Genomic DNA, 57,671 nt, shown 5'->3' on the forward strand with positions numbered 1-57,671 from the left:
TCCGCCCCGAAGAAATGGAGCGGGGATGCCCCTGGATCAAGACACTTGACGTGGGCCATGGGAGCTCCTTCGCTCAACCTGTGCCACCCGGCGGAGAGTTGCATTCACGCAGTAGCAGAGCGTAATCGACGCAGCGCACGATTGCCTCGTGAATGACACTTCCGACACCCATACCGACCCCTACGTCTTCCCGACCCGCGAGTACCGGATCTCGCTCCGCGTCGGTACGCACAGCCCCCGGCACGTGCGGCGGGTCGTGCGGGCGCTTGTGCGGCTGTGGGGGCTGGCGCAGCTCGCCGACGCCGCCGAGCTCGCCGTGACGGAGCTGCTGGTCAACGTGTACCGGCACGTACCGGACCGGCGCTGCACCGTGACCGTACGGCGGCACGAGGACGGCGGGGACGGGGTGGTGATCGGCGTCCACGACGACCATCCCGTACTGCCCGCCGTACGGGACACCGGCCCGTGGGAGGAGTGCGGGCGCGGCCTCGCGCTGGTCGCGGCGGTGACGGACAAGTGGGGCGTGGCGCCGGACGGCGAAAACGGCGAAGGCCCGCAGCTCGCCAACGGCAAAACCGTGTGGTGCGAGCTGCGGGCCTGACGGAGAAACAGGCGGCGGAGCCGTCTCAGCCCAGCGGGTTGAAGCCGTCGTACTCCGCTTCCGCCTCGTCCCGCTCCGCGTCGCGGTCGCGGCGGCGCTGCGCGGCCGGGCGGGGCGCCTCCAGGCGGTGGTCCTCGCCGCGGCGGCCGAGCATCTCCGCGCCGGCCATCATCGTCGGCTCCCAGTCGAAGACGACCGCGTTGTCCTCGGGGCCGATGGCGACGCCGTCACCGGCGCGCGCACCGGCCTTGAGCAGCGCGTCCTCGACGCCGAGGCGGTGGAGGCGGTCGGCGAGGTAGCCGACGGCCTCGTCGTTGTTGAAGTCGGTCTGGCGGATCCAGCGCTCCGGCTTGTCGCCGCGGACGCGGAAGAGGTTCTCGCCCTCGGCGGTGACGGTGAAGCCGGTGTCGTTCACGGCCTGCGGGCGGATGACGACGCGGGTCGCCTCCTGGACCGGCCGGGCGGCGCGGGCCTGCGCGACGATCTCGGCGAGGGCGTAGGAGAGGTCCTTGAGGCCCATGTGGGCCACCGCCGAGACCTCGAAGACGCGGTAGCCGCGGGCCTCCAGGTCGGGGCGGATCATGTCCGCGAGGTCCTGGCCGTCCGGGATGTCGATCTTGTTGAGGACGACCACGCGGGGCCGGTTCTCCAGGCCGCCGTACTGCGCCAGCTCCTCCTCGATGGTGTCGAGGTCGGAGAGCGGGTCGCGGTCCGATTCGAGGGTGGCGGTGTCCAGTACGTGCACGAGGACCTCGCAGCGCTCGACGTGGCGCAGGAACTCCAGGCCGAGGCCCTTGCCCTGGCTGGCGCCGGGGATGAGGCCCGGGACGTCCGCGATCGTGTAGACCGTCGAACCGGCCGTCACCACACCGAGGTTGGGGACCAGGGTGGTGAAGGGGTAGTCGGCGATCTTCGGCTTGGCGGCGGAGAGCACCGAGATCAGGGAGGACTTGCCGGCGCTGGGGTAGCCGACGAGGGCCACGTCCGCGACGGTCTTGAGCTCCAGGACGATGTCGCGGGCCTCGCCCGGCTCGCCGAGCAGCGCGAAGCCGGGGGCCTTGCGGCGGGCGGAGGCCAGCGCCGCGTTGCCGAGGCCGCCGCGGCCGCCCTGGCCCGCGATGAAGGTGGTGCCCTGGCCGACCAGGTCCGCGAGGACGTTGCCCTTGCGGTCCAGGACGACCGTGCCGTCCGGGACCGGCAGGACCAGGTCCTGGCCGTTCTTGCCGGAGCGGTGGTCGCCCGCGCCGGGCGCGCCGTTGGTGGCCTTGCGGTGGGGGTGGTGGTGGTAGTCCAGCAGTGTGGTGACGTCCTGGTCGACGACCAGGATCACGTCGCCGCCGCGGCCGCCGTTGCCGCCGTCGGGGCCGCCGAGCGGCTTGAACTTCTCCCGCATCACGGAGGCCACGCCGTGGCCTCCGTTACCCGCGGCGACGTGCAGCTCGACGCGGTCCACGAAGGTGGTCATGGGGGTGCCTCCAGTAACTACGGGGTCGTACGCGGGGGTGTGCGGGACCGCGTACGGGATTGTCTCTTCTGTAACACGCGAAGGGCGGACCCGCTTCCGTACGGGAATCCCGTACGGAAGTCGAGGTCCGCCCTCGCGAAAAACCGTTCTACGGCTGCTGATCCCTAGGGGATTCAGACGGCAGGAACGATGTTCACGACCTTGCGGCCGCGGTGGGTACCGAACTCCACCGCACCGGCCTGCAGCGCGAACAGCGTGTCGTCGCCGCCCCGGCCGACGCCGGTGCCCGGGTGGAAGTGGGTGCCGCGCTGGCGGACGATGATCTCACCGGCGAGGACGGCCTGACCGCCGAAGCGCTTCACGCCGAGCCGCTGGGCATTGGAATCGCGACCGTTCCGGGTGGACGATGCGCCCTTCTTGTGTGCCATGTCTCCTCAGTCCCTTACTTCGCCGGGGCGTCGATGCCGGTGATCTTCAGCGCGGTGTGCAGCTGACGGTGGCCGATCCGCTTCTTGTAACCGGTCTTGTTCTTGTACTTCTGGATGCGAATCTTGTCGCCCTTGTGGTGGTCCACGACCTCGGCCTGGACCTTCACGCCGGCGAGCACCCACGGGTCGCTCGTGACGGACTCGCCGTCGACGACCAGCAGCGTCGAGAGCTCGACGGTCTCGCCGACCTTGCTGGTGGAAATGCGGTCAACCTCGATGACGTCGCCGACAGCAACCTTCTGCTGACGGCCGCCGGTGCGCACGATCGCGTACACGCGGAACTCTCTCTCGCTAGAAACGGGGACCACTGATGCCAGCCGCCCGGGAACCCTTGCGGGCCCGGTCTTCCGACGCGATCCGCGCATGACGCGATCCGCAGTGGACGAGCGGCCTCCCCCGGCGAGCCGGGAGGTGTTTGCTCAGGTGGTTGGCGTACACAGACGCCGACGGTCAAGGTTACGGGGCCTTGACCAGGGGGTCAAACCGGGCCCCGGGCCGTGACGTACGGCCCGGGGCGCCGGGTGCTGCTCAGTCCTCCGCCGGGGCGGAGACCGACGAAGAGGACTGTTCGGCGGCCGCCGTCTTCTTGGTGGTGGCCTTCGTCGTCTTCTTCGCCGCGGTCTTCTTGGCCGTCGCCTTCTTGGCCGGGGCCTTCTTCGCCGCCGCCTTCTTGGCGGTGGTCTTCTCGGCGGTCGCCTTCTCGGCCGGGGCCTCGTCGGCGGTGGCTTCGTCGGCGGTGGCCTTCTCGGCCGTCGCCTTCTTCGCCGCATTCTTCTTGGCCGGGGCCTTCTTCGCGGCGGCCTTCTTGGTCGTCGCCTTCTTGGCCGCGGCCTTCTTCGCGGTGCTCTTCTTGGCCGCCTTCTTGGCGGGGGCCGCCTCCTCGGCGGTCTCCGCGGCCTCGGCTCCGGTCTCCGCGGCCTCGGGGGCCTGCGGCTCCACGGGGGCCTCGTGCGGGGCGCCGGTGGCCACCTCGGGGGCGGCCTCCGCCGCCGCCCGGGCAGCGGCCTCGGGCGCCGCCTCGCCGCCTGCCTCGGTCGGCGCGGCGGGCTCGGCGCCGGCCGGGGCCGACACCGCGCGGGTCACCCGGCGGCGGGCACGGGCCGGACGGGCCGCGGGCTGCGGCTCGGGCTGCGGCTCCGGCTCGGCGGCGGGCTGCTCGGCGGCCACGGGCTCCTCGGCCCGCGCCGGCTCCGGGGCCGGTACCGGCTCCTGGGCCGCGGCGGGCACCACGATCGCGGCGCTGTCGTCGGCGGCCTTCGGGGAGCCCGCCGGAGCGGACGCCTTCCGGCTCGCGCGGCGACGGCCCCGGCCACGGCCCTGGGCACCGGCCGCCGCCTCGGCCTCGGCCGGGCTGGAGAACCACTCGTCGGCCTCGGCGACCGCGGGGGCCAGCTCCGCCTCGGTGACGGGCGCGGGCTCCAGCTCGGGCGCCGGGGCAGCCGGCTCCACGGCCTTCTCGGGCTGGTGGTCGTGCTTCTCGCCGTTGCCGCCCTTGCCCTTCTTCTTCCGCTTGCCGCCACCGCCGGTGCTCGTGGCCTGGTCCATGTGGACGATCACGCCACGGCCGTTGCAGTGCACGCACGGCTCGGAGAAGGACTCCAGGAGGCCCTGGCCGACCCGCTTGCGGGTCATCTGGACCAGACCCAGCGAGGTCACCTCGGCGACCTGGTGCTTCGTACGGTCCCGGCCCAGGCACTCCAGCATCCGCCGCAGCACGAGGTCCCGGTTGGACTCCAGCACCATGTCGATGAAGTCGATGACGACGATGCCGCCGAGGTCGCGCAGGCGCAGCTGGCGGACGATCTCCTCGGCCGCCTCCAGGTTGTTTCTGGTGACGGTCTCCTCGAGATTGCCGCCCTGGCCGGTGAACTTGCCGGTGTTGACATCGATCACGACCATGGCCTCGGTCTTGTCGATCACCAGCGAGCCGCCGGACGGCAGCCAGACCTTGCGGTCCAGCGCCTTCATCAGCTGCTCGTCGATCCGGTACGTCGCGAAGACGTCGACGTCCGAGGTCCACCTCTGGAGCCGGTCGCCGAGGTCGGGGGCGACGTGCGACACATAGCCGGAGATGGTCTCCCAGGCGTCGTCACCGCTGACGATGACCTTGGAGAAGTCCTCGTTGAAGATGTCGCGCACGACACGGACGGTCATGTCCGGCTCGCCGTACAGCAGGGTCGGGGCGTTGCCGCTCTTCGCCTTCTGCTGGATCTCCTCCCACTGCGCCTGGAGGCGCTCCACGTCGCGGCGCAGCTCGTCCTCGCTCGCGCCCTCGGCGGCGGTGCGCACGATGACGCCCGCGTCCTCGGGAACGATCTTCTTGAGGATCTGCTTCAGGCGCGCCCGCTCGGTGTCGGGGAGCTTGCGGCTGATGCCGGTCATCGAGCCCTCGGGCACGTAGACCAGATACCGGCCGGGCAGCGAGACCTGGCTGGTCAGGCGGGCGCCCTTGTGGCCGATCGGGTCCTTGGTCACCTGGACCAGGACCGACTGGCCGGACTTCAGGGCGGTCTCGATGCGGCGCGGGCCGTGGCCCATGCCGAGCGCCTCGAAGTTGACCTCACCGGCGTACAGGACGGCGTTGCGGCCCTTGCCGATGTCGACGAAGGCGGCCTCCATCGACGGCAGGACGTTCTGCACCTTGCCGAGGTAGACGTTGCCGACGTAGCTGGTCGACTGCTCCTTGTTGACGTAGTGCTCGACGAGCACGTCGTCCTCGAGAACGCCGATCTGGGTGCGCTCGCCGCTCTGGCGGACGACCATCACGCGCTCGACGGCCTCGCGGCGCGCCAGGAACTCCGCCTCGGTGATGATCGGCACCCGGCGGCGGCCCTGCTCGCGGCCCTCGCGGCGGCGCTGCTTCTTGGCCTCCATACGGGTCGAGCCCTTGATGGACTGGACCTCGTCGAAGCCGGTGCCGGGCTCGCGCTCTTCCTTCTTGCGCGGCTCGCGGACCTTGACGACCGTACGCTCCGGGTCGTCGCCGTTCGTGCCGGGCTCGGCCCCGTCACCGCTGCGACGGCGGCGACGGCGGCGGCGACGGCTGCTGCTGGAGCCGCCGGACGGCTGCTCGTCGGCGCCGTCCTCCGGCTCGTCGGCCTCGGCGGGCTCCTCGGCGTGCTGCTCCTCGGCGCCCTCGGGCTCGTCGCCGGTCTCGTCCGTGCCGTCGGCCTCCGCGGCGTCGCCACGGCGACGGCGGCGGCCACCGCGACGGCGGCGGCGCGAGGGACGGTCGCCCTGCTCCTCGTCGCCCTGCCCGGCCTCGGCCTCGGGCTCTTCCTCGGTCTCGGCGGTCTCCTCCTCGGCGGGGGCGACCTGCTGCGGCTCGGCCTCGGCGGGGGCACCGCGGCGACGGCGACGGCGCGCCGGGCGCTCCTCGGCCTCCGCGGGCTCCTCCTCGGCGGGCGCTGCCGCAGCGGCGGCGGCTGCGCTCTCCGGGGTCTGGAACATCGGCTCGGTGAAGACCGGGGGCTGGAAGACGGCGCTCGGCGGCTGGGCGGAGCGGCGGCGGCCACGCGCGGGCGCTTCCTCGGGGGTCTCCTCGGCGGCGGCCTGCTGCTGCGCGGCCCGGTCCTGTGCGGGCTGGGCGAACGCGGGCGCGGCGGGGCGCTCGGCACGGCGGCGGCTGCGGCGGCGCGGGCCCTCGGCGGACTCCTCGGCCTGCTCGGCGACGGCCGGCGCGGCGGCGGGTGCTTCCTGCTGTACGGGCTGCTCGTCGGCGGCCGCTGCCTCGGCCTGCGGGCTCTCGGCGGGGCGCTCGGCGCGGCGGCGCGAACGGCGGGGCGGGGCCTGCTCGGCGACCGGGGCCGGCGGGGCCTGCTCGGCGGCGACCGCCTGCGCGGCGGCGGCGACCGGCTGCTCGTCCTCGTCCGCGGCGACCGGGGCCTGAGTGGCGGCGGGCGTGCCCTCGGGGGCAGACGCCTTGCGGGTGGCGCGGCGGCGGGTACGGGCGGGCCTGGCGGGCTGCGGCTCGGCCTCCGCGGACACGTCGGCGGCCTCCTCGGCACGCGCCTCCTCCGCCGCTGCCTCAGCGGCGGCCTCGAGCTGGTCCTCGTCCTCGTCCTCGGCGGCGACCGCCTCGACGGCGGCGGCCGGCTCGGGGGTCACCGGCGCGGCGGCCTCGGCGGGCTGCGGCGCACCCGCGGGCGCGGACGCCCGGCGGGTGGCCCGGCGACGCGTACGGGCGGGCCTGGCCTCCTCGGCCGCGGCCTCGGCGGGCTGCTCCTCGGCGGCCTCCTGCACGGGCTGCGCGGCCTGTACGGACGCGGCCTGCGGCTTGTCAGCGGCGGCCGGCGGCTCCTCGGCGGCGCCCTGCTCCTCGGCCGCACCCGGCGTACCGGCCGGAGCGGTGACCTTGCGGGTCACGCGGCGGCGCCCACGGGCGGGGCGGGACTCGGCGGCGGCGGTGGCGGCCCGCGCGGCGGGGGCCTCGGCGGCCGCGGCCTCGGCGGCGGCCGTCTCGGCAGCGGCGGCGGACTCGGCCTGCGCCTCGTCGTCGGCGGCCACGGCGCCCGGCTCGGCGACGACGGCCCGCTCGGCCACCGGCGCGGCGGTCTCGTCCGCCTGCGGCGCGCCGGCCGGGGCCGACACACGGCGGGTGGCGCGGCGGCGGGGGCGCGCGGGGGCGGCTCCGTCACCGGTCACGGCGGCCGGCTCCTCGGTGGCGGCGGCCTGCGGGCCGCTCTCGGCCGACGCGGCGAGCGCGGCGGCGTCCTCGACGGCCGGGGTCTCGGCGGCCTCGGCAGCGGTGGTGCGCGGCGCGCCGGCCGGGGCCGACGTACGGCGGGTGGCGCGGCGGCGCGGGCGCGCCGGGGCGGCCTCGTCACCGGTCACGACGGTGCCGGCAGCGGCGGCAGCGGGCTCCTGGGGAGCGGCGGCGTCGCCGGGCGCGTCGGCCGGCTGTGCGGCCGTCACGCCGGAGGCGGCGGCCCCTCCCACCGGCGGCCCCGCGGGCCGGGACGCCGCACGGCGCCTGCGGCGCGGCGGCAGGGTGTCACTCGGTGTGCTGTTGTCGGAGCGGCTGTTCGCCGGCTCCGCGGATTCCGTGGGCTCAATGGGTTCGAGCATGCGGGCGGTTCTCCCGTCACGCTCCCGGGCGCCGCGTCCGGTTCCGGCCGCGGCCCGCATGTAAAGCGGTGCCGCGGTCCGGGGCGCGGGCGCCACACGGGAGCTCTAGTCTCGCTCGCCGGGCCCTGTTGTCCGGGACCGGCGAAAGTCTTCAGGTCAGTTCGTTCGCCGGACCGGGGTGGCTCCCTGGCTGATCGGCGACGCGACGACGGCAGTCCTACGCTGCGCCGTCCGCCGCTCCACCGCCTGCGGGCGGTGCCTGCGTCGCGGCAGTCAGCCCGGCGGCCGTGGGTGGGGCGGCCATGGCTGCGTCGCGGTCGGGCGCGAGCGGGTCGGTCACCGCGCCGGTCTCCTCATCGAGCAGCCCCTGCGCCAGCCTGGTCACCGCTGCGGGGACCGGCGGCGCCAGGTCGGCCGTAGCTCGGAGGCCGGACAGGACGTCGTCGGGTCGTACGGCAGGTGTCAGATGCCGAACAACCAGCCGCAGTATCGCACAGGCATCAGCTCCGGGCCTATCGGCCTCGCACGCACCCGCCTGGAGATCCGCGACCGCCGCACGCGCGTCGAAGGTGCGGATGCCCTTCTTCGTCGCCCGCTCGACGGGCACTTCCTCCGCCGCGAGGAACGCCGCGACGGCCCGCTCCGCGTCCGCGACGGACACGCCGTCCAGCCGCAGCTCCCACACCGATGCCTGCAGCCGGTCGGCGAGCCCGCTGGTGTGGGCCTCCACGGCGTCGATCACATCGAGATCGTCCGGCAGCGACTCGTCCAGCAGCGCGCGCAGCGCCGCCGGGTCCCGTCGCTCGGTGAGGGCGATCTCCAGGTACTCGGCCTCGCTGCCGGTGCCCGTGGGCGCGGCATTGGCGTACGACACCTTGGGATGCGGGGTGAAGCCCGCGGAGTACGCCATGGGCACCTCGGCACGGCGCAGCGCCCGCTCGAAAGCGCGCTGGAAGTCACGGTGGCTGGTGAACCGGAGGCGGCCGCGCTTGGTGTAGCGCAGTCGGATGCGCTGCACCGCCGGTGCGGGCGGCGGGCCTTCGGGCTGTCGCTTGCCCAGTGTCGTCAGTCCTTCGTCAGTGGGGTCGTACTGCTACCTAGAGTACGTGCCCGGCGGGCCGACGGTTCCCGCCGGGGTGCGCTCTGTCACCCGAAGAGCGCGAGCCGCACCTCGCGCGCCGCGGTGCGCGCGGCGGACAGCGCGGCCCGCACCGGCGGCCAGAGGACCGCCCGGATCGCGTGCCCCACGGGGGTGAGGATCCAGCGGTACGTCCAGCGCAGCGGCGCGACGACCAGCCACCGCCACAGGGCGGCAATGCCCCGGCCGACCGCCCGGGAAACGTACCCGGCGATCCGCCAGGCCCACGCGACGGCCGCGCCGACCGCCCGCAGGACGGGCCACAGCACGTACTCCCACACGGCCACGGCCGGGACGACGAGCAGGTAGTGCGCGAGCCACGCCAGCGCCCGTCCGATCGGCGCGAGCACCCACTGGTAGCACCACCGGACCGGCACCACCAGCAGGTAGTACGCCAGCCGGGCGAGGGCGTGCCCGATGGGCGTGAGGATCCAGCGGTACAGCCAGATCGCCGGTATCACCAGCAGATACCGGATCAGGAAGGTCAACGGGACGACGATCAGGTACTGGACCAGCCAGGCGATCGCCCGCCCGACCGGGGCGAGGATCCACCGGTACACCCAGCGCCCGACGGGCGCCAGCACATGGCGGCCGATCCAGCACAGCGCGTCCCAGAACAGCCGCAACGGGACGACGACGATCAGCACCGGGATCTTGATGACCTGGGCGAGGCAGCAGCCGCCGCCCGGCTCCCGCTCCCGTGCCAGGTGGTGGCCGCCGTACTGACTGCCACCGTCATGCTTGCCGCCGTACTGATTGCCGCCGTACGCCATGCCGCGCCGCTCCCCCGAGTACCGCTACGTTCTGTCGCTCACGTCTCCGCCCGCGTCGGCACCCAGTAGCGCAGCTTTCCGCCGCGCTCGTCCTCGAGGGTCCCGCCACAGGCCTCGATGACCTTACGTGACGCGGTGTTGGCGATGTCGCACGTGACCAGCGCCGACCTGATGCCGAGCGCGTGGGCCAGCGGCAGCGCGGCACGCAGCATGGCGGTGGCGTGCCCGCGGCGCCGGGCGGTGGGGCGCACGTCGTAGCCGATGTGGCCGCCGAGCTCCAGCAGGAATTCGTTCAGCTCGTGGCGCAGGCCGAGGCGGCCGAGGAAGGTGTCGCCGTCGACGTACCAGAGGTTGGTGCACGGCACCCAGCCCAGCGGCCGCACGATCTCTTCGCAGGTCATCGAGCGCAGCCAGTCGGTGTACCGGGAGAAGACGACCGGGTCGTCCCACCCCGCCGCGAACTCCCGGATCTCCCGGCCGACGGCCGAGTCGTCGCCGGCCTCGCCCCGGCCCTCGGCCCGGAGCTCCTTCATCGCCTCCAGAAACGAAGCCTGGACACGCAGGGTGGGTGCGATCAGCTGTGGCATCGCAACAGTGTGCGGCGTCCCCGCGGCCCCGGCCACCGATTTGCGGTGACCGGGCCGAACTGCCGCAGGTCTACTTCACGACCGTGAGCGGAAGCAGCTTCTTGCCGGTCGGGCCGATCTGGATCTCGGTGTCCATCTGCGGGCACACCCCGCAATCGAAGCAGGGCGTCCAGCGGCAGTCGTCGACCTCGGTTTCGTCGAGGGCGTCCTGCCAGTCCTCCCAGAGCCAGTCCTTGTCCAGGCCGGAGTCCAGGTGGTCCCAGGGGAGGACCTCTTCGTAGGTGCGCTCGCGGGTGGTGTACCAGGCGACGTCGACGCCGAAGTCGGGGAGCGTCTTCTCGGCGGCCTGCATCCAGCGGTCGTAGGAGAAGTGCTCGCGCCAGCCGTCGAAGCGGCCGCCGTCCTCGTAGACCGCGCGGATCACGGCGCCGATGCGGCGGTCGCCGCGGGAGAGCAGGCCCTCGACGATGCCGGGCTTGCCGTCGTGGTAGCGGAAGCCGATCGAGCGGCCGTACTTCTTGTCGCCGCGGATCTTGTCGCGGAGCTTGGTGAGCCGGGCGTCGGTCTCCTCGGCGCTCAGCTGCGGCGCCCACTGGAAGGGGGTGTGCGGCTTGGGCACGAAGCCGCCGATGGAGACCGTGCAGCGGATGTCGTTCTGGCCGGAGACCCGGCGGCCCTCGGCGATGACGTTGACCGCCATGTCGCCGATCTGCAGCACGTCCTCGTCGGTCTCGGTCGGCAGGCCGCACATGAAGTACAGCTTCACCTGCCGCCAGCCGTTGCCGTAGGCCGTGGAGACCGTACGGATCAGGTCCTCCTCCGAGACCATCTTGTTGATGACCTTGCGGATGCGCTCGCTGCCGCCCTCGGGCGCGAACGTCAGGCCCGAGCGACGGCCGTTGCGGGTCAGCTCGTTGGCCAGGTCGATGTTGAACGCGTCGACGCGGGTGGAGGGGAGGGAGAGGCCGATCTTGTCCTCTTCGTACCGGTCGGCGAGGCCCTTCGCGATGTCGCCGATCTCGGTGTGGTCCGCGGAGGACAGCGACAGCAGGCCGACCTCCTCGAATCCCGTGGCCTTCAGGCCCTTGTCCACCATGTCGCCGATGCCGGTGATGCTTCGCTCCCGTACGGGACGCGTGATCATGCCGGCCTGGCAGAAACGGCAGCCGCGGGTGCAGCCACGGAAGATCTCGACCGACATCCGTTCGTGGACGGTCTCGGCCAGGGGGACGAGCGGCTGCTTCGGGTACGGCCACTCGTCCAGGTCCATGACGGTGTGCTTGGACACGCGCCACGGGACGCCGGAGCGGTTCGGCACGACGCGGCTGATGCGCCCGTCGGCGAGGTACTCCACGTCGTAGAACCTGGGAACGTAGACGCTGCCGGTCTTCGCGAGGCGGAACAGCAGCTCGTCGCGGCCGCCGGGGCGGCCCTCGTCCTTCCAGGCCCGGATGATCTCGGTGATCTCCAGTACGGCCTGCTCGCCGTCGCCGACCACCGCGCAGTCCAGGAAGTCCGCGATCGGCTCGGGATTGAAGGCGGCGTGGCCGCCCGCGAGGATCAGCGGGTGGTCCTCCGTGCGGTCCTTGGCGTACATGGGGATGCCGGCCAGGTCCAGCGCGGTGAGCAGGTTGGTGTAGCCCAGCTCGGTGGAGAAGGAGACGCCGAGCACGTCGAACGCGTCGACGGGGCGGTGCGCGTCGACCGTGAACTGCGGCACACCGTGCTCGCGCATCAGCGCCTCGAGGTCGGGCCAGACGCTGTAGGTGCGCTCGGCGAGCACGCCCTCGCGCTCGTTCAGGACCTCGTACAGGATCTGGACGCCCTGGTTGGGCAGCCCTACCTCGTACGCGTCGGGGTACATGAGCGCCCAGCGCACGTCGCACGCGTCCCAGTCCTTGACGGTGGAGTTGAGCTCTCCACCGACGTACTGGATGGGCTTCTGGACATGCGGGAGAAGCGCTTCCAGGCGCGGGAAGACCGTCTCGACAGGCATCGCGGCGTTCTCTCTCAGATCGGGACAGCGTGAGCTGGGAAGGGTGACCCTCAAGCCTAACGCGCTCCCCGGGCGGTCCCCGAATCCGTGCTGACGCCGCTGGTCACCGCCGTGTGGAGGTCCGGTACGGCGATCGTGGCCCACAGGGTCGGCAGCTCGTGTTCGCGGGCGGTGGCGCGGGACTCCTCGCGGGCGTACAGGACGCCGTACGCGAAGGCGTTCTCGCCCGCCGCGTGGGCCTGGGCGGCCAGCTCGCGCAGCGCCTCGCGGGCCAGCACGCCGTCCTGGTGGTCGCCGAGCAGCTCCTGCAGCTCCGTCATCCGGGCGGCGAGCTCCTTGGCGGGGCGGCCCAGTTCCGGGCGGGCCGCCTCCGCCGCGTACCGGGTCCGCTTGGCGGCCTTGCGGGCCTCGTGGAGCGCCAGGTCGCGGTCGCGTCCGGGCGGCGCGGCCAGCGCGGTCGCCACGTGTCCGGCCAGCCGCCGGAAGTCCCGCTCGACCGCCTTCGGCAGTACCTGCGCGGCCGGGCGGGCGGCGGCCCGGGCCCGGGGCGGGTCGGTGAGCAGCGCGTCGAGGGACTCCAGCAGCGCGAGGTAGCGCGTGCCGTCCAGGACGGCGGTCAGGTGCCGGCGGGTACCGGAGCGGTGGGCCTGTGACCAGGTGCGCAGCCGGGTGCGTACCGGTCCGGGCCGCAGTTCCTTGGGGAGCGCGGCCAGTGCCTCCTGGAGGCGGGCGGTGAGCACCTCGGCGTCGCGGCCGACGCCCAGCTCCGTGGCGAGCCATTTCAGCTCGGCGCCGACGGGGTCGGTCGCGGAGCGGTCCAGGACGGTGGCGTACGAGCGCAGGGCGCTGCGCAGGCGGCGGGTGGCCACCCGCATCTGGTGCACGGCGTCGGGCAGGTCGCGGCGGACGGCGGGGTCGAGCTCGACGACGGCGCGGACCTGGCGGGCGAGGTAGCGGAGGACGACCTGCTCGGCGGAGGGCTCGCCGCCGCCGTCCGCTTCGGGGACCCTGGTGGGCGCCTTTCGCGCGCTTTTCGGTCCGGCTTCCTTCCGTTCGCCCTTGGGTGCCGTGTCGCGCAGTGCCCGGGCCGCTTTGGAGGCTGTGGAGGCGGGGCGCAGCCCGGCGTCCAGGAGACGGGCCTCGACGGCGTCGAGGAGGGTCACGTCGCCGTCCGGGGTGAGTTCGACTTCGGTCTCGGCCCATTCGGCGGTGCGGCCGGGGCCCGCCGGGCGGGTGGCGCGTACCTGGTCGGCGGCCACTTCGGCGAGGACCGTGCCGTCGGCGGCCAGCAGTTGCCGGGTCTCGCGGCGGGTCTCGATCCGTACGAGGGGGGCCAGTGCGGCGTCGCGGACGCGGGAGCGCAGCAGGCCGCGCAGGGCGCGCGGGACGGTGTCGGTGAGCGGGGCGCGGATCTCGTCGCGTACGTGCGTGGCGACGGGCAGTTTCAGGTGCCAGCCGGCGTCGTCGCCGCCGGTGCGGCGGCGCAGGGTGATGCCGTCGCGGGCCAGCCGCCGGTCGGCGGTGTCGTAGTAGGTGGCGTCCAGGGTGACCGCGTCCCGTTCCGTGACGGAGGCGATGCGGTCGACGCCGGTCAGGTCGGGGAGGCCGCCGGGCGGCAGGCCCGCGCCGTCGGCTTCGTACTTCCGCTCGATCTCGCGCACGGTGTCCGCCATGGGGCGAACGTACTGTCCTGTCCCGCTTTTGGGGAGCCCTCGCGCGGCCGGGAAGCGGCCCGGCAGGCGGCGCGGTGCGCGGCCCGGTGCGCGGCGGGCCGGGAAGCCTGCCGCGCACCGGGCCGGTGCTCAGAGCCTGTGTCTCACTCCACGACGATGAGCAGGTCGCCGCCCTCGACCTGGGCGACCGGGGAGATGGCGATGCGGGTGACCGTGCCGCCGGTGGGCGCGGTGATCGCCGCCTCCATCTTCATGGCCTCGATGGTGCCGATGGTGGCGCCCGCCTCGACCTGCTCGCCCTCCTCGACGGCGAGGGTGACCACGCCGGCGAACGGGGCGGGGAGGTGGCCGGGGTGGGTCTTGTCGGCCTTCTCCGCCGTCGGCACCTCGCTGGCCACCGCGCGGTCGCGGACCTGGATGGGCCGCAGCTGGCCGTTGAGGATGCACATCACGGTGCGCATGCCGCGCTCGTCGGCCTCGGAGATCGCCTCCAGGCCGATGAGCAGCTGGACGCCGGGGGCGAGCCGGACGACGTTCTCCTCACCGTGGTGCAGCCCGTAGAAGAACAGGTCGCTGGAGAGCGGGGAGGTGTCGCCGTAGCGCTCGCGGTGCGCCCGGAACTCCTTGTCCGGGCCGGGGAAGAGGAGTTCGTTCAGTACCTCTTGGCGTTCGGCGGAGGTGCCGGAGAGCCGCTTGCTCTCGGTGGCGCTCAGCTCGGTGATGCCGGGGGCCTCGGCGCGGCCTTCCAGAGCGCGGCTGCGCAGCGGCTCGGGCCAGCCGCCGGCCGGTTCGCCCAGCTCGCCGCGGAGGAAGCCGATGACCGAGCCGGGGATGTCGAAGCGGGCCGGGTCGGCGGCGAACTCCTCGGTGGAGACCCCGGCGCCGACCAGCGCCAGCGCGAGGTCGCCGACCACCTTGGAGCTGGGGGTGACCTTGACCAGGCGGCCGAGCAGCCGGTCGGCGCCCGCGTAGGCCTGCTCGATCTGCTCGAAGCGGTCGCCGAGGCCGAGCGCGATGGCCTGCTGGCGGAGGTTGGAGAGCTGGCCGCCGGGGATCTCGTGCGCGTAGACGCGTCCGGTGGGTGCCGGCAGGCCCGCCTCGAAGGGTGCGTAGACCTTGCGTACGGCTTCCCAGTACGGCTCCAGGGCGCAGACCGCGCCGAGGTCGATGCCGGTGTCGCGGTCGGTGTGCGCGGCGGCGGCCACGATCGCGGAGAGCGCGGGCTGGCTGGTGGTGCCGGCCAGGGCTGCCGAGGCGCCGTCCACCGCGTCCGCGCCGGCCTCCCAGCCCGCGAGGTAGGTGGCGAGCTGGCCGCCGGGGGTGTCGTGGGTGTGGATGTGGACGGGCAGGTCGAAGTTCTCGCGGAGCGCGGTGACCAGCTTCCTCGCGGCGGGGGCGCGGAGCAGTCCGGCCATGTCCTTGATGGCGAGGACATGGGCGCCGGCGTCCACCATCTGCTCGGCGAGGCGGAGGTAGTAGTCGAGGGTGTAGAGCTTCTCGCCGGGGCTGGCGAGGTCGCCGGTGTAGCTCATGGCGACCTCGGCGATCGCGGTGCCGGTCTCGCGCACGGCGTCGATCGCGGGGCGCATCTGGTCGACGTTGTTCAGCGCGTCGAAGATGCGGAAGATGTCGATGCCGGTGTCGGCGGCCTCCTGCACGAAGGAGCGGGTGACCTGCTCCGGGTAGGGGGTGTAGCCGACGGTGTTGCGGCCGCGCAGCAGCATCTGCAGACAGATGTTGGGGACGGCCTCGCGCAGCGCGGCCAGCCGCTCCCACGGGTCCTCGTACAGGAAGCGCAGCGCCACGTCGTACGTCGCGCCGCCCCACGCTTCGAGGGAGAGCAGCTCGGGTGTCGTACGGGCGACGTGCCCGGCGACCTCCAGCAGGTCCTTGGTACGGACGCGGGTGGCCAGCAGGGACTGGTGGGCGTCGCGGAAGGTGGTGTCGGTGACGCCGAGCGCGGGGCGGGCGCGCAGGTCGGCGGCGAAGCCCTCGGGGCCGAGCTGCCGGAGCCGCTGCCGGGAGCCGTCGGAGACCGGCGCGGAGGTGTCGATCGCGGGCAGCTTCTCGTGCGGCGCGATGCTGACGGGGCGGTCGCCGTGCGGCTTGTTGACCGTGACGTCGGCGAGGTATTCGAGGATGCGGGTGCCGCGGTCGGCGGAGCCGCGCTGGGTGAGCAGTTCGGGGTGCTGCTCGATGAAGGAGGTGGTGACCTTCCCGTCGCGGAAGTCCGGGGTGTCCAGTACCGCCTGGAGGAACGGGATGTTGGTGGCCACGCCGCGGATGCGGAATTCGGTGACGGCGCGTCGGGCGCGCCCGACGGCGGTGGCGAAGTCCCGGCCCCGGCAGGTGAGCTTGACCAGCATCGAGTCGAAGTGCGCGCCGACCTCGGCGCCGAGGTTGGTGCCGCCGTCCAGGCGGACGCCCGCGCCGCCCGGGGAGCGGTAGGCGGTGATCCGGCCGGTGTCGGGCCGGAAGCCGTTGGCGGGGTCCTCGGTGGTGATGCGGCACTGCAGCGCCGAGCCGCGCAGCACGATCTTGTCCTGGCTGAGCCCGAGGTCGGCCAGCGATTCACCGGAGGCGATGCGCAGCTGCGACTGCACGAGGTCGACGTCCGTCACCTCTTCGGTGACGGTGTGCTCGACCTGGATGCGCGGGTTCATCTCGATGAAGACGTGGTTGCCGCGGGCGTCGACGAGGAATTCGACGGTACCGGCGCAGGTGTAGCCGATCTGCCGGGCGAAGGCGACGGCGTCGGCGCAGATGCGTTCGCGCAGCTCGGGGGCGAGGTTGGGGGCCGGGGCCAGTTCGATGACCTTCTGGTGGCGGCGCTGGACGCTGCAGTCCCGCTCGTAGAGGTGGATGACGTTGCCGTGGGTGTCGGCGAGGATCTGCACCTCGATGTGGCGCGGGTCGACGACGGCCTGCTCCAGGAAGACGGTCGGGTCGCCGAAGGCCGACTCGGCTTCGCGGGCCGCCGCCTCGATCGCCTCGCGCAGCTGGGCGCGCTCGGCGACGCGGCGCATGCCGCGCCCGCCGCCGCCGGCCACCGCCTTCACGAAGACCGGGAACTCCATCGTCTCGGCCGCCGCCAGCAGCTCCTCGACATCGGAGGACGGCGCGGAGGAGGCGAGGACGGGCAGCCCGGCGGCCTTGGCGGCGGCGATGGCGCGCGCCTTGTTGCCGGTGAGCTCCAGGATCTCGGTGGAGGGTCCGACGAAGGTGATGCCCTGCTCGGCGCAGGCGGCGGCCAGGTCGGGGTTCTCGGAGAGGAAGCCGTATCCGGGGTAGACGGCGTCGGCGCCGGCCTGCCGTGCCGCGCTGACGACCTCGTCGACCGAGAGGTACGCGCGCACGGGGTGGCCGGGCTCGCCGATCTGGTAAGCCTCGTCCGCCTTGAGGCGGTGGCCGGAGTTGCGATCCTCGTGGGGGAACACCGCGACGGTCTGCGCGCCCAGCTCATAGGCGGCGCGGAAGGCGCGGATTGCGATTTCGCCACGGTTGGCGACCAGGACCTTCGAGAACATGGGAGCTGACTTCTCCTGACGGGGCGGCTTGGGGGCGCCTGCGTACGGATACGGAACTCTGGCTCACTGCTGTCCGCGACAGCATGCCGCCCGGACGGCGTTACCGCCACGTAAGACCCGTCACAGTCCGTGTCCGCGTGAAGTGGGTACGCGTACCGGAACGCCTGTGGCCCGGCCCCCTTCGCGGGGAACCGGGCCACGGCGGGATGTCGGCGGGTCAGGCGGAGACGGGCCGCTGCACTCTGATCGACTGCAGCAGTCCGATGGCGATCCACACGGCGAACATCGACGTGCCGCCGTAGGAGACGAAGGGCAGCGGCAGGCCGGTGACCGGCATGATCCCCAGCGTCATCCCGATGTTCTCGAAGGCCTGGAAGGAGAACCAGGCGATGATGCCGGACGCGACGATCGTGCTGTAGAGCTCGGAGGACTCCCGGGCGATCCGGCAGGCCCGCCAGAGCACCACGCCCAGCAGGAAGATGATCAGGCCTGCGCCGAGGAAGCCCAGCTCCTCACCGGCGACCGTGAAGATGAAGTCGGTCTGCTGCTCGGGCACGAACTGGCCGGTGGTCTGGCTGCCCTGGAACAGGCCCGAGCCGAAGAGCCCGCCGGAACCGATCGCGATACGGGCCTGGTTGGTGTTGTAGCCGACGCCCGCCGGGTCCAGGCTCGGGTTGGCGAAGGCCGCGAACCGGGCGATCTGGTAGTCGTCGAGGAGGTGCAGCTGCCAGACGCTCAGACAGCCCACGACGCCCAGGGTGAGCAGGCCGATGACCCAGCGGTTGGACGCGCCGGAGGAGAGCAGTACGGCGAGCACGATCGTGCCGAGCACCATGACCGAGCCGAGGTCCGGCATCAGCATGATGACCCCTATGGGGACCAGTGCGATGGCGAGCGCCTGGAGGACGGAGCGGTGGCCCGGGTGTTCCCGGTCGCCCGCGTCGACCCGTGCCGCGAGGACCATCGCCATGCCCAGCGTGATGGTGATCTTCGCGAACTCGGCGGGCTGCAGGGACAGTCCGCCGGGAATGGCCAGCCAGGACCGCGAGCCGTTGATGGTGGCGCCGAGCGGGGTCAGCACCAGCGCGGACAGCACCAGCGAGAGCCCGTACAGGATCGGGACGGCGCCGCGCAGCGTGCGGTGGCCCAGCCACACCGTGGCGGCCGCGAGGGCGAGGCCGATGCCGGTGTTGAGCAGGTGCTTGAGGACGTAGGAGTACTGGTCGCCGTGGTTCAGCTCGATGCGGTTGCGGGTGGCCGAGAAGACCAGGACCGCGCCGATGAGCGAGAGCGCCAGGCAGGAGAAGAGCAGTATCCAGTCCAGCCGCCGGACGACGGAGTCCCGGGCGGTGAGCTTGGACCAGACGCCGCGGTCGGGGGCGTAGCGCCGGATGGCGTAGCTGCTGCTGGTCACTGGACCGCCCCTTCCGGCTTCTTCTCGTCGTTGATGATCGGCTTGGTCAGCTTGCCGGACGTGATGTTGCCGTCCCGGTCGATCTTCGGCAGGCTCGCCTGCGGCCTGGACAGCAGCGCCTTGTCCTTGTGGACCTTGCCCTTGGCGTCCACGCCGTACAGCGCGTCGTAGATCTTGCGGACGGCCGGACCCGAGGCGCCGGAGCCCGTACCACCCTGGGAGATCGTCATGACGATCGTGTAGTCCTTGGTGTACGTGGCGAACCACGACGTCGTCTGCTTGCCGTAGACCTCGGCGGTACCGGTCTTGGCGTGCATCGGGATCTGCTTCTGCGGCCAGTTCTGGAACCGCCAGGCAGCGGTGCCGCGGGTGGCCACGCCGGCCAGCGCCTTGTCGATCTGCTTCAGCGTCTTGGGCGTGTCGGGGAGCTTGCCGTGCGCGTGCGGCGCGATGTCCCGGACCTTCTTGCCGTTGGCGCTGATGACCGCCTTGCCGATGGTCGGGTCGTACATCGTCCCGCCATTGGAGATGGCCCCGTAGATCGTCGCCATCTGGATCGGCGTCACGAGGGTGTCGCCCTGGCCGATGGAGTAGTTGACCGAGTCACCGGCGCGCATCTTCATGCCTTCGAGACAGCTCTCGTAGGCGAGGCGCTGGACGTAGCTGCCGCCCTTCTTGCCGGTCTTGCACCAGGAGTCCTTGTTGGCCTTCCAGAAGTCCTTCTTCCACTGGCGGTCCGGGACCCGGCCCTTGACCTCGTTGGGCAGGTCGATGCCGGTCTCCTTGCCGAGGCCGAACTGGTGCGCGGTCTTGTAGAACCAGTCCTTGGGGTCCTTGGGCTTGTTGCCGCCGTCCTTGAGCCACTGCTTGTAGGCCAAGTCGTAGAAGACGGTGTCGCAGGAGACCTCCAGCGCCCGGCCCAGGGTGATCGCACCGTGGCTCTCGGACTCGAAGTTCTTGAAGACCTGCCCGCCGACGTTGTACGAGCTGGAGCAGTTGTACCGGCCGTTGAAGTCGTACCCGGCGTTGACCGCGGCCGAGGACGAGATGACCTTGAAGATCGAGCCGGGGGCCGCCTGGCCCTGGATCGCGCGGTTCAGCAGCGGGTAGTTGGACTTCTTGCCGGTGAGCTTGTCGTAGTCCTTCCCCGAGATGCCGCCGACCCAGGAGTTCGGGTCGTAGTCCGGCTGGGAGGCCATCGCGACCACCCGGCCGGTCTTGGCCTCCATCACGACCACGGCGCCCGCGTCGGCCTTGTAGTTCGTGCCGGTGTTGCGGTCGTGCTGCTTGCGGGCGTCCAGCATCGCCTGGTGCAGCTGCTGCTCCGCCACGCCCTGCACGCGGGCGTCTATCGACGTCACGACGTTGTCCCCGGGCCGGGCCGGGTCGCTCTTGCCCTTGCCCATGACCCGGCCGAGGTTGTCGACCTGGTAGCGGGTGACGCCGGCCTTGCCGCGCAGCGCGCTGTCGTACGTACGCTCAAGACCCGAGCGGCCGACCATGTCCGAGCGCAGGAACGGCGAGTCGGTGTGCTCCGCCTTCTTGATCTCCTCGTCGGTGACCGGCGAGAGGTAGCCGAGCACCTGGGAGGTCGCGGCCTTGGCGGGGGCCGGGTAACGGCGTACGGCGGTGGGCTCGGCGGAGATGCCGGGGAAGTCCTCGGAACTCTCCCGGATCTTCAGCGCCTGCTGGGTGGTGGCCTCGTCGGTGATCGGGATGGGCTGGAAGGGCGAGCCGTTCCAGCAGGGCTGCGGGGTCTTGGCGTCGCAGAGCCGGACCTTGTTGCGGACATCCTGGTAGGACATGCCCAGGACATGCGCCAGCCGGGTCAGTACGGCCTTGCCCTCGTCGTCCATCTTCATCAGCGCGGTACGGCTGGCGGAGACGACGAGGCGGGTCTCGTTGTCGGCGAGCGGCACGCCGCGCGCGTCGAGGATCGAGCCGCGCACGGCCGGATCGACGACCTGCTGGACGTGGTTGCCGCTGGCCTCGGCGGCGTACTCGTCGCCGTTGCGGATCTGGAGGTACCACAGCCGGCCGCCGAGGGTCAGCAGCAGCGAGAAGACCAGTATCTGGATGGCGACGAGGCGGACGGTGACACGGGAGGTCTTGCCCGTCTCAGGAATATTGCTCACAGGCGCTTGACCCCCTTGATGCGTGCCGTCTTCGTGCGGTTCGCCTTGCCGCCGAGCAGGCCGCCGCGCTGGGTGCCGATCCGCGGTGTCCGGCCGCCGCGCCCGGGGCGGCTCATGCGCAGCCCGCTGCCGGTGGAGAGCCAGCCGTACGCGGCCTCGCCCGGCATCGGACCGGACTGCGTGCCGCCGGAACTCTCCCCGGCCAGCGGATCGTTGTCCGAGCGACGGGCCAGGGCCATCACGAGCGGGACGCTGAAGGGGGCGAGCACGAGGTCGTAGACGGTGGCGGTGAGCAGCAGGAGGGGGATGCCGACGGTGTGGCCCGCGTTGTCGCCGGCCAGCGAGCCGACGCCGGCGTAGAGCAGGGTCGAGCCGATGGCGGCGCAGACCACGACGATCAGCGGCATCGAGGCGGAGCGGTGCCGGCTCTTGTCGGGCCTGGTGAGCCCGGCGACGTAGCCGATGACGCAGAGCACGAGGGCGTAGCGGCCGATCGCGTGGTCGGAGGGCGGTGCCAGGTCGGCGAGGAGCCCGGCGCCGAAGCCGATGAAGGCGCCGGCGACGTGCCCGTAGACCATGGACAGACCGAGGACGACGAGGAGGAGCAGGTCGGGTACGGCGCCGGGGAGGTGGAGCCGTGCGAGCACACCCACCTGGACGACGAGGGCCACGGCCACGAGGGCGGTGGAGAGGAGGATCCGGTTGATGCGCATCGGGCTCAGCTCCTGGTAGCGCCGCTCGGAGAAGGCTTGGGCTTGGCGGTCACGGTGACCGTCGGGGTGGGCTTGGGCTTGGCGGGCTTGGGCGGCAGGACCGTGTCCCGGGGGTTGTCGCGCGGCGGCTGGACGACGACGCCGACGACGTCCAGGCGGGAGAAGCCGGCGAAGGGCTTGACCTGGACCGTGCGGGTGAGGTCGCCGTTGGCGCTGCCGACGTGGGTGATGGTGCCGACCGGCACGCCGGGCACGAAGGGCTTGCCCTCGCTGGAGCCGAAGGTGACCATACGGTCGCCCTTCTTCACGTTCGCCTTGCCGTTGAGGAGCTGGACGCGCAGTGGCCCGCCGCCCTGCCCGTTGGCGAAGCCGATCTCGTTGGTCTTCTCCATGCGGGTGCCGACGGTGAAGTCGGGGTCGATGGCGAGCAGGATGGTGGCGGTGTCCTTGCCGACGGTGGTGACCCGGCCGACGAGCCCGTCGCCGTTCAGTACGGTCATATCGCGGGCGATGCCGTCCTTGGAACCGGCGTCGATGGTGACGGTCCAGGAGAAGCCCTGGGCGGCTCCTATGGCGATGACCTGGGCGCCCTTGATGCCGTACTGGCCGGCGCCCGCGGTCTTGAGCATCTTGTCCAGCTCTCCGGCGCGCACGTGGTCGCGGCCGGAGGAGCCGAGCTTGGCCTTCAGGGCGGCGTTCTCGCGTTCCAGTTCGGCGATGCGGCTGTGCCGGCCGTCGGAATCACGGACGGCGTCGACGGCGTTGCCGACGGGGTCCACGACCGAGGCGACACCGGTCTCGACCGGCCCGAAGGCGGAGGCCGCGGCCTGCCGGGCACCCTGGAGCGGGGACTGCTCGCCGCCGCGGATGTCCACCGTGATCAGTGCGAACGCGATCGCGACCAGCAGCACCAGCAGGAGCCGGCTCTCTCGTGTGTCCCTCACGTGCGGCGGCCGTGTCCTTCCTCGTAGGACCGGCCGGCTGCGGGCCCGCGCCGGTCTCGCTGGGGATCTGGGTTGTGCCTTTACTTGAGTTGTGCGCGGACCGCCGCGCGGCGGCGGTACCGAAGGTGCGTGTACTGCCGGAACTGGCAGTACTGCCAGAACTGCCAGTACTGCCGGGACGTCGGGCGGGATGCGGAGGGCTGGGGGTGGGGGTGGGGGTTCGGGGGGGGGTACTACAGGAGTGCGTGGTGTCTGTTGTATATCAACGATCTGCCGTACGGGCTGGCAGGCGGCCGTACGGCAGATCGCCGACGGAGGTCATCTGCGCGGCTGCGAATCGAGGACCTGCTGAAGAGCCTCGAACTCCTCCACGCACTTGCCGGAACCGAGCGCGACGGAGTCGAGCGGGTCCTCGGCGATGTGGATCGGCATGCCGGTCTCGCGGCGGAGCCGCTCGTCCAGGCCGCGGAGCAGGGCGCCGCCGCCGGTGAGGACGATGCCGCGGTCCATCACGTCGCCGGAGAGCTCCGGCGGGCACTTGTCGAGCGTGGTCTTGACCGCGTCGACGATGGAGTTGACCGGCTCCTCGATGGCCTTGCGGACCTCGGCCGCGGAGATGACCACGGTCTTGGGCAGGCCCGAGACCAGGTCGCGGCCGCGGATCTCGGTGTGCTCGTCCTGGTCGAGGTCGTACGCCGAACCGATCGTGATCTTGATGCTCTCGGCCGTGCGCTCGCCCAGCAGAAGGCTGTACTCCTTCTTGATGTGCTGGATGATCGCGTTGTCCAGCTCGTCGCCGGCCACCCGGATGGACTGCGCCGTGACGATGCCGCCGAGCGAGATGACCGCGACCTCGGTCGTGCCGCCGCCGATGTCCACGACCATGTTGCCGGTGGCCTCGTGGACCGGCAGCCCGGAGCCGATGGCCGCGGCCATGGGCTCCTCGATGATGTGCACCTGGCGCGCGCCGGCCTGCGTCGACGCCTCGATGACGGCGCGGCGCTCGACGCCGGTGATGCCGGAGGGCACACAGACGACGACCCGCGGCCGGGCGAGGTACCGGCGCTTGTGGATCTTGAGGATGAAGTAGCGGAGCATCCGCTCGGTGATCTCGAAGTCGGCGATCACGCCGTCCTTCAGCGGGCGGACGGCCACGATGTTGCCAGGGGTCCGGCCGATCATCTTCTTGGCCTCTGCGCCCACGGCGAGGATGCCGCCGGTGTTGGTGTTGATGGCCACGACCGACGGTTCGTTCAGAACGATCCCTCGACCCCTGACGTACACCAGCGTGTTGGCGGTGCCGAGGTCGACAGCCATGTCACGGCCGATGAACGACATGTTGTTCCCCATGAGGATACGTCTGGCCTTCCCAACTGGAGCGAATGCTTACTGGAGGTCGGCAGGAGGTGATGCGCTGACGCGCGGAAGCCTTCATGGTAGTCCGGGAAGGCCCGTCCGCTCGAACGCGGTGCGGGGTTCCTCCGCCATTGTCAGCGGAACACGTGCCCGCCCCCCTTAATGGTGACGTCGTGTCGGGGTGATGCGTTCCCCCATTGGCTGTACGTATGCCAAAGGGCGACCGAATTTCTTCGGTCGCCCCAGGTGGCGGGCGGTTTGTGCCTGATGCCCCGTCAGGACAGGCCGGGGAAGAAAATCTTGATCTCGCGCTCGGCGGACTCCTCGGAGTCGGACGCGTGAATGAGATTTTCCCGGGTGATTGTCCCGAAGTCGCCCCGAATGGACCCGGGCGCTGCGGCAATCGGGTCGGTCGGACCCGCCAACTGGCGTACCCCTTCGATCACCCGCTCGCCCTCCACGACGAGAGAAACAACCGGACCGGAGGACATGAAGTCCATCAGGGGCTCGTAGAAAGGCTTGCCCTCGTGCTCCGCGTAGTGCTGCGCGAGCACGTCGCGGCCCAGCGAGCGCAGCTCCAGGGCGCTGACCGTCCAGCCGGCCTTCTTCTCGATACGGCCGATGATCTCGCCGATCAGACCGCGGCGGACCGCGTCCGGCTTCAGCAGGACGAGCGTGCGCTGGCTCACGAAGGGACTCCTAGGGTGCGTACGACAGTGAGCGGGTGCCCCGAGGCTACATGGACCACCGGAACCGCCCGTTCCCAGGCCCCGCAAGGGGTCGAGGGGGCGGGCGGTGGCGGGTCCCGCCAGGGGGCGGGGGCTCAGGGCGGGCCCGGTCGCGCGAGGGTCGGTCCGCGCCCCCCCGAGGGTCAGCCGAGGTCCGGCCCGCAGGGGGTGCGGGGCTCAGGCCAGGTCCGGGCCCGCGGCGTCGGCCTGGGCCGCCCAACGGGCCTTCGCCGCATCGATCTTGCGGCCGAAGTGGACCGAGGCCCACCACAGGGCGGCGAAGACCACGCCGAGGAAGTACATCGTCGGCACGATCACACCGCTGGCGATCAGCGCGATCTGCAGCACCCAGCCGAGCGCCACCCCGCCGGGCCGCGACAGCATCCCGCACAGCAGCACCGACAGCAGCATCGCGATGCCGCTGACCGTCCAGACCGTGGCCGTGGACAGGTCCGAGGTCTGCATGGCGACCAGCCCGGCGAAGCCGATGACGAAGAACTCGCCGATCAGCGTGCTCGCACACAGGGTGCGCATGTCAGTTCCTTCCCATGAGCAGCCGGGCCTCACCGACCGTGATCACGGAGCCGGTGACCAGCACGCCCGCGCCGCTGTACTCGCCCTCTTCCTCCGACAGCGTGATCGCCGCCTCCAGGGCGTCGTCCAGCCGCGGCTCGACCTGCACCCGCTCGGCGCCGAAGACCTCGACGGCCAGGGCCGCCAGCTCGTCCGGATCCATCGAACGCGGCGTGGAGTTCCGCGTCACCACGACCTCGGCGAAGATCGGCTCGAACGCCTCCAGCAGCCCGCGCACGTCCTTGTCCGCACTGGCCCCGACGACACCCACAAGTCGGCTGAAACCGAACGCCTCGGTCACCGCTTCGGCGGTCGCGCGGGCGCCCGCGGGGTTGTGCGCCGCGTCCAGTACCACCGTGGGGCTCCGGCGCACGACCTCCATCCGGCCCGGCGAGGACACCGAGGCGAACGCGGTCCGGATGGTGTCGATGTCCAGCGTGCGCGCGTGCTCCGTACCGACGCCGAAGAACGCCTCGACGGCGGCGAGCGCGACGGCCGCGTTGTGCGCCTGGTGCGCGCCGTACAGCGGCAGGAAGACGTCGGTGTACTCGCCGCCCAGGCCGCGCAGCGTCAGCAGCTGCCCGCCGACCGCGACCTCCCGCGCGAGCACGCCGAACTCCATGCCCTCGCGGGCGACCGTGGCGTCCACGTCGACGGCGCGCTTGAGCATCACCGAAGCGGCCTCCACCGGCTGCTGCGCGAGCACGACCGTGGCGTCCTTCTTGATGATCCCGGACTTCTCGCCCGCGATCGCCTCCGGCGTGTCCCCGAGCCGGTCGGTGTGATCGAGCGAGATCGGCGTCACGACGGCGACATCACCATCGATCACATTCGTGGCGTCCCACTTACCACCCATCCCGACCTCGACGACCGCGATGTCGACGGGCGCGTCCGCGAAGGCGGCGTACGCCATCCCGGTCATCACCTCGAAGAAGGACAGCCGGTAGTCCTCCCGCGCGTCCACCATCTCCACGTACGGCTTGATGTCCTCGTACGTCTCGATGAACTTCTCGGCGGAGATCGGCGCGCCGTCCAGGCTGATCCGCTCGGTGATCGACTGGACGTGCGGGCTGGTGTAGCGCCCGGTGCGCAGGTCGAAGGCGGCCAGCAGCGCCTCGATCATGCGGGCGGTGCTGGTCTTGCCGTTCGTGCCGGTGATGTGGATGGAGCGGTACGAGCGCTGCGGCTCCCCGAGGATGTCCATCAGCGCGGCGATGCGCTGCACCGACGGGTCGAGCTTGGTCTCGCCCCAGCGGGTCGCCAGCTCGGCCTCCACGGCGCGCAGCGCGCGGTCCACCTCGGGGTCCTCGGGGCGCGCCGGCACGTCGCTCGTCGGCGGTCCGGCCTGGGCCCGCAGCGTACGGCTGCCGGCCTCGATCACCGCGAGGTCGGGGTCTCGCTCGGTCTCGGCCTCGATCATCTCGTCGAAGGGGTCGCGGTCGGGACCGGGAATCAGGTCGGGGTCGATCGGGTCGGGGTCGTCGTTCTCGGGGCGCTCGCTCACAGCACCAGTCTAGGAGAACGCCCGCATTTCCCTCACAGGGCGTACAATTACAATATGTAATTGACCACGGGCACCTTCTCACCCTCGGTAATCGTTGCCGAAACAAAGAGAAGGAGGCCCACGCGGCACGGACGGGCCCCATTACCGCCGACGGCCGCGGCTGGGCGTGCGCGCACCTCCGGGTGACGGACACGGGCCGTGCCACACGGACATGGGCCTCGTCACCGCAACGGACACGGGCCTCCTCGCGGCGCATACGGGCCTCGATACTGCGACGGTCACGGGTCTCTTGGCTGTCGTTACTGTGATCCCGTGACCGCTGCCGACACGGGCCAAGGGCCCGACGCCCTGGACCGCCGGATCATCGCCGCGCTGCAGATCGACGGCCGGGCGTCCTGGCGCCGCATCGCCGCCGCGCTCGGCGAGCCGGAGCGCACCGTCGCGCGCCGCGGCCTGCACCTGCTGGGCAGCGGCCAGGTGACGGTCACCGGGCTGGTCGCCCGCGGCGAGACGGCGATCGTGCGGCTGGGCTGCCCGCCCGGTACGGCACGGGACGCGGCGCTGGCGATGGCGGACCGGGCCGGCACGGTCTTCAGTTACGTGCTGTCCGGGCCGCCGGACTGCGTGGCGGAGGTGCAGTGCCCGCCGGGCCGGCTGGCCACGCTGATGCTCGACGAGGCGCCGGCCGTGCCGGGCCTGACCGCCCAGCACGTCTCCCCCGTCCTGCGGTACTTCCGTACGGTCCACGACTGGCGCCCCGGCATCCTGGACGAGGCCGAGGCGGCCGCGCTGTCCCGCTTCCCGGCCCGCCCCGAGCAGGCGAGCGCGCCGGCCGAGGAGCTGGGCCCGGAGGAGCGGCGCATCGTGGAGGCGCTGGCCGAGGACGGGCGGCGCACGCACGAGGAGCTGGCCGCGCTGGCCGGGGTGTCCGAGGCGACGGCGCGGCGCCGGGTGGAGGCGCTGACCCGGTCGGGCGCGGTGTCGATACGGGCCGCGGTGGAGCCCGCGCTGCTGGGGCTGCCGGTCGAGGCGTTGCTGTGGATCAGGACGCGTCCGGACGCGGTGGAGGCCGTCGGACGGCTGCTGACGGAGTCGCCGCTGGTGCGGTACGCGGCGGTGGTGATGGGCGAGCACCAGCTGCTGGTGGACGTCACCCAGCCGTCGATGACGGCGCTGCACGCCTTTCTCACCGAGGGGCCGTGGGTACGGCACGTGGAGGCGGTCAGCTCGCACCTGGTGGTGGCGGCCCTGAAGCGCAGCGCCACACCTACGCCGCTGATGCGGTCACTGCGGGCGGCGGGCTGAGCCGCGGCTCGCGCGGGGGGCTACTCCTCGGCGCCTCAGGTCACCCGTGCGGCCGTAAGCGTCACTTGTTAAATCTGGGCGTCTAGAAGATTCATTCACGCAGGACTATTGACCACTTCCGGCAGCGGCCGCAGGATGAGCGCTCATCCAGCCCCGCCCAGGACGGATGGTCATGACTGACGAGATTGACGAGATCACGTACGCCCCCGCTACCGAGCTCGCCGCTCGGATCCGTAAGCGCGAGTTGTCGGCCCGGGAGGTCGTGCAGGCTCATCTGGACCGGATCGATGGCGTCAATCCGCAGGTCAACGCGGTCGTCACGGTCGATCCCGAGGGGGCGCTGGCGGCCGCGGCCGGCGCCGACGAGCGGCTCGTGCGCGGCGCGGAGACCGGTCCGCTGCACGGCCTGCCGATTGCCTTCAAGGACACGCACCTCACCCGCGGGATGCGCACCACCCACGGCTCGCCGCTCTTCGCCGACCATGTGCCCGATGAGGACGAGCTTCTCGTGGAGCGCGTTCAGGCGGCCGGGGCGATCCGGATCGGCAAGACCAACGTGCCGGAGTTCGCGGCCGGTTCGCACACGTTCAACCCGGTCTTCGGCGCCACCCGGAACCCGTACGACGTCACGCGCTCGGCCGGCGGCAGCAGCGGTGGCGCGGCCGCCGCGCTCGCCGCCGGGATGCACCCGCTCGCCGACGGCTCCGACATGGGCGGCTCGCTGCGCAACCCCGCCTCCTTCTGCAACGTGGTCGGCCTGCGCCCGACGCCGGGCCGGGTGCCGTGCCACCCCGCGAGCGACCCGTGGGACACGCTGGCCGTCGCCGGGCCGATGGGCCGCACCGTCGCCGACGCCGCGCTGCTGCTGTCGGTCATGGCCGGGCCCGACCCGCGCTGTCCGCTCTCCCTGGACACCCCGGGCGCGGCCTTCCGCGCCCCGCTGGCGGCGGATCTGCGCGGGCTGCGGGTCGCCTGGACGCCGGACCTCGGCGGGCGGGTGCCGGTCGACGCGGAGGTCACGGCCGTTCTGGAGCCGCAGCTGCGGGTCTTCGAGGAGCTGGGCTGCCGGGTGACCGAGGACTGCCCGGATCTGGCCGGCGCCGAGGACGTCTTCCGTACTCGGCGGGCGCAGCTGTTCGCCCAGGGGCTCGGTGAGCTCCTCGACGCGCACCCCGGGGCCCTCAAGCCCAGCCTGGTGTGGAACATCGAGGAGGGCCGGAAGCTGACCGGCGCCGACCTCGCCCGCGCGACCGCGGCGCACGCCCGTATCCACCTGGCGGCGACGGACTTCTTCTCCCGTTACGACGTGCTGCTCGCGCCCGTCAGCCAGGTCGTGCCCTTCGACGCGGATCTGGAGCACCCGGCCGTGGTCGGGGGCCGGGAGCAGCACACGTACCTGGACTGGATGCGTTCGGCGTACTTCGTCACCGTCATGGGTACGCCCGCGCTCTCCGTGCCGGCCGGGTTCACGCCCGGCGGGCTGCCGGTCGGCCTCCAGGTCGTCGCCGCGCCCCGCGCCGAGCTGACCGCCCTGCGTGCCGCGCACGCCTACGAAACCGCCACCGGCCACGGCCTGCGCCGCCCCGTCCTGTAGCGCCGGTCCCTGCAGCTGAGCCCTCGCGCCCCTCCCCTCCTCCCTCGGGATTCCGACATGAGCCAGCGTCATCTGGCGTACCTCGCCGTGCCCACGGCCGGGTTCTTCGCCACCCCGTATCTGCCCTTCGTCAACACCACCACGCTGTGGCTGGGGCTGCCGGCCGTCCTGGTGTGGTGCGTGCTGTGGACGGTGGGCACCACCGTCGCGCTCGCGCTGTACGAGGCGCGCGCCGCGCATCCCGAGGACGCCGATGAGGAGGCCGCGGCATGAGCACGACCATGGCGGTCACTCTCATCGGCATCCTCGCGATCGCCGCCGTCGGCCTGTCCGGTCGCCGTAATACTGGGCACGACCTGGGCGAATGGGCCGTCGGCGGGCGCCGTTTCGGTGCCGTGACGATGTGGTTCCTGCAGGCCGGCGAGTCGTTCACGACGTTCAGCTTTCTGGGGCTGGCCGGGCTCGCGTTCAGCGACGGCGTCGCGGCCACGTACGCCTTGGGGTATCTGTCGCTCTGTCTGATCGGCCAGTACCTCACCGGGCCGCGGCTGTGGCGGCTCGGCAAGGAGAACGGGTACCTCACCCAGGCCGACTTCTTCGCCGACCGGTTCAGCAGCCCGCTGCTCGGGAAGGTCGTGGCGGTGGTCGGGGCCGTCTTCCTGCTGCCGTATCTGCAGCTGCAGATCACCGGGCTCGGCCTGATCGTGCAGCTGGCCACCGGCAGCGAGTCGGGCGCGACCGGTTCGATGATCCTGGCGACGGTGCTCACCGTCGGCTTCGTCCTGTGGTCCGGCCTGCGGGGCATCGCCCGCGCCGCGTACTTCAAGGACGTCCTGATGGTGCTGGCGCTGCTGATCCTGCTGGTCGCCGTGCCGATCGGGCTCGACGGCGGGCTGAGTGGTCTCTTCACCGCCGTCCGGGAGAGCCGGCCCGACCTGCTGACTCTGCACGGCGGCGGTACGGACGCGACGTGGTTCACCACGGCGATGCTGATCAGCGCGATCGGTGCGGGTCTGAACACGATGCCGCATCTGTGGTCGGCGATCCTGTCCGCGGGCAGTTCCCGGGCCCTGCGCCGCAATTACATCTGGCTGCCGCTGTACCAGGTCGCCATCGCCGTGCCGGTCGTGGTGGGCTTCGCCGGGGTGCTGACCCTGAAGCCGGGCACCGACAGCAAGGCCGCGCTGCTCACGGTGGCCGGCGGCGCGCTGCCGGGCTGGCTGGTGGGCGTGGTCGCGGTGGCCGCGGCGGCGACGGCGATGGTGCCGTCGGCGGCGCTGCTGCTCGGGATCTCCACGTTGGTGTCGCGCAATCTGCTGCCTGCGCGCAGCCCGCGCACCACAATGCGGATCAACCATGTGTGCGTACTGCTGGCCTCCGGTCTGGCTCTGGTACTGGGCCTGGCCCGGCCCGCGCTGCTGGCCAATCTGCTGCTGCTGACCTATGGCGGGCTCGCGCAGCTGGCACCCGCGACGGTGGCCGCATTGGCGCGGCGCAACCGGTTGCGGGCGGTGCCGGCCCTGCTCGGCATTGTCACGGGTGTGGTGACGCTGGGCTGGCTGACGTTCGGCGGGGTGGATATCGGGACGGTCGATGCCGGGTTGCTGTCGCTGGTGCCGAACGTTGTGGTGACGGTGGGGGCGCAGGTGCTGTGGCGCGGGCGGGCGGGTGGTGGCGCGGAGCGGCTGCCCGCCGGTGGGGTGCCGCTGCGCCCACCCGTGCCGCCCAGCGGCACGACTGCCCGCAGCTAGGTTAAGAAAGGGCAGCCTTCATCATTGCCTTGGCGACCGGGCCTGCCAGGCCGCCGCCCGAGATGTCGCCGCGGGCCGCGTCGCTGTCCTCGACGACGGATGCCACGGCGACCTGGTTGCCGTGGGCGTCCTCGGCGTAGGAGACGAACCAGGCGTAGGGCATGCCGCTGTTGTCCACGCCGTGCTGGGCCGTTCCGGTCTTGCCGCCGACGGTCAGTCCGTCGATCTTCGCGCCGGAGCCGGTGCCCTTCTCGACGACGGTCTGCATCGCGGACTGCAGTTGCTCGGCGTTGGCCTTGGACATCGCGGTCTTGTACGTCTTGGGCGCGTTCTCCTGGACGGTGTTGCCGCCGCCGTCGGTGATCTTGTCGACCTCGTACGGGGTCTTCAGGTCACCGTCATTGGCGATCGCCGAGACGACCATGGCCATCTGCAGCGGGGTGGCCTGGTCGTCGAACTGGCCGATGCCGGAGAGGGCGGTCTGCGCGGAGTCCATGCCGGAGGGGTAGACGCTCTTGGCGGCGCGCACCGGGACGTCGATCTTCGCGTCGTTGAAGCCGAACTTCTCCGCCTGCTCCTTGACCTTCTTCTCCCCCAGGTCGGCGGCCAGCTTGCCGAAGACGTTGTTGCAGGAGTACTGGAGCGCGGTGCGGATCGTGGCGTTCTCGCAGGGCGCGGCGGCGTTCTCGTTGGTCAGGTCGGTGCGGGTGTTCGGCAGCCGGTACGGGTTGGGGCTGTCGGTGCGCTCGTCCACGGAGGAGTACAGGCCGTTCTCCAGCGCGGCGGCGGCGACGACCAGCTTGAAGGTGGAGCCGGGGGGATAGGTCTGGCGCAGCGCGCGGTTCAGGTGCGGCTGGTCCTTGTCGCCGGTCATCCGGGCCCATGCCTTCTGGTCGGCGCCGGCCTGGCCGGCGAACTTCCCCGGGTCGTACGAGGGCGTGGAGACCATGCCGAGGATGCGGCCGGTGGCGGGGTCGAGGGCGACGGCGGCGCCGGTCTTGTTGCCGAGCGCCTCGTAGCCGGCCTTCTGGACCTTGGCGTCGAGGGTGGTCGACACGTCGCCGCCCTTGGCCCGCTCCCGGGAGACCAGGTTGACCGGGGACTGGAGCCGGCTGTCGGAGCCGTCCAGTACGTCGCCGTAGAGGTTCTCCAGCTGGGTGGAGCCGTAGATCTGGGAGGAGTAGCCGGTGAGCGGGGCGTACAGCGGGCCGTCGGTGTAGGTCCGCTTGTAGGCGAGGGGGCCGTCGGTCGCCGTCGAGCCGGTCACGGGGTGGCCGTCGACGAGGATGTTGCCGAGCGGGCGGGAGTACTTCTCGATGTTGACCCGCGGATTGTGGTCGTCGTCCGCGAGGGAGTCCGCCTTCGCGCCCTGGATCCAGGTGGCCCAGCCCATCAGGGCGAGGACCAGGGCGATGCAGAAGACGGAGACGCGTCGCAGGGGTTTGTTCATGACTTCGAGCGTCGCGCGGCTCGATGAGAGGCGGATGAGAAATCAGTACGCGTATATCGACAATCCGGCTGCTTTGTGCCGGTGACGCACGGCCCCCTCCGTGCCGACGGCCTGCGGAGCACCTGTCCGTGCCGGTGACGCGCGGGGCCCCCGTCCGTGCGGACGGGGCCCCCGGCGGTGAGCGGTACCTGCGTTACGCCTTCGGCAGCCGTTCCAGCTGGGCGGTGATGCGGACGATGTCCGCCTCGGCCGTCTCCAGTCGGGTGCGGATCTTGTCGACGACCTTCTCGGGCGCCTTGGCCAGGAACGCTTCGTTGCCGAGCTTGCCGGTCGCCTGTGCCTTCTCCTTCTCGGCGGCGGCGAGGTCCTTGGCCAGGCGCTTGCGCTCGGCCTCGATGTCGATCGCGCCGGAGAGGTCCAGCGCGACGGTCGCGCCGGCCACCGGCAGCGAGGCGGTGGCGGCGAAGTCCTCGCCGGCGGGCTGCAGGCGGAGCAGCGAGCGCATCGCGGCTTCGTGCGCGGCCAGTGCGGTGCCCGCCAGGTCGAGCCGGGCCGGGACCCGCTGGCCGGGCTGGAGGCCCTGGTCGGAGCGGAAGCGGCGGACCTCGGTGACGACCTGCTGGACCGTCTCGATCTCCTTCTCGGCCGCCTGGTCGCGGAAGCCGCTGTCGGCGGGCCAGTCGGCGACGACGACGGACTCCTTGCCGGTGAGCGTGGTCCACAGCGCTTCGGTGACGAAGGGCACGATGGGGTGGAGCAGGCGGAGGGTGACGTCGAGGACCTCGCCGAGCACGCGGGCCGAGACCTTGGCCGCGTCGCCGCCGCCCATGAAGGTGGTCTTGGACAGCTCGACGTACCAGTCGAAGACCTCGTCCCACGCGAAGTGGTAGAGCGCGTCGGAGAGCTTCGCGAACTGGAAGTCGTCGTAGTACGCGTCGACCTCGGCGACCGTGGCGTTGAGCCGGGAGAGGATCCAGCGGTCCGTCGCCGACATCTGGGCCGGGTCCGGGAGCGGGCCCTCGACCGTCGCGCCGTTCATCAGCGCGAAGCGGGTGGCGTTCCAGATCTTGTTGGCGAAGTTCCGGGACGCCTGGACCCAGTCCTCGCCGATCGGCACGTCCGTACCGGGGTTGGCGCCGCGGGCGAGGGTGAAGCGGACGGCGTCGGAGCCGTACTCGTCCATCCAGTCCAGCGGGTCGACGACGTTGCCGAAGGACTTCGACATCTTCTTGCCGCGCTCGTCGCGGACCAGGCCGGTCAGCGCGATGGTCTTGAACGGCACCTCGCCGTCCATCGCGTACAGGCCGAACATCATCATCCGGGCGACCCAGAAGAAGATGATGTCGTGGCCGGTGACCAGCACGTCGGTGGAGTAGAACTTCTCCAGGTCCGGGGTCTTCTCCGGCCAGCCCAGGGTGGAGAAGGGCCACAGGCCGGAGGAGAACCAGGTGTCCAGCACGTCGGTGTCCTGGGTCCAGCCCTCGCCGCTCGGCGGCTCCTCGTCGGGGCCGACGCAGACGACTTCGCCGTCGGGGCCGTACCAGACGGGGATGCGGTGGCCCCACCACAGCTGGCGCGAGATGCACCAGTCGTGCATGTTGTCGACCCAGTCGAAGTAGCGCTTCGACATGTCCTCGGGGTGGATCTTGACCCGGCCGTCGCGGACCGCGTCACCGGCGGCCTGCGCGAGCGGGCCGACCTTGACCCACCACTGCATCGACAGCCGCGGCTCGATCGTGGTGCGGCAGCGCGAGCAGTGGCCCACGGAGTGGGTGTACGGGCGCTTCTCGGCGACGATGCGGCCCTGCTCGCGCAGCGCGGCGACGATCGTGGAGCGCGCCTCGAAGCGGTCCAGGCCCTCGAAGGGGCCGTGCACGGTGATGACGCCGCGCTCGTCCATGACAGCCTTGGACTCCAGGCCGTGGCGCTGGCCGATGGCGAAGTCGTTCGGGTCGTGGGCGGGGGTCACCTTGACGGCGCCGGTGCCGAACTCCGGGTCGACGTGGGTGTCCGCGACGACGGGGATGGTGCGGTCGGTCAGCGGGAGCTTGATGCGCTTGCCGACGAGGTGGGCGTAGCGCTCGTCGTCCGGGTGCACCGCGACGGCGGTGTCACCGAGCATCGTCTCGGCGCGGGTGGTGGCCACGACGAGGGTCTCGTCGCCCTCGCCGTACTTGATCGAGACGAGCTCGCCGTCGTCCTCCTGGTACTCCACCTCGATGTCGGAGATGGCGGTCAGGCAGCGCGGGCACCAGTTGATGATGCGCTCGGCGCGATAGATCAGCTCGTCCTCGTAGAGCCGCTTGAAGATGGTCTGGACGGCCTTGGAGAGGCCCTCGTCCATCGTGAAGCGCTCGCGGGACCAGTCGACGCCGTCGCCGAGGCGGCGCATCTGACCGAGGATCTTGCCGCCGTACTCTTCCTTCCACTGCCACACGCGGTCGACGAACGCCTCGCGGCCCAGGTCGTGGCGGGACTTGCCCTCCTCGGCGAGCTGCTGCTCGACCTTGTTCTGGGTGGCGATGCCGGCGTGGTCCATGCCGGGCAGCCACAGCGCCTCGAAGCCCTGCATGCGCTTGCGGCGGGTGAGGGCGTCCATCAGCGTGTGCTGGAAGGCGTGGCCGAGGTGGAGTGAACCCGTGACGTTCGGCGGCGGGATCACGATCGTGTGAGCCGGCTTGTCGCTCTTGGCGTGGGCCTCGAAGTAGCCGCGCTCTACCCAGCGCTCGTACAGCGGCCCCTCTACGTCGGCCGGCGCGTACTGGGTCGGCAGTTCTGCGGGGGTGCTGTTCGGCCCGGAAGCAGGGCTCTTCTGAGGTGTCTCGGTCACGCCGTTCAGTGTACGGGCGCGCATGTAGCAGTCTCGAATCGGTTTGGCCCCCGGGGCTTCGGTGACGCCTGGTGTCGTACAGGATGTGAGCAACGCATAAAGCTGTCCGTTGTTCTGTTGTCACGAGGGGAAACCGCTCCATGAGCTACAACCAGCCGCCACCCGGCCCGTACGGGCAGCCTCAGCAGCCGGGCCCGTACGGGCAGCCGCAGCAGCCGCAGGGCCCGCAGCCGGGTTACGGCTACCCGCAGCAGGGCGGCCCGGTGCCCCCGCAGCAGGGTTACGGCGGTCAGCCCCAGGCGCCGTACGGACAGCCCCCGCAGGCCCCCCAGCAGCAGCCTTACGGACAGCAGGCGCCGTACGGGCAGCCGCAGGCCCCGTACGGTCAGCAGCAGCCCGGCCAGTTCCCGCAGCAGGCCCCCTACGGCCAGCAGCAGCCGCAGTACGGCCAGGTCCCGCCGCCCCCGCCCGCCGGCGGCAGCGGCAAGGGCAAGAAGGTCGCCCTGATCGTCGGCGCCGTCGTGGTCGTGGCCGCGATCGCGGGCGGCGCGATCGCCGTGTTCGGCGGGGGCGGCGGCCTGGAGAACGACGGTCCGCACAAGCTCGCCACCCCGGGCTCGGCCGCCGGGTACACGCTGGTGCCGGGTTCGAGCCGGACCTCCGCCGGCAAGAACGGCATGGCCAAGAACCTGCCGATGAAGGACCCGACCTCGGTGCAGGGCGTGTATTCCCCCGGCGCCGACGCGCGCAAGGGCCTGGTGCTGCAGGGCTCCTACGGCACGATGGACGACCCGGGCACGGCCCTGGACGCCTTCTTCCTGTACATGCAGAAGCAGGCCACCAAGAACGGCAGCGACGCCGACCTGGTGGGCACGCCGGAGGAGTTCACCCCCGAGGGCGGCGAGGGCGCGCTGGTGAAGTGCCAGCTGGCGAAGGCGAAGGACCCGAAGCCGGGTGAGGTGTCCGCGGCCCCGATCTGCGCCTGGGCCGACTACAGCACCTTCGGCGTCGTCCTGCCGGGCGAGAAGAACGCGGCGCGCGACCTGGACGCCGCCGCCGAGCTGCTCGGCAAGGTCCGCAAGGACGTCCGCGTCGAGAAGAAGTGACCTCGCGGACCGCCTCCCCGGAGCGGTGCCGCCAGAGGTGACCTGACACGAAAGGGGGGCTCCCGGCCGGTGCCGGGAGCCCCCTTTCGTGTGTCCGGGTGCGGGCTACGCGCTCTTCTCGTGGTGCTCGCCCGACTCGCCGCCGCGGTTGCGCGGGACCAGCGTCGGGTTCACGTTCGAGTGGACGGCCTCCTCGGTGATGACGACGCGGGCGACGTCCTTGCGGGACGGCACCTCGTACATCACCGACTGGAGCACCTCCTCCATGATCGCGCGCAGGCCGCGCGCGCCCGTGCCGCGCAGGATCGCCTGGTCGGCGATGGCCTCCAGCGCCGGGCGGTCGAAGTCGAGCTCGACCCCGTCCAGTTCGAAGAGCCGCTGGTACTGCTTGACCAGCGCGTTCTTCGGCTCCATCAGGATCTGCAGGAGCGCCTCGCGGTCGAGGTTGTGCACCGAGGTGATCACGGGGAGGCGGCCGATGAACTCGGGGATCATCCCGAACTTCACCAGGTCCTCCGGCATGACCTCCTGGAACTGGTCCTTGGCCTCGATCTCGCGCTTGGAGCGGATCGTCGCGCCGAAGCCGATGCCCTTGGCGCCGGCCCGGGACTCGATGAGCTTCTCCAGGCCCGCGAACGCGCCGCCCACGATGAACAGCACGTTCGTCGTGTCGATCTGGATGAATTCCTGGTGCGGGTGCTTGCGGCCGCCCTGCGGGGGGACCGAGGCGGTGGTGCCTTCCAGGATCTTCAGCAGGGCCTGCTGGACGCCCTCGCCGGAGACATCGCGCGTGATCGAGGGGTTCTCGCTCTTGCGGGCGACCTTGTCGATCTCGTCGATGTAGATGATGCCCGTCTCGGCCTTCTTGACGTCGTAGTCGGCGGCCTGGATGAGCTTGAGGAGGATGTTCTCCACGTCCTCGCCGACGTACCCCGCCTCCGTCAGCGCCGTCGCGTCGGCGATGGCGAACGGGACGTTCAGCATCCGGGCGAGCGTCTGCGCGAGCAGCGTCTTGCCGGAGCCGGTCGGGCCGAGCAGCAGGATGTTGGACTTGGACAGCTCGATGCCCTCGTCGTTGCCGCGCGCTCCGCCGTTCTCGCCCGCCTGCACCCGCTTGTAGTGGTTGTAGACCGCTACCGAGAGCGCCTTCTTGGCGGACTCCTGGCCTACGACGTAGCCCTCCAGGAACTCGTAGATCTCCCGGGGCTTGGGCAGTTCCTCCCAACGCACCTCGGAGGTCTCGGCGAGCTCCTCCTCGATGATTTCGTTGCAGAGGTCGATGCACTCGTCGCAGATGTACACACCAGGACCCGCGATGAGCTTCTTCACCTGCTTCTGGCTCTTCCCGCAGAACGAGCACTTGAGCAGGTCGCCGCCGTCACCGATGCGTGCCACGAGGTGCTTCCCCTTCGCCTGGGATCCGCATTGCTCCTACGGACCCGGGTGCTTGCCTATCGACGGTACCTTGCCGGGCCCCCGCTGCGGGCCCCCCTTGAACCGACTCGGCCGACTCGGTCCAAGGGGGAGCCACTCCGGCTCAAGTCGCGACCAGCGCGATCAATCGAACGGTCAAACCGAAACGGAAGTCTTCCGGGTCGACACGATCTGGTCCACAAGACCGTACGCGAGGGACTCCTCGGCCGTAAGAATCTTGTCGCGCTCGATGTCGTCGCGGATCTTCTCGATCGGCGTGGTGGAGTGCTTGGCCAGCATCTCCTCCAGCTGCGTGCGCATGCGCAGGATCTCGTTGGCGGCGATCTCCAGGTCGGAGACCTGACCGCGGCCCGTCTCGCTGTACGGCTGGTGGATCAGGATGCGGGCGTTGGGCAGCGCCATCCGCTTGCCGGGGGTGCCGGCCGCGAGCAGCACGGCGGCGGCGGAGGCTGCCTGGCCCATGCACACGGTCTGGATGTCCGGCTTCACGAACTGCATCGTGTCGTAGATCGCGGTGAGCGCCGTGAAGGAGCCGCCGGGCGAGTTGATGTAGATGGAGATGTCACGGTCGGGGTCCATCGACTCCAGGCACAGCAGCTGCGCCATGACGTCGTTGGCCGACGCGTCGTCGATCTGCACGCCGAGGAAGATCACGCGCTCCTCGAAGAGCTTCGCGTACGGGTCGTACTCCCGAACGCCCTGCGAGGTGCGCTCCACGAAGCGCGGAACGATGTAGCGCGACTCGGCCTGAGGGCCCTCGTACAGGCCGCTGCCGGAGGAGTTGTTCATCTGGGTGTTCACCGTCCTGGTGGCGATCAAGTGGGCTGGGGTCGGCTGCGGGGTGCGCGGTCCGGGCCGTCAGGCGCCGGTGCCGCCCCCGCCCGGGACGCCGGCGGCGGAGCCCATGACGTCGTCGATGAGGCCGTACGCCTTGGCCTCGTCGGCCGAGAACCAGCGGTCGCGGTCCGAGTCGCGGGTGATCTGCTCGACGGTCTGGCCGGTGTGGAAGGCGGTCAGCTCCGCCATCCGCTTCTTGGTGTGCAGCAGCCGCTCGGCGTGGATCTTGATGTCCGACGCGGAGCCCGCCAGGCCCGCGGAGGGCTGGTGGATGAGGATCTCGGCGTTCGGCAGCGCGAAGCGCTTGCCCGGCGTACCGGCACTCAGCAGGAACTGGCCCATCGAGGCCGCCAGGCCCATGGCGATGGTGACCACGTCGTTCTTGATGTACTGCATGGTGTCGTAGATCGCCATGCCGGCCGAGATCGAACCGCCCGGAGAGTTGATGTAGAGGAAGATGTCCTTCTCCGGCTCGGCGGCCAGGAGGAGCAGCTGCGCGGTGATCTTGTTGGCGATGTCGTCGTCGACCGGCTGGCCGAGGAAGATGATCCGCTCGCCGAGCAGCCGGTTGTAGACCTGGTCGCCGAGGCCACCGAAGGTCGGCTCAGCGGCGGCGGAAGGCATCGGGATCGTCACGTGTCCACCTGCTCGTTGTCGGACGGCTTTTCAGGACCGTCTCAGCGTCGTCGTCTGGGGCGCGGGACTCGGCGCCGCGTTGGTGCCCCGGCGCGGTGTCGGAAAGTCCCCTGCCCACGTATCTACGGACCCTAACGCGCAGGTCGCCGGGCGCCATCCCGCATCGAGAACTGTTCGCTCTGAGCGCAGGTGCCCGGGGCGCTCCCGGGGCCCTGGGGACACGCCGGTACGCGACGGGCCCGGACACGCGCGCTCGCGTGTCCGGGCCCGTACGCCGACGTGCTGTGGCGGCTGCGGGAGCCGCCTCGGCCGGTGCGGAACCGGCCGGGGGACTTACTTGGCCTCGTCCTCGGCCTGCTCGTCCTTGGCCTCGGCGGCCTCGGCGGTGGCCTCCTCGACGGACTCGGCGGCCTCGACGGTCTCGGCCGTCTCGTCCTCGTCGTCCAGGTCGACGACCTCACCGTTGGTGTCCTTGACCGTGGCGGCCTCGACGACGACCGCGAGGGCCTTGCCGCGGGCGACCTCGCCGACGAGCATCGGCACCTGGCCGCCCTCGACGACGGCCTGCGCGAACTGGTCGGGGGACATGCCGGAGGACTGCGCGCGGCGCATGAGGTGCTCGGTGAGCTCCTCCTGGCTGACGTTCAGCTTCTCCTTGTTGACCAGCTCGTCGAGGACGAACTGGGTCTTGATGCCCTTCTCGGCCTGCTCCTTGGTCTCGGCGTCGAACTCCTCCTCGCTCTTGCCCTGGATCTCCAGGTACTTCGCGAGGTCGAGGCCCATCTGGCCGAGCTGGTGGTTCACGAGGTTGTGCTTGCGGGTCTCGATCTCGTCCGCGAGCAGCTTCTCGGGGAGCGGGACCTCGACGAGCTTGAGCAGCTCCTCCAGGACCTTCTCCTGGGCCTGGGTGGCCTGGTCGTACTTCTTCATCTGCGCGAGGCGCTTGCGGCTGTCGTCCTTGAGCTCGTCAAGGGTGTCGAACTCGCTCGCCAGCTGCGCGAAGTCGTCGTCCAGCGCGGGCAGTTCCTTGGCCTTGACCTCGGTGACCTTCACCTCGACCTCGGCCTCCTTGCCCGCGGCGGAGCCGCCCTTGAGCTCGGAGGTGAAGGTGGCGGTGGAGCCGGCCTCGAGGCCGGTGACGGCGTCGTCGATGCCGTCGAGGAGCTCGCCGGATCCGATGGTGTAGCTGACGCCCTCGGCGACGCCGTCCTCCAGGACCTCGCCGTCGACCTTGGCCTGCAGGTCGATCGTCACGACGTCGCCCTCGGCGGCGGCGCGCTCGACGGCGGAGGTGGAGGCGAAGCGCTCACGGAGCTGCTCGACCGACTTCTCGATGTCCTCGTCCGACACCTCGATGGCGTCGACCTCGACCTCGATGCCGGAGTAGTCCGGGATCTCCAGGGCCGGGCGGATGTCCACCTCGGCGGTGAAGGCCAGCAGCTCGCCGTCCTTCAGCTCGGTGATGTCCACCTCGGGCTGGCCGAGGACGTTGAGCTCACCCTCGTTGACCGCCTCGGTGTAGAACTTCGGGAGCGCGTCGTTGACGGCTTCCTCGAGCACGGCGCCGCGACCGAACCGCTGGTCGATGACGCGGGCCGGGATCTTGCCCTGGCGGAAGCCCTTCACCGTGACCTGCTGGTTGATCTTCTTGTACGCCGCGTCGAGGCTGTCCTTGAGCTCCTCGAAGGGCACCTCGACAGTGAGCCGAACCCGGGTCGGGTTCAGGGTCTCCACGGCGCTCTTCACGGTTCGGTCTCCTTGGGGCTGACTTCTGGGGTTTCGCTGGAAGATCCCCCGGCCTCGGGACGCTCGTGGCGTATCGGGCCCGGCGGATCGCGCCCGGGAGACCTGGAAACGAGGCACACGGACGCGCAGCTTGCATAGTAACCGCAAGCACGACGCGCCCCACAATGCGATCTTGGGATCCCCCGTCCGGGCAGGCCGGGCAAGGGGTGGTACTGCGATCATGAGGATGGCTGGAAAGCCGCATGATGGTCGGGGTGGCCGGATTCGAACCGACGACCTTCCGCTCCCAAAGCGGACGCGCTACCAAGCTGCGCCACACCCCGTCGGTGCGACACGTAGGGTACATGGCCGCAGGCCATGCGGCTGCCAGTTATCCGAGGGACGAGTGGGGTGTGCGGCGAACCGCCCCGACCCGCTACGATGCTCACCGTGCCGGAGGCCGCTCGACGGTCCACGGCGCATGCGGGCGTAGCTCAATGGTAGAGCCCTAGTCTTCCAAACTAGCTACGCGGGTTCGATTCCCGTCGCCCGCTCCACGACGAAAGGCCCGGCCGCACGCAGGACAGCGCGGCCGGGCCTTCGGCGTATCCGGGGGTACGCGGCAGGCGGACCGGGCCGGGCGTGCGCTGGCTAAGGTGCGCGCATGGAGATCTGGGTCAATCCCGCGTGTTCGAAGTGCCGGTCCGCTGTGCAGCTGCTGGACGAGGAGGGCGCGCAGTACACCGTGCGCCGCTATCTGGAGGACCCGCCGAGCGCGGCGGAGCTGCGGGCCGTACTGGACCGGCTCGGGCTGGAGCCGTGGGACATCACGCGTACGCAGGAGGCCGCGGCGAAGGAGCTGGGCCTGAAGGACTGGGAGCGGTCGGCGGACGCGCGGGAGCGCTGGATCGAGGCGCTGGCCGCGCACCCGAAGCTGATCCAGCGGCCGATCATCACCGCGGACGACGGCAGTGCCGTGGTGGGCCGCAGTGAGGACGCCGTACGGGACGCGCTGGGCCGCGGCGGGCGCTGAGCGGCGCGCGTACGGGGCGAGCGGCGCCGGGCCGCGGGGAGCCGGTCCGGTGCCCGTTCGCGGTGGTCAGAAGGTGATGTTGTTGATCGTGTCCGCGACGGAGGTGAAGAACCGGTTGACGGACGGGGCTATGCCGGTGGACGCGAGGAAGAAGCCGAAGAGTATGGCGACGAGCGCGGGTCCCCACTTCAAGGCCTTGTTGCGGAGCAACACGATCAGAATGATCGCCAACAGCAGCACCACAGACAGCGAAAGTTCCACAACTGATCACACCCTTGGTCGGAATGCCACACCGGCCCTGGAAGCATGCAGCCGCGCACACCCCCGCCGGCACCCATCGTGCCACCAACTCTCTTCCCGGTGGAGGCGAGTGACGAATCATCGGCCAAGGCTTTACGCACTTCCCGTGCCCCTATGCCTTCCGGACGGCTCTGCGGCACCGGCCCGCGCACGGCAATGAAGCAACCCTGCCGCGACCCCCGATTCGGCCTGATCATTTCCGTCCGGCCGGATTCCGCTGCCGCGCGTACACCCACCTCACGCCCGCGAATTCGAATTCCGGGGACATGATTTCGTGAGCCGCGCCACTCGAACGGACCACCGCAGAGTAGGACATTCCCTCCGGGTCGTTCGCGGCACCTATGCCCCGATTAGTCGGGATGATTCAGTACAGAACGGGCGCTCGGGCACCCGCGGCCGGCCGGCACAAGAACGGCCGGATCTTCTCGGCTACCCGGAATCTCCGCGGGTAGCTGCAGAAATAGCCGAGAAATAAGAAGACGGTTTTACGCAATCTCCGGTTGACCACTAGGGTGCCTCAGATGTTCCACGGCGATCAGCGAAGTCCGCTCCCCCCGGCCAAGGAATCGACCGCCACGGCCGCGCCCCCGGCCGAGAAGCCGGCCACCCCTGCCGCACCGGCGGGGAAGCCGGCCGGCCCGGCCGCACCCCAGCAGAAGAAGGCCCGTGACCCCTTCTTCGACAACGCCAAGTACCTGGCGATCGTGCTGGTCGCGATGGGCCACTCCTGGGAGCCGCTGACCGACGGCAGCCGCGCCGCCGAAGCGCTCTACATGGTCGTTTACACGTTTCACATGCCGGCGTTCATCATCATCTCCGGTTACTTCTCGCGCAGCTTCGACATGCGCAAGGACCGGCTGCAGCGGCTGATCACCGGCGTCGCCGTGCCGTACGTGCTCTTCGAGGTCGCCTACAGCTTCTTCAAGCGCTGGGCCGACCACGACCCCGGCCACCCGATCAGCCTCCTCGACCCGTGGTTCCTGACCTGGTTCCTGGTCGCGCTGTTCATCTGGCGGCTCACCACTCCGCTGTGGAAGATCGTGCGCTGGCCCGTCCCGCTGGCCCTGGTCATCGCGATGCTGGCGTCCGTCTCGCCGGACATCGGCGACGACCTGGACCTCCAGCGGGTCCTGCAGTTCCTGCCGTTCTTCGTCATCGGGCTCTTCATGAAGCCCGAGCACTTCCAGTGGGCGCAGCGCCGCGCGGTGAAGTGGGCCTCGCTGCCGATCTTCGCGTCGGCGCTGGTGATGGCGTACTGGGCCGGGCCGCGGATGACCTCGGCGTGGTTCTACCACCGGGACAGCGCGCAGGAGCTGGGCGCGCCCTGGTGGGCGGGCCTGGTGATGACGCTGGCCCTCTTCGGCTGCTCGGCGGTGCTGGTGACCTGCTTCTTCGCCTGGGTGCCGAAGCGCCGGACGTGGTTCACGGTGCTGGGCGCCGGCACGCTGTACGGCTATCTGCTGCACGGCTTCCTGGCGAAGGGCTCGCGCTTCTGGGGCTGGTTCGACGACTACCAGTGGCTGCACACGCCGCTGGGCGAGATCGCGGTGACGGTCATCGCGGGGGCCGTGGTCACCGCGCTGTGCACGCCGCCGGTGCAGCGGGCCTTCCGGTGGGCGATGGAGCCGAGGATGGCCTGGGCGTTCAAGAAGGACCCGGCCGAGACGGCGCGGGCGCGCGGCTCGGCGAGGACGCCGACGTAGGCGCAGGAGTCCTGGGACATCAGGGTGCGGGGCGGCAGCGATGCCGCCCCGCACCTTTTTCGTGCGCGCGCGGGCTCCGCCCCGTCGGCGGCAAGGGCCGGTGAGCGCGGCCAGAGAGCCTCCAGTAATCATTTGGTAAACTAACTACTGGCGCTTTCTTGACCAACCCTTGACTCTTTTTTCTCTCCCTTGCCCGTCGCCGAGCCCTGGAGGAGCCATCGGACACACGGAGACCCTCATCGCCATGGGCGGCGCCTTCCTGGCCGCCGCCGTCCTCGCCCGCGTCGGCAACCGCATCGGTCTGCCGACCATCCCCCTGTTCATCCTGGCCGGGATCCTCCTCGGCCCGCACACCCCCGGCATCGTCCTGGTCGCCGACCCGCACGACCTGGAGATGCTCTCCCTCCTCGGCCTGGTGCTGCTGCTCTTCTACCTGGGCCTCGAGTTCCATCTGGACGACCTCAAAACGGGCGGCCGCAAGATGGCCCTCGCGGGCGGCGCGTACCTCGCGCTGAACGTCGGCGCCGGCCTCGGCTTCGGCTTCGCGCTCGGCTGGGGCACGGCGGAGGCGCTGGTACTGGCCGGCGTGCTCGGCATCTCCTCGTCGGCGATCGTCACGAAGGTCCTGGTCGACCTGGGCCGGCTCGGCAACCCCGAGACCCGCCCGATCCTCGGCATCATCGTGGTCGAGGACATCTTCCTCGCGCTGTACCTCGCGGCCCTCCAGCCGGTCATCTCCGGCGCCGACTCGATGGCCGCGGCGGCCGGGGACGCCGGCAAGGCGTTCGGCTTCCTGCTGCTGCTCGCGGCGGCGGCCCGCTGGGGCACGAAGCTGATCGGCCGCCTGATCGCCACCCGCGACAACGAACTCCTGGTCATCTCCTTCCTCGGCGCCGCCGTCCTGGTGGCCGGGGTCTCGGAGTGGTTCGGCGTGGCCGACGCGATCGGCGCGTTCATGGTCGGCCTGATGCTGGGCAGCACGAGCTCCGGCGCGCGCATACGGGAGCTGGTGCACCCGCTGCGGGACGCGTTCGGCGCGATCTTCTTCTTCGCCTTCGGGCTGTCCATCGCCCCTGGCGACCTGCCGACGGTGCTGTGGCCCGTACTGGCAGCGGTCGCGGTGACGCTGCTGATGAACGTCCTCGCGGGGATCGTCGTCGCCCGCCTCTACCGGTTCGGGCCGCGGCCCGCCGCGAACATCGCCACGTCGCTGCTGGCCCGCGGCGAGTTCGCGCTGATCCTCGCGACGATGGCCGCGACGGCGGGCCTGGACGAGCGGCTGTCGCCGTTCATCGCGGGGTACGTGCTGATCCTGGCGGTACTGGGGCCGCTGGCGGCGGGCCGGGCGAATTGGCTGGCGCGCGTTCTTCCGGGCCGTGCGGCGAGCCCCGCGGGGGCACCGGCCGAAGCGGAGCCGGTGGGGGCCGGGCGCGGCGCGTGACCGTGGCGCGGGCCGGCGGGCCCGCGGCAGGTGGCGCTCAGTCCCGGCAGATCAGCAGCAGTGCGCGGTCGTCGTGCACGTCCTTGGCGACCGCCTCGATCAGATGCCAGGCGGCACCGGCGAAGCCGGCGGTCACATAGCGGTCGGCCTCGCCGGTGAGGCGGTCGATGCCCTCGGCGATGTCCCGGTCGGACGCCTCGACCAGCCCGTCGGTGAAGAGCATCAGCACGTCACCGGGGCGCAGCGTGCCCTTGATCGGGTCGAAGTGGGCGCCGTCCATGATGCCGAGCAGCGGGCCCTCGGCCGCCTTCTCCTCCCAGCGGCCGCTGCCCGCGCTCAGCTGGAGGGCCGGCGGATGCCCGGCGGAGAACAGCTCGTAGTCCCCGGACTCCAGGTCCAGTACGAGGTGGATGGCGGTCGCGAAGCCCTCGCTCCAGTCCTGGCGGAGCAGGTAGCCGTTGGCCGCGGGGAGGAAGCCGTGCGGCGGCAGCGAGCCGAGCAGGCCGCCGAACGCGCCGGACAGCAGCAGCGCGCGGGACGCCGCGTCCATGCCCTTGCCGGAGACGTCCGTGAGGACGACCTCCAGGATGTGGCCGCCGTGCGTGCGCGAGGCGACGACGAAGTCGCCGGAGAAGGACTGGCCGCCGGCCGGGCGCAGCGACATCTCCCGGTGCCAGCCCGGCGGCAGCGGCGGCAGCGCGCTCTGTACGCGGATGCGTTCACGCAGGTCGAAGAGCATCGTGCCGCCGCGCCGCCAGGGCACCCCGACCCGGCTGCGGAACTGCGCGATCAGCAGCCCGAAGAGGCCCACGGCGGCGACCACCAGGACCGTGCCGGGCGTGATGCGGTCCGGGCCCTGCTCGTACGGGCCGAGGACCGCGGCCTCCACGATCAGGGCCATCGCCGCCGTGCCGTACAGGGCCAGCAGGCTGGCGGGCCGCAGCAGCAGGCCGCCCGCGACGATGGGCAGGACCAGGGCTGCCGGGGCGATCCAGTCGGGGTGCCAGACGGTGCCGCCCGTGATGGCCGGTACGGAGATCAGCAGGGCGGCCAGCGCGACCCAGTCGGAGCCGTCGCCGCGGAAGTAGTCGACCATGGCCTTGCGCACGCCGATGCGAGCCCGGTGCATCGCCTTGCGCACCCGGGCCGTCAGGGTCTCCGCTGCCGCGCCGCTCGCCATTGCTCCGCGACCATATCCACCCCTTTGGCGGCGCGTCGATTCGCGGCACGCCGCCGAAGGCAATTGCCAGGAAAATGTGTTCGAAATCCAGTCGCGTCCGCGAGGGGTCGGCTGCTACGCATGGCGTATGACGACACAGGTACGGACGCTGCGCGCGGCCGAATGGGACGGCTGGTACGGCAAGTTGGAGCGCGCCTTCGGCGGCGCGCCCGAGGCTCCCGAGGAGCGCGGGCTCTTCCGGGACCTCACCGAGGTGGACCGGTCGCTCGGGGTGTGGGACGGGTCCGAAGTGGTGGGCACGGCGGGCGCGTTCTCCTTCCGGATGAACGTGCCGGGCGGGGCGCTGCTGCCCGCGGCCGGCGTCACGATGGTCAGCGTGCAGCCGACGCACCGGCGGCGCGGGCTGCTGACGGAGATGATGCGGCATCAGCTCGCCGACGTACGCCGCCGGGAGGAGCCGCTCGCCGTACTGACCGCGTCCGAACCGGTGATCTACGGCCGGTTCGGATACGGCATGGCCACCCGCCAGGCCCAGCTGCGGGTGGAGACGAAGCGGGTCACGCTGTCGCTCCCGGACGGCACGGACGACGTACGGCTGCGGCTCGTGCCGCCCGCCGAGGCAGTGGCCGACTGCGAGCGGGTGTACGCGGCGGTGGCCGCGGGACGCCCCGGGATGCTCGCCCGGCAGCCCGGCTGGGAGCGGCTGCCGCTGCTGGACCCGCCCGGTGAGCGGGAGGGCGCGGGGGAACTGCTGTGCGTGCTGGCGGAGGTGGGCGGCGAGGTGCGCGGGTACGCGCGGTACTCGGTCAAGGCGGAGTGGAGTTCGAGCGGCCCGGACGGCATCGTCCAGCTGCGCGACATCGAAGCGCTGGACCCCGTCGTCCGGGCGGCCCTATGGGACTACCTGTTCTCCATCGACCTGACGTCCCGGCTGGTGAGCCACAACCGGCCGGTCGACGACCCGCTGCTGCACATGGTCTCCGACCTGCGGCGGTGCGAGCTGCGGGTGCGGGACGGGCTGTTCCTGCGCCCGGTGGAGGTCGGCGCCGCGCTCTCGGGGCGTACGTACGCGACGCCGGTCGATGTCGTCCTGGACGTCGAGGACGCGTTCTGCCCGTGGAACCAGGGGCGGTGGCGGCTGTCCGGCGACGCGAAGGGGGCGTCCTGCGAGCGGACGACGGACGCGGCGGATCTGGCGCTGTCGGTACGGGAACTGGGCGCGGCGTATCTGGGCGACACGTCACTGAGCGCGCTGGCGGCGGCGGGACGGGTACGGGAGCTGCGCGCTGGGGCGCTGGCCGAGGCGTCTGGAGCCTTTGGCTCCGATGTGGCGCCGTGGCTGCCGCACGGGTTCTGAGGAAGCGGCAAAATCAAGCCCGTCCGGCGATTGAGGACCGGGGTCCGGGGCGGAGCCCCGTGCAGGGCCCCCGCAGTCGGGGGACGGCAGCCGGACGGGCGCGCGTCAGCGCGTTTGGCAGGTCGGACACCAGAAAAGGTTCCGGTTGGCCAGGTCCGTCGTGCGGATGTCTGCCCCGCAGACATGGCAAGGTTGCTGCGCCCGCCGGTAGACGTACACCTCGCCGCCGTGGTCGTCGACGCGCGGCGGGCGGCCCATGGCCTCCGGCTCGTGTTCCGGCCGTACGGTGTCGATGCGGTTGTTGCGGACGCCTTCGCGCATGAGGAGGACCAGGTCCGACCAGATCGCATCCCATTCGGAGCGCGTCAGATCGCGGCCGAGGCGGTACGGGTCGATTCCGTGCCGGAAGAGGACCTCGGCGCGGTAGACATTACCGACGCCGGCGATGACCTTCTGGTCCATCAGGAGCGCGGCCACCGACGTACGGCTGCGGGAGATCCGCCGCCAGGCCCGCTCACCGTCGTCGGCGGCGCGCAGCGGGTCGGGGCCGAGCCGGTCGTGTATCGCCTGCTTGTCGGCGTCGGTGACCAGCGCGCAGGCCGTGGGCCCACGCAGGTCCGCGTAGTACCGCTCGTTCAGCAGCCGCAGCCGCACCGTGTCGGTGGGCGGCGGGGCCGGCGCCGTGCCGAAGCCGAGCTTGCCGAAGAGCCCGAGGTGGATGTGGACCCAGCCGGTCGCCGCGAAGCCCAGGAAGAGGTGCTTGCCGTGCGCCTCGGCGGCCTCCAGTACCTGCCCGTCGACCAGCGCGGCGCCGTCGGCGAACTTGCCCTGCGGGCTGGCCGCACGCACGGCCCGGCCGCCGAACCTCTCGAAGTGGTCGGCGGCCAGCCGGTGGATCGTGTGCCCCTCGGGCATCGTGGGGTCAGTCCTGCTGCGGGTGGTGCGCCGGGATCGCGGGCAGCTCGCCGGTGGTCTCGTACGCGGAGAGCATCTCGATGCGGCGGGTGTGCCGCTCCTCGTCGCTGTACGGCGTGGCGAGGAACGCCTCGATGAACTTGGTGGCCTCGTCCTGGGTGTGCATCCGGCCGCCGACGGAGATCACGTTGGCGTTGTTGTGCTCACGCCCGAGCTTGGCGGTCTCCTCGCTCCAGGCCAGCACGGCCCGTACGCCCTTGACCTTGTTGGCGGCGATCTGCTCGCCGTTGCCCGAGCCGCCGATCACGACGCCGAGCGCTGCCGGGTCGGCGGCGGTCTTCTCCGCGGCCCGGAGGCAGAACGGCGGGTAGTCGTCCTGGGCGTCGTAGATGTGCGGACCACAGTCGACGGGCTCGTGGCCATTGGCCTTCAGCCACTCGACGAGGTGGTTCTTCAGTTCGAAACCGGCATGATCGGAGCCGAGGTACACGCGCATGCGACGAGTGTGACACGGCGGGGTCCGGGTAGGCGCCGTTGGGTCTCCCTATGGGTCTACGGGCGGAAACTCCCGCGTTACGCGTCGTACATACATTCGTCGTACAAGTGCACGGAACCGCTAACGATCCGGAGTCGGGATCTTCCCGAACCCGGGTTACCGCAGATCTAATGCGGGAGCTCCAATCCATGAACCACACAAGGACGGTGCACATGGGCGCGCACCCGCCGACCACGACCGCAGAGCCGGCCACCGGCGACCCCGCCGACGGCCGGTCGCCGGAGGGCCTGCAGGCAGGTCTCAAGAACCGCCACCTGTCGATGATCGCCATCGGCGGGGTGATCGGCGCCGGCCTCTTCGTCGGCTCCGGCGCCGGCATCGCGGCCGCCGGGCCCGGCATCCTCCTCTCCTACGCGCTGACCGGCCTGCTGGTCGTCCTCGTGATGCGGATGCTCGGCGAGATGGCCGCCGCCTCGCCCACCTCCGGCTCCTTCTCCGCCTACGCGGACCGGGCGCTGGGCCGCTGGGCGGGCTTCACGATCGGCTGGCTGTACTGGTTCTTCTGGTCGGTCGTGCTGGCCGTCGAGGCGACCGCGGCGGCCGCGATCCTCACCAACTGGGTCCCGGCCGTCCCGCAGTGGGCCTGGGCGCTGCTGGTGATGATCGTGCTGACCGGTACGAACCTGATCTCCGTCGGCTCCTTCGGCGAGTTCGAGTTCTGGTTCGCCGGGATCAAGGTCGCCGCGATCGTGATCTTCATCGTGGCCGGCGCGCTGGCGATCTTCGGGCTGCCGCCGGGTGACGAGGCCGTGGGCATGGCCAACCTGACCGGACACGGCGGCTTCCTGCCGCACGGGCCGGGCGCGATCCTCTCCGGGATGCTGCTGGTCGTCTTCTCCTTCATGGGCAGCGAGATCGTCACCCTGGCGGCCAGCGAGTCGCCCAACCCGGTGCAGGCCGTCCGCAAGGCCACCAACAGCGTCATCTGGCGGATCGCGATCTTCTACCTCGGCTCGATCGCGGTGATCGTCACGCTGCTGCCGTGGGACGACAAGGCCGTGGAGGCGAGCCCGTACGTCGCCGTGCTGCAGTCGCTGGACATCCCGTACGCGGGCACGGTCATGGACGTCGTCGTGCTCACGGCCGTGCTGTCCTGTCTGAACTCCGGCCTCTACACCGCGTCCCGGATGGCCTTCTCGCTCGGCGAGCGGGGCGACGCGCCGAAGTCCTTCACCCGCGTCAACAAGGGCGGCGTCCCCGCGGTCTCCATCTGGGCCTCGGTCGCCTTCGGCTTCGTCGCGGTGATCTTCAGCTACACCTCGAAGGACACGATCTTCCAGTTCCTGCTGAACTCCTCGGGCGCGGTCGCGCTCTTCGTGTGGCTGGTCATCTGCTTCTCGCAGCTGCGGATGCGCCGCACGATCGAGCGTGACATGCCGGAGCGGCTGACCGTCCGGATGTGGCTGTACCCGTACCTCACGTACGCCACGATCGCGCTGATCCTCTTCGTCGTGGGCTACATGTTCTACAACCCCGAGGGCCGCCAGCAGATGATCATGTCCGTCATCGTCGGCCTCCTGGTCCTGGCAGTCGGCATCCTGCGCGACCGTCGGCGTACACGCTAGCTGTGGGCATTCGTTCCGCAGGGCGGAACGGGTGGGCACAGCGGAACCGGCCACCGGGCCGCACCCGGAAACGCACCGGGCCCCGCACCCCCAAGAGGAGGCGCGGGGCCCGTCCGCGTACGGGAAGGACGCTCAGCCCCGACGACCGGCCAGCCGCCAGGCGCCCGGCAGCGCCCCCATCGCCAGCGCCGCCTTCAGCGCGTCACCGATCAGGAACGGCACCAGCCCGGCCGCGACCGCCTGCCCGAGCGACATGCCCGTCGCCATCGCCAGGTACGGCACGCCGACCGCGTACGTGAGCGCCATGCCGACGACCATCGTGCCGGCGGTGCGCCACACCCCACGGTCCCCACCGCGCCGGGCCAGCGCGCCGACCACGGTCCCGGCCAGCAGCATGCCGAGGACGTACCCGAAGGACGCGCCGCCCGCACCGGCGGACGCGCCCGCGAACCACGGCACGCCGGCCATGCCGACCAGCGCGTACAGCGCGAGCGAGAGGAAGCCGCGGCCGGCCCCGAGCGAGGCGCCGACCAGCAGCGCGGCGAAGGTCTGGCCGGTCACCGGCACCGGGGAGCCCGGAACCGGTACGGCGATCTGGGCGGCGACGCCGGTGAGCGCGGCACCGCCGAGCACCAGCGCGGCGTCGCGGACGCGGGCGCGCGGGGCGGTGGCGGCGGGCAGCAGGTCGGCGAGGACAGCGCCCGGGCGGCTGGAGGCGGCGGCAAGGCTCATCGGGACTCCGCGGGGGTGAGAGACAACAGGGACGGACAACACGGTCGGTGCGAAGCATGCTTCGAACGGCGCTTTGAATCTAGACCAGCGGCGGTGGACTGATCATCGTGCGACGGCGACAAACGCGTCACACCGCACTTGGCGGCTTCCGCACTTCTCCCACGTCCGGCCGCGGACCGGCCAATTGGCCGTTTCTCCAGGTCACGTGATGCTCGTCACGACCGACGGGCCGATCGTCCGGGCATTTTGTGCTAGTGCGGCCCCGCCGGGGACACTGTGGAGTCCCCCCAACGTCTCCTGTGAGAGTACGAGCGCATGCACGACGCACCGACCACCTCCGGCACCGGCCCGACCGGTGGCGCGGACAGCGGCGAACCCCTGGCCGGCGGACTGAAGCAGCGTCATCTGACGATGCTGGGCCTGGGCGGCGTGATCGGCGCGGGCCTGTTCGTGGGCTCCGGCGCCGGCATCAAGGTGGCGGGCCCCGGCATCGCGCTGTCGTATCTGATCGCGGGCGCGCTGGCGATGCTGATCATGCGGATGCTGGGCGAGATGTCCTCGGCGATGCCCGCCTCGGGCGCGTTCTCGGTGCACGCGGAGCGGGCGCTGGGCCGCTGGGCGGGGTTCAGCGTGGGCTGGCTGTACTGGTTCATGCTCGTGGTCGTGCTCGCCGTCGAGGCGACCGGCGCGGCGCAGATCGCGAGCGGCTGGGTGCCGGCGGTCCCGCAGTGGGGCTGGGTGCTGCTCTTCATGCTGTTCTTCACCGCCGCCAACCTCGCCGCCGTCCGGAACTTCGGCGAGTTCGAGTTCTGGTTCGCCACGCTCAAGGTCGGCGCGATCGTGCTCTTCCTCGTACTGGGGCTGCTGGCGGTCTTCGGGGTGCTGCCGGCCTCCGGCGCGTACGACGGTGACCCGGTGGGCCTGGCGCACCTCACCGGCGACGGCGGGTTCCTGCCCAACGGCTGGTCCGGGGTGGTCTCCGGGGTGCTGGCCGTGGTGTTCGCGTTCGGCGGGCTGGAGGTCGTGACGATCGCGGCGGCCGAGTCCGACGACCCGGCGCGCGCGGTGGGCCGCGCGGTGCGCAGCGCGGTCTGGCGGATCCTGTTCTTCTACGTCGGCTCGATGCTGGTCATCGTCACCCTTCTGCCCTGGTCCTCGATCGAGCCGGGGAAGAGCCCGTACGTGGCGGTGCTGGACCGGCTGGGGGTGCCGGGCGCGGGCCAGATCATGAACGTGGTGGTCTTCGTGGCGCTGCTCTCCGCGCTGAACGCCAACCTGTACGGCTCCTCGCGGATGGTGTTCTCGCTGGCCGAGCGGGGCGAGGCGCCGCGTGGGCTGCTGAAGGTGTCGGGCGGCGGGGTGCCGCGCCGGGCCGTACTGGCCTCGGTCGCCTTCGGCTTCATCTCGGTCCTGCTCAATCTGAAGTGGCCGGATTCAGTCTTCCTCTATCTGCTCAACGCCGTCGGTGCGGTACTGCTCTTCGTCTGGGGCCTGATCGCCGTCTCGCAGCTGCGGCTGCGCCGCCGGCTGGAGCGCGAGGCGCCCGAGAAGCTCACTCTCCGTATGTGGGGTTTCCCCTGGCTCACCTGGGTGGCGCTGGCCGGCATGGCGGCCGTGATCGTGCTGATGCTGACCGACGCGACGGCCCGCCCGCAGCTGCTGTGGTCGGCCGGCGCGACCGCGCTGGTACTGCTGATCGCGGGCGCGCGCGAGGTGCGGGACCGGCGCCGGGCGTCGGCCTGACCAATGCCCGCGGGTGAGACGCCGGTCACCCTCCGTCGCTGTCGATCACGCCTCGGACGCGGTCGGTCACGATTCAGTCTGAATATCGAACAACAAGTGCACGACTGTTGTCCTGAGCGGACGCCCCGCCCAAACTGAGCGGGCTCAAATTGGAATTGCGTCAGCTCCGCTCTCACATCTTGGGACAGGTACGACCATGAATCGGACACCTTCGTCCACTGCGCCCGAGCGCGGGCCGGCCGACCAGGCCGCGGGCGCCGGACCGGACGGCGGCACCCCGCTGTCCAACGGGCTCAAGCAACGCCACCTCTCGATGATCGCGCTGGGCGGCGTGATCGGTGCCGGGCTCTTCGTCGGCTCCCGCGAGGGCATCGCGGCGGCCGGGCCCTCCATCGTCATCGCGTACGCCATATCCGGCTGCCTGGTCATGTTGATCATGCGCATGCTGGGCGAGATGTCCGCGGCCAACCCCGCCTCCGGCTCCTTCTCCGTGCACGCCGAGCGGTCGATCGGCTCCTGGGCCGGCTTCACCGCGGGCTGGATGTTCACCGCGCTGCTGTGCGTGGCCGTCGCCGCCGAGGCGCTGGGCGCCGCCGACATCATGGTGAGCTGGTTCCCCGGCAGCGAGCCGTGGATGTGGGTCCTCCTCTTCATGGTGATCTTCTGCGGCACCAACCTCGCCGCGGTCGCCAACTTCGGCGAGTTCGAGTTCTGGTTCGCCACGCTCAAGGTCGCCGCGATCGGCCTCTTCCTGATCCTCGGCCTGCTCGCCATCCTCGGCCTGCTGCCCGGTACGGACGCACCCGGCGCCACGCACCTCACCGGTGACGGCGGCTTCCTGCCCAAGGGCACGGACGGCCTGATGGTCGGCCTGCTCGCCTCGGTCTTCGCGTACGGCGGCCTGGAGACGGTGACCATCGCGGCCGCCGAGTCCAAGGACCCGGTGCGCGGCGTGGCGCGCGCGGTGCGCACCGCGATGTGGCGGATCGCCCTCTTCTACGTCGGCTCGATGGCGATCATCGTCACCGTCATCCCGTGGAGCGCGCCGGAGATCGCCAAGACCGGCCCGTACGTCGCGGTCCTGGACTACCTGGAGATCCCGGCGGCCGGCCAGATCATGAACGTGGTCATCCTGGTCGCGCTGCTCTCCGCGATGAACGCCAACATCTACGGCGCGTCCCGGATGGCGTACTCGCTCACCTCCCGCGGCCAGGGCCCGAAGTTCCTGAGCAGGGTCAGCGGCGGCGTGCCGCGCTTCGCCGTGCTGCTCTGCTCGGGCTTCGGCTTCCTCACCGTGGTGTTCAGCATCCTGTGGCCGGACACGGTCTTCCAGTGGCTGCTGAACATGGTCGGCGCGGCCGTGCTGGTGGTCTGGGGCTTCATCTGCGTGGCCCAGCTGCGGATGCGCCGCCGGCTGGAGCGGGAGGCGCCGGAGCGGCTGGTCGTGCGGATGTGGGCGTTCCCGTTCCTCACCTGGGTGGCGCTGGCCGGCATCGCGGCCGTGCTGCTGCTGATGCTGCGGGACGAGGCGCAGCGAGTGCAGCTGTACTTCACCGGCGGCTTCGGGCTGGTGCTGGCCGCGATCGGTCTCGTACGGCAGAAGGCGCGCGCCCGCGACTGAGCGCGGCGCTTCCCCTTGAGGCGGGGCGGGACTCCTACCGGGGTCCCGCCCCGCCTCCGTCTTTGGGACCGGGACCCCGCCCCTTACCCGGCTTCCCCGCGTTCCTGCTGTTAGCCTGCTCTTGCAACTTAATTGCAACTACTGCTTTTGAGCAGCTTGGAGGCTCGGCGCACATGGCGACCTACACACTTCCTGAACTCCCCTACGACTACTCGGCGCTGGCGCCCGTCATCAGCCCCGAGATCATCGAGCTGCACCACGACAAGCACCACGCGGCTTACGTGAAGGGCGCCAACGACACCCTCGAGCAGCTCGCCGAGGCCCGCGACAAGGACCAGTGGGGCTCGATCAACGGCCTGGAGAAGAACCTGGCCTTCCACCTCTCCGGCCACATCCTGCACAGCATCTACTGGCACAACATGACCGGTGACGGCGGCGGCGAGCCGCTGGAGAAGGACGGCGTGGGCGAGCTCGCCGACGCGATCGCGGAGAGCTTCGGCTCCTTCGACAAGTTCAAGGCGCAGCTCACCAAGGCCTCCGCCACCACCCAGGGCAGCGGCTGGGGCGTCCTCGCCTACGAGCCGGTCACCGGCCGCCTCATCGTCGAGCAGATCTACGACCACCAGGGCAACGTCGGCCAGGGCTCGGTCCCGATCCTGGTCTTCGACGCCTGGGAGCACGCCTTCTACCTCCAGTACAAGAACCAGAAGGTCGACTTCATCGAGGCCATGTGGCGCGTCGTCAACTGGCAGGACGTCGCCAAGCGGTACGCGTCCGCGAAGGAGCGCGCGCACAACCTGCTCCTGGCGCCGTAGGCGCCGGAGCGCCGGTAATCGTCCTGCCTCGTGATCGTCTTCTCAACCTTCACTCGGCAGGCGGATAAAGGGAAACCCCCGCGAGGACGTGACTCGCGGGGGTTTTCTGTACGGCGACGGAAAGCGGGATCAGTCGAAGCTCGGGGCCGCCGTGCGGGTGCGCTTGATTTCGTAGAAGCCCGGGATGGAGGCGACCGCCAGGGTGCCGTCCCAGAGCTTGGCGGCCTGTTCGCCCTTCGGGGCCGGGGTGACGACCGGGCCGAAGAAGGCGATCTGCTCGCCGTCGGAGCCGGGCACGGCGATCACCGGGGTGCCGACCTCCTGGCCGACCAGGTCGATGCCCTCCTTGTGCGAGGCGCGCAGCCGCTCGTCGTGCGCGTCGGTGTCGGCGGCGTCCGCCAGCTCGGCGGGCAGCCCCGCCTCCTCCAGCGCCGCGAGGATCGTCTCGCGGGTGCGCGGCAGCCCCTGGTTGTGGAAACGGGTGCCGAGCGCGGTGTACAGCGGGGCCAGGACCTCGCTGCCGTACTTCTCCTCCGCCGCGATGCAGACCCGGACCGGGGCCCACGCCTCGGTCCGCATCATTTCCTGGTACTGCTCCGGCAGGTCGTCGAGCTTGTCCTCGTTGAGCACCGCGAGGCTCATCACGTGCCAGCGCACCTCGACCGGCCGCACCTTCTCCACTTCGAGCATCCAGCGGGAGGTCAGCCAGGCCCAGGGGCACAGCGGGTCGAACCAGAAGTCTGCCGGGGTCTTACCGGTGTCGGACACGGTCTCTCCTTGAGGTCTGCCGAGAGGGTCGGTAGCCGGTTCAACCCACGCGCGCCGTGCCATGATTCCCAGTGTTCGATATGCGAGACGAAGAGATCGCCACGAAGACGAGAACGAAGACGAAGGAGTCACGTCGTGCCCGGTGAGAATCTGTCCCGAGACGAGGCCCGTGAGCGGGCCCGGCTGCTGGCCGTCGACGGGTACGAGGTGGCGCTGGACCTGCGGTCAGCGGTGGCCGAGGGGGCGGCGGCCCGTACCTTCCGGTCCGTCACCACCATCCGTTTCCGCAGCTCGCAGCCGGGCGCCGACACCTTCGCCGACCTCATCGCGCCCGAGGTCAGCCGCGTGACCCTGAACGGCCGCGAGCTGGACCCGGCGGCCGTCTTCGACGGCGCCCGCATCACCCTGCCGGACCTGGCGGTGGAGAACGTCCTCGTCGTTGACGCGCAGTGCGCCTACAGCCGCACCGGCGAGGGCCTGCACCGCTTCGTCGACCCCGAGGACGGCGAGGTCTACCTCTACACGCAGTACGAGCCGGCCGACGCCCGCCGGGTCTTCGCGAACTTCGAACAGCCCGATCTGAAAGCGCCTT

At 71.1% G+C, this 57,671-nt stretch carries 46 protein-coding genes and 2 tRNA genes (2 of these 48 cut by a window edge); 16 read left to right on the forward strand and 32 right to left on the reverse strand.

Features of this window, described 5'->3' with window-relative positions:
* On the reverse strand, nt 1–59 hold the 5' end (the start) of the coding sequence (locus tag ACZ4MH_RS06055; protein ID WP_351593736.1) for a helix-turn-helix domain-containing protein. It extends 778 nt beyond the left edge of the window; only the first 59 of its 837 coding nucleotides appear in the window; it begins with the start codon at nt 57–59; the stop codon falls past the left edge of the window.
* Between the two features lie 89 nt (nt 60–148).
* On the opposite strand from ACZ4MH_RS06055, the gene ACZ4MH_RS06060 reads away from it, so the two are divergent.
* The gene (locus ACZ4MH_RS06060; RefSeq protein ID WP_351593733.1) at nt 149–601 is read left to right on the forward strand and encodes an ATP-binding protein; all 453 of its coding nucleotides are present in this window, start codon (nt 149–151) and stop codon (nt 599–601) included.
* Nucleotides 602–626: 25 nt separating this feature from the next.
* On the opposite strand, the gene obgE is transcribed toward ACZ4MH_RS06060, so the two are convergent.
* The 18 genes from obgE to folC form a co-directional block, all read right to left on the reverse strand.
* Nucleotides 627–2,066, reverse strand: a complete 1,440-nt coding sequence (obgE, locus tag ACZ4MH_RS06065) for a GTPase ObgE (RefSeq protein WP_351593730.1) — start codon at nt 2,064–2,066, stop codon at nt 627–629.
* A gap of 173 nt (nt 2,067–2,239) precedes the next feature.
* A complete protein-coding gene (gene rpmA, locus ACZ4MH_RS06070; protein ID WP_031062251.1) occupies nt 2,240–2,494 on the reverse strand; it encodes a 50S ribosomal protein L27 in 255 nt (84 codons plus the stop codon).
* Between the two features lie 14 nt (nt 2,495–2,508).
* Nucleotides 2,509–2,829, reverse strand: coding sequence for a 50S ribosomal protein L21 (gene rplU / locus ACZ4MH_RS06075; RefSeq protein WP_031062249.1), 321 nt, complete (start codon nt 2,827–2,829; stop codon nt 2,509–2,511).
* Between the two features lie 253 nt (nt 2,830–3,082).
* On the reverse strand, nt 3,083–7,621 hold the full coding sequence (locus ACZ4MH_RS06080) for an Rne/Rng family ribonuclease (RefSeq protein ID WP_467754231.1): 4,539 nt from the start codon (nt 7,619–7,621) through the stop codon (nt 3,083–3,085).
* A 217-nt stretch (nt 7,622–7,838) separates the two neighbouring features.
* The gene (locus ACZ4MH_RS06085) at nt 7,839–8,639 is read right to left on the reverse strand and encodes a TIGR03936 family radical SAM-associated protein (RefSeq protein WP_351591240.1); all 801 of its coding nucleotides are present in this window, start codon (nt 8,637–8,639) and stop codon (nt 7,839–7,841) included.
* A 128-nt stretch (nt 8,640–8,767) separates the two neighbouring features.
* On the reverse strand, nt 8,768–9,532 hold the full coding sequence (locus tag ACZ4MH_RS06090; protein ID WP_351591238.1) for a hypothetical protein: 765 nt from the start codon (nt 9,530–9,532) through the stop codon (nt 8,768–8,770).
* Nucleotides 9,533–9,570: 38 nt separating this feature from the next.
* Nucleotides 9,571–10,119: a GNAT family N-acetyltransferase gene (locus tag ACZ4MH_RS06095; protein ID WP_351591236.1), complete on the reverse strand. Its 549-nt coding sequence runs from the start codon at nt 10,117–10,119 to the stop codon at nt 9,571–9,573.
* Nucleotides 10,120–10,189: 70 nt separating this feature from the next.
* Nucleotides 10,190–12,115, reverse strand: a complete 1,926-nt coding sequence (locus ACZ4MH_RS06100) for a TIGR03960 family B12-binding radical SAM protein (protein WP_351591233.1) — start codon at nt 12,113–12,115, stop codon at nt 10,190–10,192.
* Nucleotides 12,116–12,171: 56 nt separating this feature from the next.
* The gene (locus ACZ4MH_RS06105; protein WP_351591230.1) at nt 12,172–13,788 is read right to left on the reverse strand and encodes a CYTH and CHAD domain-containing protein; all 1,617 of its coding nucleotides are present in this window, start codon (nt 13,786–13,788) and stop codon (nt 12,172–12,174) included.
* Between the two features lie 143 nt (nt 13,789–13,931).
* Nucleotides 13,932–17,315, reverse strand: a complete 3,384-nt coding sequence (locus tag ACZ4MH_RS06110; protein ID WP_351591227.1) for a pyruvate carboxylase — start codon at nt 17,313–17,315, stop codon at nt 13,932–13,934.
* Between the two features lie 217 nt (nt 17,316–17,532).
* Nucleotides 17,533–18,729 (reverse strand): rod shape-determining protein RodA, encoded by a 1,197-nt coding sequence (gene rodA / locus ACZ4MH_RS06115; RefSeq protein ID WP_351591224.1) that lies wholly within the window; start codon nt 18,727–18,729, stop codon nt 17,533–17,535.
* A complete protein-coding gene (gene mrdA, locus ACZ4MH_RS06120) occupies nt 18,726–20,864 on the reverse strand; it encodes a penicillin-binding protein 2 (protein WP_351591221.1) in 2,139 nt (712 codons plus the stop codon). The genes rodA and mrdA overlap by 4 nt, the downstream gene beginning before the upstream one ends.
* Nucleotides 20,861–21,577 carry a rod shape-determining protein MreD gene (gene mreD / locus ACZ4MH_RS06125; protein ID WP_351591218.1) on the reverse strand — a complete coding sequence of 239 codons (717 nt, stop codon included), beginning with the start codon at nt 21,575–21,577 and terminating at the stop codon, nt 20,861–20,863. The genes mrdA and mreD overlap by 4 nt, the downstream gene beginning before the upstream one ends.
* Before the next feature lie 5 nt (nt 21,578–21,582).
* Complete coding sequence (mreC, locus tag ACZ4MH_RS06130) at nt 21,583–22,521, reverse strand: rod shape-determining protein MreC (RefSeq protein WP_351591215.1); 939 nt, start codon at nt 22,519–22,521, stop codon at nt 21,583–21,585.
* Between the two features lie 318 nt (nt 22,522–22,839).
* A complete protein-coding gene (locus tag ACZ4MH_RS06135) occupies nt 22,840–23,859 on the reverse strand; it encodes a rod shape-determining protein (RefSeq protein WP_030249658.1) in 1,020 nt (339 codons plus the stop codon).
* Between the two features lie 293 nt (nt 23,860–24,152).
* On the reverse strand, nt 24,153–24,566 hold the full coding sequence (gene ndk / locus ACZ4MH_RS06140; protein ID WP_351591212.1) for a nucleoside-diphosphate kinase: 414 nt from the start codon (nt 24,564–24,566) through the stop codon (nt 24,153–24,155).
* Between the two features lie 216 nt (nt 24,567–24,782).
* Nucleotides 24,783–25,139, reverse strand: coding sequence for a DUF4233 domain-containing protein (locus ACZ4MH_RS06145; protein WP_351591209.1), 357 nt, complete (start codon nt 25,137–25,139; stop codon nt 24,783–24,785).
* A gap of 1 nt (nt 25,140) precedes the next feature.
* Nucleotides 25,141–26,682 (reverse strand): bifunctional tetrahydrofolate synthase/dihydrofolate synthase, encoded by a 1,542-nt coding sequence (folC, locus tag ACZ4MH_RS06150; RefSeq protein WP_351591206.1) that lies wholly within the window; start codon nt 26,680–26,682, stop codon nt 25,141–25,143.
* A 312-nt stretch (nt 26,683–26,994) separates the two neighbouring features.
* Between folC and ACZ4MH_RS06155 the strand changes: the two genes are divergently transcribed.
* The 4 genes from ACZ4MH_RS06155 to ACZ4MH_RS06170 all read left to right on the forward strand — a co-directional run bounded on the left by ACZ4MH_RS06155 (nt 26,995) and on the right by ACZ4MH_RS06170 (nt 31,332).
* Nucleotides 26,995–27,987 (forward strand): Lrp/AsnC family transcriptional regulator, encoded by a 993-nt coding sequence (locus tag ACZ4MH_RS06155; protein ID WP_467754239.1) that lies wholly within the window; start codon nt 26,995–26,997, stop codon nt 27,985–27,987.
* A gap of 172 nt (nt 27,988–28,159) precedes the next feature.
* Nucleotides 28,160–29,581, forward strand: coding sequence for an amidase (locus ACZ4MH_RS06160; protein ID WP_351591200.1), 1,422 nt, complete (start codon nt 28,160–28,162; stop codon nt 29,579–29,581).
* 57 nt (nt 29,582–29,638) lie between these two features.
* Entirely contained in the window at nt 29,639–29,854 is a 216-nt protein-coding gene (locus ACZ4MH_RS06165) for a hypothetical protein (protein WP_351591197.1), read from the forward strand.
* A complete protein-coding gene (locus ACZ4MH_RS06170) occupies nt 29,851–31,332 on the forward strand; it encodes a sodium:solute symporter family protein (RefSeq protein ID WP_351591194.1) in 1,482 nt (493 codons plus the stop codon). The genes ACZ4MH_RS06165 and ACZ4MH_RS06170 overlap by 4 nt, the downstream gene beginning before the upstream one ends.
* 1 nt (nt 31,333) lies before the next feature.
* Here ACZ4MH_RS06170 and ACZ4MH_RS06175 read toward each other — a convergent pair whose 3' ends face one another.
* Together ACZ4MH_RS06175 and ACZ4MH_RS06180 are read right to left on the reverse strand one after the other, a co-directional pair.
* On the reverse strand, nt 31,334–32,782 hold the full coding sequence (locus ACZ4MH_RS06175; RefSeq protein ID WP_351591191.1) for a peptidoglycan D,D-transpeptidase FtsI family protein: 1,449 nt from the start codon (nt 32,780–32,782) through the stop codon (nt 31,334–31,336).
* 193 nt (nt 32,783–32,975) lie between these two features.
* Nucleotides 32,976–35,612 (reverse strand): valine--tRNA ligase, encoded by a 2,637-nt coding sequence (locus ACZ4MH_RS06180; protein WP_351591188.1) that lies wholly within the window; start codon nt 35,610–35,612, stop codon nt 32,976–32,978.
* A 140-nt stretch (nt 35,613–35,752) separates the two neighbouring features.
* On the opposite strand from ACZ4MH_RS06180, the gene ACZ4MH_RS06185 reads away from it, so the two are divergent.
* Nucleotides 35,753–36,718: a hypothetical protein gene (locus ACZ4MH_RS06185; RefSeq protein WP_351591185.1), complete on the forward strand. Its 966-nt coding sequence runs from the start codon at nt 35,753–35,755 to the stop codon at nt 36,716–36,718.
* Nucleotides 36,719–36,823: 105 nt separating this feature from the next.
* Here the strand turns inward: ACZ4MH_RS06185 and clpX are convergent, their stop codons facing one another.
* The 5 genes from clpX to ACZ4MH_RS06210 all read right to left on the reverse strand — a co-directional run bounded on the left by clpX (nt 36,824) and on the right by ACZ4MH_RS06210 (nt 41,694).
* Entirely contained in the window at nt 36,824–38,113 is a 1,290-nt protein-coding gene (gene clpX / locus ACZ4MH_RS06190) for an ATP-dependent Clp protease ATP-binding subunit ClpX (protein WP_351591182.1), read from the reverse strand.
* Between the two features lie 174 nt (nt 38,114–38,287).
* Nucleotides 38,288–38,953 (reverse strand): ATP-dependent Clp protease proteolytic subunit, encoded by a 666-nt coding sequence (locus tag ACZ4MH_RS06195; RefSeq protein ID WP_351591247.1) that lies wholly within the window; start codon nt 38,951–38,953, stop codon nt 38,288–38,290.
* Between the two features lie 57 nt (nt 38,954–39,010).
* Nucleotides 39,011–39,613: an ATP-dependent Clp protease proteolytic subunit gene (locus ACZ4MH_RS06200; protein ID WP_031062215.1), complete on the reverse strand. Its 603-nt coding sequence runs from the start codon at nt 39,611–39,613 to the stop codon at nt 39,011–39,013.
* Nucleotides 39,614–39,958: 345 nt separating this feature from the next.
* Nucleotides 39,959–41,371: a trigger factor gene (gene tig / locus ACZ4MH_RS06205; RefSeq protein ID WP_351591179.1), complete on the reverse strand. Its 1,413-nt coding sequence runs from the start codon at nt 41,369–41,371 to the stop codon at nt 39,959–39,961.
* Between the two features lie 246 nt (nt 41,372–41,617).
* Nucleotides 41,618–41,694 (reverse strand) — tRNA-Pro (locus ACZ4MH_RS06210).
* A 139-nt stretch (nt 41,695–41,833) separates the two neighbouring features.
* Between ACZ4MH_RS06210 and ACZ4MH_RS06215 the strand changes: the two genes are divergently transcribed.
* Together ACZ4MH_RS06215 and ACZ4MH_RS06220 are read left to right on the forward strand one after the other, a co-directional pair.
* Nucleotides 41,834–41,907, forward strand: a tRNA-Gly gene (locus ACZ4MH_RS06215).
* A 107-nt stretch (nt 41,908–42,014) separates the two neighbouring features.
* Nucleotides 42,015–42,383, forward strand: coding sequence for an arsenate reductase family protein (locus tag ACZ4MH_RS06220; RefSeq protein ID WP_351591176.1), 369 nt, complete (start codon nt 42,015–42,017; stop codon nt 42,381–42,383).
* Between the two features lie 66 nt (nt 42,384–42,449).
* Here the strand turns inward: ACZ4MH_RS06220 and ACZ4MH_RS06225 are convergent, their stop codons facing one another.
* Nucleotides 42,450–42,644 (reverse strand): hypothetical protein, encoded by a 195-nt coding sequence (locus tag ACZ4MH_RS06225; RefSeq protein ID WP_351591173.1) that lies wholly within the window; start codon nt 42,642–42,644, stop codon nt 42,450–42,452.
* A 560-nt stretch (nt 42,645–43,204) separates the two neighbouring features.
* Between ACZ4MH_RS06225 and ACZ4MH_RS06230 the strand changes: the two genes are divergently transcribed.
* Together ACZ4MH_RS06230 and ACZ4MH_RS06235 are read left to right on the forward strand one after the other, a co-directional pair.
* A complete protein-coding gene (locus ACZ4MH_RS06230; RefSeq protein WP_351591170.1) occupies nt 43,205–44,386 on the forward strand; it encodes an acyltransferase family protein in 1,182 nt (393 codons plus the stop codon).
* A 244-nt stretch (nt 44,387–44,630) separates the two neighbouring features.
* Nucleotides 44,631–45,827: a cation:proton antiporter gene (locus ACZ4MH_RS06235; protein WP_351591166.1), complete on the forward strand. Its 1,197-nt coding sequence runs from the start codon at nt 44,631–44,633 to the stop codon at nt 45,825–45,827.
* Nucleotides 45,828–45,864: 37 nt separating this feature from the next.
* Here the strand turns inward: ACZ4MH_RS06235 and ACZ4MH_RS06240 are convergent, their stop codons facing one another.
* On the reverse strand, nt 45,865–47,007 hold the full coding sequence (locus ACZ4MH_RS06240; RefSeq protein ID WP_351591164.1) for a PP2C family protein-serine/threonine phosphatase: 1,143 nt from the start codon (nt 47,005–47,007) through the stop codon (nt 45,865–45,867).
* Nucleotides 47,008–47,134: 127 nt separating this feature from the next.
* On the opposite strand from ACZ4MH_RS06240, the gene ACZ4MH_RS06245 reads away from it, so the two are divergent.
* Nucleotides 47,135–48,364 (forward strand): GNAT family N-acetyltransferase, encoded by a 1,230-nt coding sequence (locus ACZ4MH_RS06245; protein ID WP_351591161.1) that lies wholly within the window; start codon nt 47,135–47,137, stop codon nt 48,362–48,364.
* A 105-nt stretch (nt 48,365–48,469) separates the two neighbouring features.
* Here the strand turns inward: ACZ4MH_RS06245 and ACZ4MH_RS06250 are convergent, their stop codons facing one another.
* Both ACZ4MH_RS06250 and ACZ4MH_RS06255 read right to left on the reverse strand, forming a co-directional pair.
* Entirely contained in the window at nt 48,470–49,279 is an 810-nt protein-coding gene (locus tag ACZ4MH_RS06250; RefSeq protein ID WP_351591158.1) for an Fpg/Nei family DNA glycosylase, read from the reverse strand.
* Between the two features lie 7 nt (nt 49,280–49,286).
* A complete protein-coding gene (locus tag ACZ4MH_RS06255; protein WP_351591155.1) occupies nt 49,287–49,775 on the reverse strand; it encodes a ribose-5-phosphate isomerase in 489 nt (162 codons plus the stop codon).
* Nucleotides 49,776–49,987: 212 nt separating this feature from the next.
* Between ACZ4MH_RS06255 and ACZ4MH_RS06260 the strand changes: the two genes are divergently transcribed.
* Complete coding sequence (locus ACZ4MH_RS06260; RefSeq protein ID WP_351591245.1) at nt 49,988–51,400, forward strand: amino acid permease; 1,413 nt, start codon at nt 49,988–49,990, stop codon at nt 51,398–51,400.
* Nucleotides 51,401–51,532: 132 nt separating this feature from the next.
* Here the strand turns inward: ACZ4MH_RS06260 and ACZ4MH_RS06265 are convergent, their stop codons facing one another.
* Entirely contained in the window at nt 51,533–52,132 is a 600-nt protein-coding gene (locus tag ACZ4MH_RS06265) for a biotin transporter BioY (RefSeq protein WP_351591152.1), read from the reverse strand.
* 315 nt (nt 52,133–52,447) lie between these two features.
* On the opposite strand from ACZ4MH_RS06265, the gene ACZ4MH_RS06270 reads away from it, so the two are divergent.
* From ACZ4MH_RS06270 to ACZ4MH_RS06280, 3 genes are all read left to right on the forward strand, one after another.
* Nucleotides 52,448–53,875, forward strand: a complete 1,428-nt coding sequence (locus ACZ4MH_RS06270; protein WP_351591149.1) for an amino acid permease — start codon at nt 52,448–52,450, stop codon at nt 53,873–53,875.
* A 196-nt stretch (nt 53,876–54,071) separates the two neighbouring features.
* On the forward strand, nt 54,072–55,496 hold the full coding sequence (locus tag ACZ4MH_RS06275) for an amino acid permease (protein WP_351591146.1): 1,425 nt from the start codon (nt 54,072–54,074) through the stop codon (nt 55,494–55,496).
* A gap of 173 nt (nt 55,497–55,669) precedes the next feature.
* Complete coding sequence (locus ACZ4MH_RS06280) at nt 55,670–56,311, forward strand: superoxide dismutase (protein WP_351591143.1); 642 nt, start codon at nt 55,670–55,672, stop codon at nt 56,309–56,311.
* A gap of 129 nt (nt 56,312–56,440) precedes the next feature.
* Here ACZ4MH_RS06280 and ACZ4MH_RS06285 read toward each other — a convergent pair whose 3' ends face one another.
* On the reverse strand, nt 56,441–57,079 hold the full coding sequence (locus ACZ4MH_RS06285) for a mycothiol-dependent nitroreductase Rv2466c family protein (RefSeq protein WP_351591140.1): 639 nt from the start codon (nt 57,077–57,079) through the stop codon (nt 56,441–56,443).
* 135 nt (nt 57,080–57,214) lie between these two features.
* Here ACZ4MH_RS06285 and pepN point away from each other — a divergent pair, with 135 nt between their 5' ends.
* On the forward strand, nt 57,215–57,671 hold the 5' end (the start) of the coding sequence (gene pepN / locus ACZ4MH_RS06290; protein ID WP_351591137.1) for an aminopeptidase N. 2,132 nt of this gene lie beyond the right edge of the window; only the first 457 of its 2,589 coding nucleotides appear in the window; its start codon is at nt 57,215–57,217; its stop codon lies off the right edge, out of view.

The sequence above is a fragment of the Streptomyces sp. NPDC026301 genome, from assembly GCF_055567935.1.

Excerpts from the sequence above, each read along its gene's own strand:
- obgE (WP_351593730.1), bottom strand. The coding sequence starts at position 2,066 with ATGACCACCTTCGTGGACCGCGTCGAGCTGCACGTCGCCGCGGGTAAC.
- rpmA (WP_031062251.1), bottom strand. The coding sequence starts at position 2,494 with ATGGCACACAAGAAGGGCGCATCGTCCACCCGGAACGGTCGCGATTCC.
- ACZ4MH_RS06080 (WP_467754231.1), bottom strand. The coding sequence starts at position 7,621 with ATGCTCGAACCCATTGAGCCCACGGAATCCGCGGAGCCGGCGAACAGC.
- ACZ4MH_RS06090 (WP_351591238.1), bottom strand. The coding sequence starts at position 9,532 with ATGGCGTACGGCGGCAATCAGTACGGCGGCAAGCATGACGGTGGCAGT.
- ACZ4MH_RS06095 (WP_351591236.1), bottom strand. The coding sequence starts at position 10,119 with ATGCCACAGCTGATCGCACCCACCCTGCGTGTCCAGGCTTCGTTTCTG.
- ACZ4MH_RS06100 (WP_351591233.1), bottom strand. The coding sequence starts at position 12,115 with ATGCCTGTCGAGACGGTCTTCCCGCGCCTGGAAGCGCTTCTCCCGCAT.
- ACZ4MH_RS06105 (WP_351591230.1), bottom strand. The coding sequence starts at position 13,788 with ATGGCGGACACCGTGCGCGAGATCGAGCGGAAGTACGAAGCCGACGGC.
- ACZ4MH_RS06110 (WP_351591227.1), bottom strand. The coding sequence starts at position 17,315 with ATGTTCTCGAAGGTCCTGGTCGCCAACCGTGGCGAAATCGCAATCCGC.
- mreD (WP_351591218.1), bottom strand. The coding sequence starts at position 21,577 with ATGCGCATCAACCGGATCCTCCTCTCCACCGCCCTCGTGGCCGTGGCC.
- ACZ4MH_RS06135 (WP_030249658.1), bottom strand. The coding sequence starts at position 23,859 with ATGTCGTTCATCGGCCGTGACATGGCTGTCGACCTCGGCACCGCCAAC.
- ACZ4MH_RS06145 (WP_351591209.1), bottom strand. The coding sequence starts at position 25,139 with ATGCGCACCCTGTGTGCGAGCACGCTGATCGGCGAGTTCTTCGTCATC.
- ACZ4MH_RS06160 (WP_351591200.1), top strand. The coding sequence starts at position 28,160 with ATGACTGACGAGATTGACGAGATCACGTACGCCCCCGCTACCGAGCTC.
- ACZ4MH_RS06165 (WP_351591197.1), top strand. The coding sequence starts at position 29,639 with ATGAGCCAGCGTCATCTGGCGTACCTCGCCGTGCCCACGGCCGGGTTC.
- ACZ4MH_RS06170 (WP_351591194.1), top strand. The coding sequence starts at position 29,851 with ATGAGCACGACCATGGCGGTCACTCTCATCGGCATCCTCGCGATCGCC.
- ACZ4MH_RS06175 (WP_351591191.1), bottom strand. The coding sequence starts at position 32,782 with ATGAACAAACCCCTGCGACGCGTCTCCGTCTTCTGCATCGCCCTGGTC.
- ACZ4MH_RS06185 (WP_351591185.1), top strand. The coding sequence starts at position 35,753 with ATGAGCTACAACCAGCCGCCACCCGGCCCGTACGGGCAGCCTCAGCAG.
- ACZ4MH_RS06200 (WP_031062215.1), bottom strand. The coding sequence starts at position 39,613 with ATGCCTTCCGCCGCCGCTGAGCCGACCTTCGGTGGCCTCGGCGACCAG.
- ACZ4MH_RS06220 (WP_351591176.1), top strand. The coding sequence starts at position 42,015 with ATGGAGATCTGGGTCAATCCCGCGTGTTCGAAGTGCCGGTCCGCTGTG.
- ACZ4MH_RS06230 (WP_351591170.1), top strand. The coding sequence starts at position 43,205 with ATGTTCCACGGCGATCAGCGAAGTCCGCTCCCCCCGGCCAAGGAATCG.
- ACZ4MH_RS06235 (WP_351591166.1), top strand. The coding sequence starts at position 44,631 with ATGGGCGGCGCCTTCCTGGCCGCCGCCGTCCTCGCCCGCGTCGGCAAC.
- ACZ4MH_RS06240 (WP_351591164.1), bottom strand. The coding sequence starts at position 47,007 with ATGGCGAGCGGCGCGGCAGCGGAGACCCTGACGGCCCGGGTGCGCAAG.
- ACZ4MH_RS06245 (WP_351591161.1), top strand. The coding sequence starts at position 47,135 with ATGACGACACAGGTACGGACGCTGCGCGCGGCCGAATGGGACGGCTGG.
- ACZ4MH_RS06250 (WP_351591158.1), bottom strand. The coding sequence starts at position 49,279 with ATGCCCGAGGGGCACACGATCCACCGGCTGGCCGCCGACCACTTCGAG.
- ACZ4MH_RS06255 (WP_351591155.1), bottom strand. The coding sequence starts at position 49,775 with ATGCGCGTGTACCTCGGCTCCGATCATGCCGGTTTCGAACTGAAGAAC.
- ACZ4MH_RS06260 (WP_351591245.1), top strand. The coding sequence starts at position 49,988 with ATGGGCGCGCACCCGCCGACCACGACCGCAGAGCCGGCCACCGGCGAC.
- ACZ4MH_RS06265 (WP_351591152.1), bottom strand. The coding sequence starts at position 52,132 with ATGAGCCTTGCCGCCGCCTCCAGCCGCCCGGGCGCTGTCCTCGCCGAC.
- ACZ4MH_RS06270 (WP_351591149.1), top strand. The coding sequence starts at position 52,448 with ATGCACGACGCACCGACCACCTCCGGCACCGGCCCGACCGGTGGCGCG.
- ACZ4MH_RS06275 (WP_351591146.1), top strand. The coding sequence starts at position 54,072 with ATGAATCGGACACCTTCGTCCACTGCGCCCGAGCGCGGGCCGGCCGAC.
- ACZ4MH_RS06280 (WP_351591143.1), top strand. The coding sequence starts at position 55,670 with ATGGCGACCTACACACTTCCTGAACTCCCCTACGACTACTCGGCGCTG.